The following is a 45,460-nucleotide window of genomic DNA, read 5'->3' as shown; positions in this document are numbered from 1 at the left end:
AATAAAAAAAAGCCGTGCCAAGTGATATGACGCGGCTTTCAAATGTCTATTCTAATGATTAAAATGAATCATCCACATGGAGTAATGAATGCATATATACAAAACGTATCATATTGCAAGCGCTCTATTAGAGATATGAAAACTTATCAAAAGGAACGTAAATAAAGCAAATGTGTATTAAGTGAAAGTTTGTAACAAAATCCATTTTTACATTTACGAGCATTGGTTTTCAAAACAATCTCTCATAAGACAATAAACAACCGATTTTATCAAACGCAAGGCTTTAAAAACTGTTATAAACATCAGTTTCAAACGTTTAAACATGCATTTAGAAAATGCTTTCATAAGCGTATTTTCATTAATTTTATGTTTTTATCATGTGATAACAATCCAATCTTTAAAACAATGTAATTTGTGCTGTGATAAAAACGTATCATAAATTTATAAACTGTTATGAATGATATCTGCTTTTCATTTCATTTGAATACACACATGCATTATAACATTTACATCATGATTAGCTTTTTATGGTCTATTCATACATGACAATCTTATATAAAAAATGGTCAAATGAATCATGCATAAAAGTGTGGATTCTTATAAAATAATTTTACTCAAACCATTGACTTTATTGTGTTTTTTAGCATTATATCTTATATGACAGATACAAGTGAGAGAATAAAACTATAAAAAAGAAATGAAAATACCTTTTATACCTCCTGTCAATAACCAAAAATTATCTCAACATTAGGGTTCAGCAAAATAGTATATAGCGGTTGGTACGTTAGACCTGAAAATGGGACAATGAGCAACAATGGCATTTTGAGGGTATGATTTTTATTCATGCATAATGAATATATAACGAAAGCCAATTTATCCTGTAGAATAAAGCAGACATGAAGCAAAAATTTAGTCTCATTGAAAGTATCCCGAGTGACTATAAATTATGCTCACTATTATAGCTGTAGATAATTTTACTTAAAAAAAGCAGAAATAATATGCAATGTGCAAAATGATCTAAATACCCATAGAGTGTTTTAAATATATAGAATGCCTATCCTGCTATTGATAAAATGCTTTCTAATTAGCTTTTTTATATCATAAATTATAAAATACGTAGATATATTTTTTTAGAAGAAAAGGATAACACTGGTCATAAAATTTAGTGTTGGATAATTCAGTCAGAGCTATAAAGTATTTTTATACATTGTTTAATATTAATGTAGATATATTAATATATAAATAATAATTTAAATATGTCTATAAATAAATATATTGCTTTATTAACTTAACTTATAAGATCAAAAATAAAGAAAATAATTTTGATTTTGCGAAAAAATTTGTATTTGTAAAAGTGTTATATATACATGTATTTTTACTTTACTCCTTTTTTATTATTTTGATTGGAATATTGAATGCTAACATGTAAACAATATGAGCTACTCTTGTTTATTCATAACCATACAAAAGAAACTGGTGTTCCTCCTTCTTTTGAAGAAATGAAAAATGCATTAGAACTTTCTTCAAAGTCTGGTATTCATAAGCTCATTATAGCTTTAGAACAACGAGGGTTTATACGTCGTTTACCCAATCGCGCTCGTGCAGTGGAGGTGATTCGACTTCCTGAGAAGATAACATTTAACCTTTCTTTAGCACGTAAAATTTCTCCCAGTATGATAGAAAGAAATAAAAGGGAAATAGCAAAAAGCTTGAGTAACCTTAACAGCTTTGATGAAGAAGAAAAAAAAAATATCACCATTCCTATTATGGGACGTATTTCTGCGAGTGTGCCCGCCTCTGCTATACTGCAACAAATAAACACTCTTTCTCTCCCACGCAATATGGTTAATACAGGTGAGCACTACGCATTAGAAGTTAAAGATGATTCTATGATGGAGGCTGGTATCCTTAATAAAGATACGATCATTGTGAAACGTCAAAATACAGCAATAACAGGTGAAATTATTGTTGCGTTTATTGATAAAAAAGAAGCCACATTAAAACGTTATCGACGCAAAGGAGCTTCTATTGCATTAGAAGCCGCAAATCCTCATTATGAAGCACGTACATACGAATCCGAACGTGTAGAAATACAAGGCAAACTTACCGGACTTATTCGCAAATATTAAAAATAAACCTTATAGTACGCAATAGATATCGCAATAAGGAGTTGTTGAGTATTTTTTTATTGTGCCACACGCAGTTGACTTCCTCTCCACTGCCAAAGGATGCCCCAATTCGGTCTATAAACAGTCCAGATCCTTATCGAGCGGGTTTCATTTTCCCTTCCCTCCATTTGTCCTTCACTTACGCAAGGCGGGACAAGTAAGCCTTAAAATATTCACCACATACTTTAAAAAGAACTTGAATGCTTTGAAGGAAGCAACCTTATATCATCGTCCTCAATGACAGAATTTTACGATATAATAAGATAAAATTGTACCCATGCATAAAAACACATAAAATTTTGTAGAAAAAAATCAAATAACTTTGTAACAGATTGTATTGCATAGGTATAAAAATAAAAAACATTATTTTTAAGTTATAAAAGCGTAACTCAATCATTCACAGTAATTGTAGGATCATCATGGTAGCACCTCGTATTAGTTTTGTCTCCCTCGGATGCCCAAAAGCACTCGTAGATTCTGAGCGAATTATTACACGCCTTCGCTCTGAAGGGTATGAAATTTCACGTCAATATCAAGGAGCTGATGTCGTTATTGTGAATACCTGTGGCTTTCTTGACTCGGCAAGGAGAGAATCATTAGCCAATATTGATGAAGCTCTCAAAAAAAATGGAAAAGTTATTGTAACGGGGTGTCTTGGTGCTGATCCTGATGTTATTCGCCAAACGTATCCTAATGTATTGGCTATTACAAAACCGCAAGCTTATGAAAGTGTTATAGAAGCTGTTCATACAGCAATTCCTCCTGTTCATGATCCTTTTCTTGATTTAGTTCCTCCCCAAGGTATTCGTTTAACACCTCGCCATTACGCCTACTTAAAGATTTCTGAAGGGTGCTCTAACCAGTGTAGTTTTTGTATCATCCCTACTCTGCGTGGTGATCTCACTTCACGTCCCATCAGCGATGTTCTTCGTGAAGCTGAAAAACTCGTGCAAGCGGGTGTAAAAGAACTTTTAGTTATTTCACAAGATACGAGTGCTTATGGTATTGATCTAAAATATCTCGAAAATTCTTGGAAAGATCGTACAATAAAAACAAAATTCTTTGATCTTTGTCGCGAACTAGGCGATATGGGTATTTGGATACGTATGCATTACGTTTATCCTTATCCCCATGTTGATGAAGTTATCGAACTTATGGCTGCAAAAAAAATTCTTCCTTATCTGGATATTCCTTTTCAGCATGCATCACCAGCTATTTTGCGTCATATGAAGCGTCCTGCACTCATAGAAAAAACAAACCGTAGAATTGAAAAATGGCGAAAAATATGCCCAGATCTTACTTTGCGGTCAACATTTATTGTTGGTTTTCCTGGCGAAACGAATGAAGATTTTAATATACTCCTAGAATGGCTAGAAGAAGCAAAAATTGAACGCGCTGGGTGCTTTAAATATGAAGAGGTAAAAGGAGCCGCCGCAAATGATTTGGGATTAGAAAATATTCCTGAAGAGGTGAAAGAAAATCGCTGGCATCGTTTTATGGCAAAACAACAACAAATTTCTACACATCTTTTAAAGAAAAAAATTGGAAAAAAACTCCAAGTGCTTATCGATGAAAGTCAAGGAAAAGTTGCCAAAGGACGTAGTCAATACGATGCTCCAGAAATAGATGGTGTTGTCCATATATCATCACGACGCCCGTTGCGTGTTGGTGAATTTGTCAGCGTTAAAATTGAACAGTCGGATGCCTATGATCTTTATGGTGTAGCAGTTTGAAAATTTAACTTCTTCCCTGTCCTCAATGATGAAGATTTCTATCAGCATTGGTTTATAAAAAGATCGGCTACTCACAATCGAACTTGATCACTTATGTAACTCACTTCATGAGAATTTACGAGCAATCCTCGCCCTGAATGTTTGCTATACACTCCACAAATACCAAGCAGTTATATATTCTCTTAATTTAATGCCTTAAATGAGGTGACAGCGGCGCAAAAGAATAAAATCCTCAAGGTTCACCATTTTTACTTAACAAAAGAGAAAATCGACAATCGTACTATTTTCCCATTTTTCATATTGCGACAGTCATTAGTTAGTGAAAGGAAACTTTTTTCAATAGTGTCTTATGCACACAAGAATTTCCTTTGTGATATGCCAGCAAATGTTTTTTATGGATGCAATATAAGAGAATTTAAAACAAAACAATCTTACGGTATTTAAATTAAAAAAATAAATTATCATTATAAATAAGTATCTTATCTTAAACTCTTTGAACTTATTTTTTTAAATATCTAATCTTTATTAACAGGTCTTAAAATCAAAGAATTTCTTATCAAGCAAATGACTTGGGCGTACATTTGTTAAAGCGCGAATCATCGTATCTTTACGTCCTGGCATTTGTCTTTCGATATTTTTCAGCATTTCTTTCATTGCATTACGTTGTAAACCATCTTGACTACCGCAAAGATTACAAGGAATAATCGGAAATTGCATTGCTTGAGAAAATTTTTCCATATCTTCCTCAGCTGCATAAACAAGAGGACGTAACACAAAAAGATCTCCTTCATCATTTTTAAGTTTTCCAGGCATGGCAGCTAATCGGCCACCGTGAAACAAATTCATAAAAAATGTTTCTAAAACATCATCACGATGATGACCTAAAACTAATGCAGAACATCCCTCTTCACGTGCAATACGATAGAGATTACCACGTCGTAATCGAGAACAAAGTGAACAATATGTCTGCGACTCTGCCAATTTATCTGTAACAATGGAATAAGTATCCTGATATTCAATACGATATGGAATTTTATAAGAACTTAAAAAGTCTGGAAGAATATGCTTAGGGAATCCAGGTTGCCCTTGATCAAGATTACAGGCAAGAATTTCAACGGATAAAAGACCTCGCCACTTTAAGTCTAAAAGAAGCGCTAATAAACCATAAGAGTCTTTTCCACCCGATAAAGCAACAAGCCATTTTTTTCCTGTAGAGAGCATAGAAAAATCATCCAAAGCTTGTCGCATATGACGTAACAGTCGTTTGCGCAATTTATTAAATTCTACGCTTGAAGGAGCAACACGAAACATTGGATGACAATTATCTGCTTCGCTTATTAAAGGATCATCTCTCCCTTCGTTTTCTTCTATTGCCTGATATTCAACTGAAACATCATTCATAATACCATATCCTGCACAATAAACAGCTCGTTTTGCAAAGATAAAAACAAATATTAAAGCAAGCTTATATTTATGTTTTTTGAATTTATAAATTAGATACACAAAAAAGAAATGGAACTATATAAGTCTATGACTATAAAACATAGCAATAAACTTAATATAGAACCATTCACATAAAGCACTTATTAACTTCAGAGATTGTAAAAATAACACAATATTTTGAAGTTATAATAGAAGAGAAAAATAACTTCTCTTGCAGAAAAATTATCGAGAATAAAATTCAACAACCAAATTAGGTTCCATTTGTACAGCATAAGGAACATCTGCAAAAGCAGGAATACGTGTAAAGGTTGCTTTCATCTGTTTATGATCTGCTTCAATATAATCAGGGACATCACGTTCTGCCAATTGCACTGATTCTAAAACTAAAACAAGTTGTTTTGATTTTTCCCGAACCTCAATAACATCACCAGGTTTACAACGATAAGATTGAATATTTGTGCGCCGACCATTTACACTAACATGACCGTGATTGATAAATTGACGAGAAGCGAAAATCGTAGGCACGAATTTTGCACGATAAACAACAGCATCCAAACGTGATTCTAACAGACCGATAAGATTTTCACCAGTATCACCCCGTCGACGAGCAGCCTCTTCATAGGTCTTATGAAATTGTTTTTCTGAAATATCTCCATAAAACCCTTTCAATTTCTGTTTAGCGCGCAACTGCACCCCATAGTCAGAAAGTTTTCCTTTACGACGCTGTCCATGCTGACCTGGACCATAATCACGACGATTGACAGGAGATTTCGGACGACCCCAAATATTTTCTCCCATACGACGGTCAATTTTATACTTTGTTGTTTCGCGTTTACTCATCGCATTTCCTTATAAAATAAAACACGAGATCTTAAGACCCCAAGGAAACGCGCCCTCCTCTGCCTTTAAATACTAAAGACTGACAGAATACCTTAACATATCAATATGCAAAGTTATCCACGGGACACGTCAATTAATGCTATTTTCTTGAAAAAATAGCCAGACCATCATTATTGGTCTTACAACCCAAAGTCAACTCCTTTCATGAGTTTTAAGCCAAATCCTTTAAACAAACTCTCCGTTAAAGAAGTGATATTTTTCGATGTTAACAACGCAAAATCTTGATATTTCTTTATATATTGATCGTGTACTTTTTCCGACAGTGGTAATAATGATCTGATATGTTTGGCAATCGCTTTCGCCGGATCAATCCACTCAACGGACCATAAAGCATGTTCACGAAAGAAGTTAATCAAAAAAGGATAATGTGTGCAGGCTAAAACAATAACATCAGTATATTGTCCATTTTTTTCCACAAAACATGGTAGGATTTCTTTTCTTAACTCTTCTGAATCGATAGATTTTCCCCGTAAATAATCTTCAGCAAATCCAGCCAGCTTTTTACTTCCCACAAGCTGAACATGACACTGTCCAGCAAAAGAGTTAATTAATTCATTTGTATAGGCACGTTTCACTGTTCCAGGAGTAGCTAATACGGAAATAAAACCAGATTTTGTTTGTTCAGCAGCTGATTTAATTGCAGGAACCGTTCCTACAAAAGGGACATGAGAAAAATTCTGTCGTAAATCTGCCATCATCAGTGTAGAAACGGTGTTGCAAGCAATCACACATAAGGCTGGATTGTAGCGTATTAAAAGATTTGTAAAAATCTTTAAAATACGCTCTTTCAAAATATTTTCTTTCCAATTTCCATAAGGAAATCCTGCGTCATCAGCAACATAGATAAATTGCATTTCAGGGATAAGAATACGTGCTTCCCTGAACACTGTTAAACCACCAATACCGCTATCAAAAAAAAGAACAGGTCGTTCATCCATTAGTTTTCACACTTATTTTTAATTTTTTTACGATCACGCTCTTCAGGTGCTCTACTCCCCCGTGGATATTGTGGCGAAAAATGATCCAAAGAAGATATAATGCCTCGCAATAAACGAACCTCAGGTTCACTAAAGTTAGCGCGCGTAAAAACAGAGCGCAAATTTGCAAGCATTACTTCTTTGCGTTCTGGGGGTCTAAAATACCCACGGATATTCAAAGCCTCTTCTAACTGAGATAAAAAACCATGAAATATTGTTTTATTTGCAGGTTCCATCTCTGCGGCACGAAATGCCGTATCGCTGACATCCTCTAGACCTGTTTTCATCCATTCGTAAGACATTAAAAGAACTGCTTGCGCAATATTAAGTGACGCAAAAGCAGGATTAACTGGAAAAGTAATAATTTCATCAACAAGGCTGATTTCATCATTTTCTAATCCCCATCTCTCTCTTCCAAAGACAATACCTGTCTTATGTCCGATACTTTCACGCTGACGTAATACGCTTGCTGCTTCGACAGCACTTTTTACAGTTTTAAATCCACATCTTTCACGTGCTGTTGTGGCAAAAACATAGTGTAAATCTGCAATTGAATCACGCAATGTATTAAAAATCACAGTGTTGTTAATGACATGATCAGCTTTACTCGCAGCAGCTATAGCTTTTTCATTTGGAAACATTTCTCGAGGTTTGACTAACCGAAGCTTAGAAAGCCCAAAATTTGCCATTGCCCTTGCGACCATACCAATGTTTTCAGGAAGCTGCGGTTCAACTAAAATAATAATGGGACCATTTGTTAAATTTTCACGATTCTTATTCGTTCCAGCCATCAATCTTACCTAGTTTCACTTAACTATCTCCCTCTCCACTATTTTTTACGAAACCTTCTTCACAGTACTCTAATGCTGTTTAATAATAAATTATAGACAATGTTATCTTTTCACTCAAAGATAATAAATTTTAAAAGCCATTAAAGTGGACGATGGAATTTATAACAATTTATATAGGATATCGTAGCGTTTTTTACATCAATTTTATCTTTTTTTTATAGGGAATAGCCCCTACAAATCATAATCTCAGTTGAATTATGAAATCATAAATCCTAAAAAAGGGATATGCACTTTATTCCCAAACTTTTTCCTGCAAAGCTTATCCGTCGTTATAAACGTTTCCTTGCGGATGTTCAACAAGATGATCAGCATGTCCTCACCGTATCTGTACCTAATACAGGATCAATGCTTGGATTAACAGCTTTCAACTCCAATATCTGGCTTTCATATCATAATAACATCAAACGAAAATATGCCTATCAATTAGAAATTATTGAAGCCGATAATACTTTGGTTGGCATTAATACTGCTTTACCCAATAAACTTGCATTAGAAGCAATTCAAAACGGATTACTACCAGAATTAAGTGGATATAAAACAATTTTAAAAGAACAACGCTATGGAACACAATCACGAATTGACTTTCTTTTACGTGACGACATTCTTCCTGACTGTTACCTAGAAGTCAAAAATGTTCATTTTATTCGTCAAAAAGGATTAGCAGAATTTCCTGATAGTGAAACAAAACGTGGAGCACGTCACCTTGATGAGCTCATAGGAGTTGTACAACAAGGAAAAAGAGCTGCTATGCTTTATATTATTCAACGAGAAGATTGCGCAGCTTTTACAATCTGTCATGATCTTGATCCACTCTATGGACGTAAATTTGATTTAGCATTAAAATCAGGAGTAGAATGTTATGCTGTAAAGTGTCACGTAAGTGTAGAAGGCATTTTTCCGATTCAGAGAGTAAAAATAGAAAACAGAAAAAACAATGACTGAGTATATTGAATATAATAAAAGCCCTTTAAAATTTAATGGGAAGATTCGCATTTTCGATGATTATGCTTTTGCTAAAATGCGTGAAGTTGGTCGCATTGCTGCAGAATGCCTTGATGCACTTACAGATATTATTAAGCCAGGCGTTACTACGCAAGAAATTGATGATTTTGTATTCATTTTTGGTGCTAAGCGAGGAGCACTTCCTGCTGATCTAAATTATCATGGATACAGCCATTCATGCTGTACATCTATCAATCACGTTGTCTGTCATGGCATTCCCAATAAAAGACCCTTGCAAGAAGGCGATATTGTGAATGTGGATGTAACCTTTATCCTTGATGGTTGGCATGGGGATTCAAGCCGAATGTATCCTGTTGGGAAAATCAGGCGTGCTGCAGAACGCCTGCTAAAGATAACCTATGAAAGTCTTATGAAAGGAATCGCTATTGTTAAGCCTGGAGCAACCACAGGTGATATTGGTGCAGCCATTCAACAGTATGCAGAATCTGAACGATGCTCAATTGTGAAAGATTTTTGTGGACATGGTATTGGGCAGCTTTTTCATGATGCACCCAATATCCTTCATTATGGAAATCCTGGAGAAGGAATAGAATTAAAACAAGGTATGATGTTTACAATTGAGCCTATGATTAACCTTGGTAAACCACAAGTTAAGATTTTATCTGACGGTTGGACTGCTGTTACCCGTGACCGCTCTCTGACAGCACAATATGAACATACAATTGGTGTCACAAATGAAGGGTATGAAATATTTACACAATCTCCTAAAAATATTTTTTATATTCCAAATTCGCATACCTAACGCAATGTAGAGATGTTATGGCTAAAAAATTAAATCAAAAGGAAAATACTCAAAGTGATCACTTTGCATTAACATCGAGTTCTCCACTCACCCCAGTATCAGAAAGAAAAAGTGAAGCCCCTCAGAAAAACGCACAGCTCCATAAACATTATCAAGGACACCGTGAGCGTCTTCGGAAGCGTTATTTAAAGTCAAAAGGAAATGCAATCGAAGATTATGAATATCTTGAATTATTGCTTTTTCGTACAATACCCCGTGCAAACACAAAACCCATAGCTAAAAATTTGATAGCACGTTTTGGTTCATTAGCTGATGTGTTGGGAGCAGATATTCACCGACTTCAAGAAATTCCAGGATGTGGTCCCGCCACTGCAATTGATTTAAAAATTATTTCAGATGTTGCTGGACGTCTTGCTCGTGCGCAATTGTTTAAACGTGATATTTTTTCATCATGGGATAAAGTGTTAGCTTATTGTAAAGCTGTTATGGCTCACGAAACACGTGAACAATTTCGTATTTTGTTTCTTGATAAGAAAAACGGCTTACTTGCTGATGAGGTGCAACAAACTGGAACCATTGATCATACCCCTGTTTATCCTCGTGAAGTTATTTCTCGAGCTTTAGAGTTATCCGCATCAGGACTTATCTTAGTCCACAATCATCCTTCTGGCGATTCCACCCCCTCTGATGCAGATATAACAATGACATATAGATTAAAAGATGCAGCAAATGCGTTAGGCATTATTATCCATGACCATCTTATTATTGCACGAAATAATCATACGAGCTTTAAAGCATTAAAACTTATATAAATCTTATGGGATAAAAAAGACTTCATTCAACTATGAACAACAAATCAATTTTCTAAATCAATATCTAATATAGCCATTGAGAAATTATAGGAGAGCTCATCTTCATCTTCATCTCGATAGATAATGCCTAAAAACTCATCTCCCATATAAACCTCACAAGAATCACTCTTTTTAGGCCGTGCTCTAACTTGCAATGCTGAGTTTTGGAATATATTTTTTAAATAATTATCAAGTTTTTTTATTTCATCAGCATTCACTATGCTCTCCTGTTTTTTTAACGATTTAAATAACTGCGTGTCGCGCAAATAAGACAACCTCATGATTCTGTAAAGTTAGTAAAAAAGCTTAATCTGAATATTTACTTAATATTACATATATTTACAACGCGCTTTATACATTTATAAAAAACTTTTACAAAAGGATTCTATCATTATTAAATATACCCGTATAGATTAAAAAATGGCAAAAACTGTATATTTTTAATAATTTTACTTTATCTCCAATTTTAGCATACGCATTTAGAATGCATATTCGTAAGAAAAATTGATCAATAATTTATAATTTTGTTCCTTTTATAAAGGATAAAAATAATAATACTTTTTTTATTTAAAATTACATTTTTTAGAAAAAAATATTATTATATCATTCAAAAATAATTCTTTTTAATAAATTTTAAAGTATAATTATCTAACCCTAGAAGAATTACATCTCTAAAAAATATACAAAATAGGCTAATAAGAGTTTAGCTTTCTTCCCATTTTTTATAAAAAACTTATGTCACAATAGAAAAATTTTTAAATAAGCTTTATTCAATTTATACGAGATAAAAATACTGAGTATTTTTGTAAATGCTAAAATCTATGAAGAATGCTTATCTTATAGGATAACGAGAAAGAAAATCTATAACGCCTTTTTTATAAACTTTATCGCCTACAGCAAGCATATGATCTCGACCAGGAATTGATAAAGCTTCACCACAAGGCAATAAAGCTGCTAATGGCTCTGCAGCACCGCCAATTTCATCTAATGAACCAACTGCAACAAGTGAAGGTTGCTTAATTTTGTAAACTTCAGACGCCGTTAACTCCTGTTTTGATGTAATGATACAAGCAGCAAGAGCACGCCTATCGCTTTTCGTTTGATCTGCAAATTTACGGAACATTAAACCGCGCGTATTGGTAATGGTAGAAATATCTTCTGCTAAAAGTGCCTCAGCAACAGGCTCCCAATTTCCCGCTCCCATTACCATACCAATACCTAAACCACCAAAAATAACACTGTGTACATATGTTGGATGCAAAAGAGCCATGAAAGCACTAATACGAGCCCCCATAGAATATCCCATAACATGGGCTTTAGATATCTCTAAATGCTGTAGTAACTTTATTGCGTCGCCAGCCATAGCTTGAGGTGTATAAAAGACAGGATCATAACTTTTAACTGAATCTCCGTGACCGCGATTATCAAGAGCAATAACACGATATCCTGCTTCAGTGAGAATGCGAAACCAACCCGTTGCATACCAATTCACTCGTGCAGAAGATCCAAAACCATGAATCAACAAAACAGGCGCGCCCTGCCCTTCTTCTCGATAAGCAAATCGCAAACCATTATATTCAAAAAAACGAATATCTTCAGCGGTCATTTTTTATTGCACTTTCCACAAAGTAAAGGATGAATAACACGTTGCCCTTTTTGTATCTTTTTTTCAGAAACTTCACCAGCGTTAATCTCAAGTGCAAAAGCTGCAGGAACTTCTGATGAAATGGTATTTGTCGAAAATGGAGAAGTGTTTTCAATAATCGATACAATAATTCCCTCAGAGTTTAAGAAAATCATATCTAAAGGTAAAGGCGTATTTGCCATCCACATAAAAATTTTCTGTTCATCTCCCGATTGAGAACTTTTTAGCTGCTTAAAGAGCATTGCACGATCGCGTGGAAAATCAGTCCGATACATTAAACCAGCTGCTGCTTGAGACGGCGTAAAAGCAACCTCTACCTTATAATAAACCGTACCTTGTTTTGTATGTATTTCTAAAGGAATCGGATGAACAGGAATCTCTATGGGCTTTTTTGCTACAACAACACGCATTTCTAACATAAAAAGCATTACCAGTAAAACAATATGCTCCTTTTTAAAAGGCTTTAACATTCTTGTCTCCACCACAGAAAATTTTTAAATTTTGTTTCTAAAATAAAAAGTACCAGAGTTTAAAAGTCAAAAAAATAAGAGGGTTGCCCCCTTGTTGTTTTCTAGTTTCTTTCAACGTAATACGCGCAACTTTCTCCATTTGGTTTATGGATTCACTAGAGCCATATTTTCTTTAAAAACCTACCTCTATAGAAATTTACGGAATAACCCCCTTTAAAAACATACTGTTTTCATTCGTGAAATTCAATGCGTAGCTAAAGGAATGCCTATATCCGGATAAATCTCTGCTGTCATTAAACCTTTTTCTCCTTTACCAAAACGTACAAGAACAACTTGGCCGGAACGAAGCTCTGCTAAACCAAAACGGCGCAACGTTTCCATATGAATAAAAATATCTTCTGTTCCTTGCCCACGGCTAAGAAAACCGTACCCTTTGTCACGATTAAACCATTTAACAATTGCACGTTCTAGTCCACTTTCTGGAGTAACAACAACATGGGTACGGGCTGGAACTTCTGATGGATGAATTGCTGAAGAACAATCTATGGATTTCACCTGAACACACTTTAACCCTCTTTCAGTTCTTTCCACAGCACAAATAACTTTCGCTCCCTCCAAAGCTGTTTGAAAACCATCCCTTCGCATTACCGTAACATGCAATAATATATCGGGGAAATGAGGTAAATCAGGTACAATAAATCCATACCCCTTACTACCATCAAACCACTTAATGACACCACTGATTTCGATAATCTCCCCACAAGCACCTATACTATCTTCAGATAGGGGACAATCTTTTAATGCATCCTTACTCGTCATAATAACGTGATCCTGTAGCTTATAAATTGTACGATATTGATTCTCTAGGTTTAAGTAAACATTGCTCTTGTATCAACACGCAAGCCCCAAGATAAGATTTCCCCATATTGTCGTATCTTCTATGTTAATGTCAGAGAATATCAACATGAATATTTATAAAACTATTTGATTGTAAGCTTTACATATCTTACAAAGAGTGCCCTACAAAAGAGGTTATATGAAAGGTTTTTTACATAATGATATTTTCATAAATGTGTAACTTGCATGATGAAGAAGTTCAATATAAGGTGAAAAAACAACAATTCAATTAAGGAAAATGCGCAATGCAATTGAAGAAAATCCTTACGACAATCACAGCATTCATGGCATTTACTGCAAATGTTTATGCAAGTGAACCTATCAAAATTGGTGTTTATCTTCCATTAAGTGGTCAAAATGCATTTGGAGGTCAGCTTGAAATTAGAGGTATAGAATTAGCCCATAAAAAAATTCCAGAAATTTTAGGACGTAAAGTAGAACTTGTTATTATTGATAATAAGTCTGATAAAGTAGAAGCAGCTAATGCTGTTATGCGTTTAACAGCAAGTGAAAAAGTAAGTGGAATCATTGGTAGCTATGGTTCCTCGCTTTCGTTGGCAGGTGGTGAAATATCTGAAAAAGCAAAGACTCCAACCATTGCAACTTCCTCAACAAGTCCTCTTGTTACACAGGGTAAAAAATATTATTTCCGCGCTTGTTTTATTGATTCCTATCAAGGAGTGGGAATCGCGACTTACATAAGTCAAACTTTACACGCAAAAAAAGCAGCTATCCTCAAAGATATTTCAAACGATTATGCCATTGGTCTTGCAAGCTACTTTATGCGTGCTTTCAAAAAATTAGGTGGTGAAGTTGTCTCAAATTTAAACTATAATTCCGGAGATCAGGATTTTTCAGCTGTTCTTACGCAAATTATCGCGCAAAAACCTGATATCTTATTCATTCCATCTTACTTTTCTGAAGGTGCTATCATTATGAAACAAGCACGAGAATTAGGAGCAAAGTTTCAAATTATGGGTGGAGATGCTATGGATAATCCAGAAACCATTGCGATTGCAGGAAAAGCTTCAGAAGGTTTCTTACATACGACACTTCCCTATAGTGAGGATATGCCAAATATGTCAGTAGCTGCGCAAGAATTCACAGCAGAATGGAAAAAAGAGTATCCTGACAAAGAACCGAATATCAATTCTGTTTTGGGATATACGAGTTATATGATGTTCATGAAGGCTATTGAAAATGCTGGTAGCGCTGATCGTGAAAAAATTACTATCGCTCTTAGCAAATTAAAAGATTTTCAAACCCCCTTCGGTGATATGTCAATGGATGAAAATCATAACCCTAAGATTCCTATTGGTATCATTAAAATACAGGATGGAAAACGTGTTTATTTAGAAGAGGTTAAACCTGCTTTTTAATTAAAAAGTTTTACTTATTAAAATGCAAGAATTGGTTGAGGATCTTTTTCTCAACCAAAAACTTAGAAATTTCTTGTTATCCTATGTAAATTAACAAATGTGGAAGGATGAGAGATGAGCACTGAAATGTTCATCCAGTATTTTTTTAATGCACTGGCATTGGGATCTCTTTATGGGCTTATCGCTATTGGTTACACCATGGTCTACGGTATACTGAGACTCATTAATTTTGCTCACGGTGATATCTTTATGCTGGGAGCATATTTTGTTTTCTTTTCCACAATTAGCTTTATGCCTGCTTGGGCAGCACTTCTTCTTTTGTTTCTCGCGGCTCTTATTTATTATTCGGTCTTTATAGGGTTTAAAAGGCGCCCTTCAATTTACTGGATTGCTGTTTTTTTAATCCTTGCGTTAGGTTTTGTTTATTATTTTAAAATTTCTCCACAAGATTTTACCCCGATTTGGGTTTTAGCTCTTTGTTTTTCCATTTTTATTACAAGTGCAGTGGGTATTATTGTTGATCAACTTGCCTATAAACCTCTACGCCATGCTCCGCGTATCTCGGCGCTTATCGGTGCAATTGGTGTTTCTTTTTTTATTGAAAATCTTTCTACTGTACTCTTTAGTGGTGTTCCGAAAGGTGTAAAACAACCAGATTTTCTTGTAACACCATTTTTATGGCATTTAGGATCAGGAGCAGATGGTATCATTAGAATTGCTCCCATGTCTCTGATCGTTCCCGTTGTGTCATTGATTCTTATTGTTTTACTGTTATGGATTATCCATAAAACAAAACCGGGTCTTGCTATGCGTGCAATCTCCCATGATATTGAAACGACGCGTTTGATGGGTGTGTCTGTCAATAAAGTTATTGCATTTACATTTGGAATAGGCTCAGCTCTTGCCGCTATAGCAGGTATTATGTGGTCTTTACGTTATCCTCAAATTCAGCCTTATATGGGCGTTCTTCCTGGTCTCAAAGCATTTATCGCTGCTGTTATCGGAGGTATTGGTTCGATACCAGGAGCAATGTTGGGAGGATTGTTATTAGGGTTTATTGAAATTATGATTATCGCATTTTTCCCCGCGCTATCTGGATATCGAGATGCCTTCGCTTTCATTTTATTGATTCTGATTTTATTGATATTGCCCACAGGATTAATGGGTAAAAAAAGTCAGGAGAAAATCTAATGGCAAAGTCAGTGACAACTGTTTTATCTTGTATAAGTGTTTTAGTTCTCATAGGTTTTTTATTTTATGCTGATAGCCATTTTAATGACTATACGCTTCGTATCATAAATCTGATTGCTATTAATGCGATATTGGCAATTTCGCTTAATTTGATTTACGGTTTCACAGGTATGTTTTCTCTTGGACATGCTGGATTTATGGCTATTGGTGCTTATGTTTGCGCAATTTTACTTCTTTCCCCTGAACAAAAAGAAATGATGTGGATTCTGGAGCCTATCGCTGAACCATTGTATCATCTGCAATTACCTTTTTTTGTCGCTGTTGTTATAAGTGGTTTATGTGCTGCAGTTGTAGGTTTATTGATTGCTTTGCCAATATTACGTCTTGGTGGTGATTATCTTGGAATTGCAACATTGGGTTTTGCAGAAATTATTCGCATTGTCATTACGAACGCAACATCGCTTACAAATGGCTCTTTAGGTATCAAGGGAATACCTCAAAATGCAACATTATGGTGGAACTATGGTTGGTTAGCATTTACTGTTCTCTTTATTGTCCTTTTACTGCAAAGCAATACTGGTAACGTATTACGTGCCATTCGTGATGATGAAATTGCTGCGAAAACTATGGGAATTAACGCTTTTTTCTACCGTAGTTTTTCTTTTACTGTTGGAGCGTTTTTTGCAGGTATAGGTGGAGCATTAATGGCTGCTCTTATTTCAACCATTGATCCCAAAATGTTTAATTTTCTTCTAACTTTTAATATTTTGATGATTGTAGTTGCTGGTGGTCTCGGCTCAATTACAGGAAGCATTATTGGCAGCATTATTATTACAGTTATGCTTGAATGGCTTCGTATTATTGAAAGTCCATTTGACTTAGGTTTCATACATATTCCAGAAACACCAGGGCTTCGTATGGTTGTTTTTTCTCTTTTATTGCTGGTAATTATCTTGTTTTGGAGAAAAGGGTTGATGGGACAACGAGAATTCTCATGGAATGGAATTTATAGCTTTTTGACACGCAAAAAGCTTTCTAATACTGAGGGAAAGCTATGAACGACACCATCCTTTCACTCAATAATATTGTAATGCGTTTTGGCGGATTAGTTGCTGTAAATAATATTAATATGGCAATTAAACGAGGAAGTATTACTGGATTAATTGGTCCCAATGGCGCTGGAAAAACAACCGTTTTCAATATGATTTCTGGATTTTATGCTCCTACAAGCGGCGTCATTCTTTTTGATGAGCAAAAAATTTCTGGAGCGCCTCCTTATATTATCTGTAGACGCCATATTGCCAGAACATTTCAAAATATTCGTCTTTTCTCAGGGTTAACGGTTTTGCAGAATGTTATGGTAGGAGCGCATGTTCGACAAAAATATCCTTGGTTTTCTTCAGCTCTATTTTTTTCAAAAGCAATGAAAGAAAAGAAGGAAGTTTATAAAAATTCCTTGGAGCTCCTTGAGCAGCTACAGCTTGATCACCTTGCCAATCAATCGGCAACAGCTTTACCTTATGGTGTGCAACGACGTCTAGAAATTGCACGCGCGTTAGCCACAAAGCCCAAATTGCTTCTTCTTGATGAACCTGTTGCTGGCATGAATCCACAAGAAAGTGAAGATCTTAGAAAATTCATAGCAAAAGTGCAAAAAGACTTTGATCTTACAATTCTTCTTATTGAGCACGATATGAAAGTGGTTATGGGGCTTTGCCAACATATTTTGGTTATGGAATATGGCTGTTGCATTGCCAATGGTACACCAGATGAAATTCGTAATAACCCTAAAGTTATTGAAGCTTATCTTGGCGGAGATGTTTATGGATATTCTTAAAATAAAAAATCTTTACGTTCATTATGGCGCCATTAAAGCTGTCCAAAATCTTTCTATGTCCATAAAAAAGGGAAGTATTGTCACTTTAATTGGAGCCAATGGTGCTGGAAAAAGCAGTATTGTACGTTCTATTACAGGACTTAATCGCTCTGTTTATGGAAAAATTACCTATAATGGCAAATCTATTATTAAAAAATCACCAGAAGAGATTTTGCGATTAGGTATTGCTCTAAGTCCTGAAGGACGCCGTATCATGCCCCATCTCACTGTTTTAGAGAATCTTCATCTAGGTGCTTATATCCGTCATGATAAGCAGGGAATTTCCCGTGATATTGAATGGATATTTGATCTTTTTCCGCGCCTACGAGAAAGAGCAAAACAGTTGGGAGGAACAATGTCAGGTGGTGAACAACAGATGGTTGCTGTGGGCCGTGCACTCATGAGCAATCCTGATATGGTCATATTAGATGAACCATCGTTGGGATTGGCTCCGCTTCTCGTTCGAGAAATTTTTTCGATTATTAGAAAAATTAATGAGATGGGAAAAACTGTTCTTCTTATTGAACAAAATGCATTTGCTGCGCTTTCTATAGCTGACTATGCTTATATTTTAGAGGTAGGACATATTTTATTTCACGGTGAAGGTAAAACTATGCTCTCTGATTCGCGTGTTAAAGAAGCCTATCTTGGTGGATAAAGACTACGAATTGAGGAAATAGAGCTCATCCCTCCACCTTTTAAAAAAGCATTTCTCGTTCTCAATGAGAAATGCTCCTTTGTAAAGTTTGATTATTACATCCACCATTTTTCTGCACTGAATATCCCTGCTTCTTTTTCAATAATGTGCGCTATCTGAAAAATGACTTCTTCAGCAAAAGGTTTACCAATCAATTGCAATCCTAGAGGTAAACCATTTGATGACAGACCTGCAGGAACAGAGATTCCTGGTAAACCAGCCATATTAACGGGTACCGTAAAAATGTCATTAAGATACATTGCTACAGCATCATTTTTTATTTTTTCATCAGCTATACCAAAGGCAGGTGTTAGTGTTGCTGGTGTCAGAATAGCATCAATGCCTGAAGCAAAACATTGATCAAAATCACGTTTTACGAGTGTTCTTACTTTTTGAGCTCTTAGATAACAGGCATCATAATAACCAGATGAAAGAACATAAGTCCCAACCAAAATACGTCGCTTGACTTCATCACCAAAACCAACAGAGCGCGTGTTTTCATACATCTCAATGATGTCTTTTCCAGGCACGCGTAGACCAAAACGCACACCATCATAACGCGCTAAATTAGAAGAGGCTTCTGCAGGAGCTATAATATAATAAGAAGGTAGAGCATATTTTGTATGGGGCAAAGAAATGTTCTTAATCTCAGTTCCTGCTTCCTTTAACCAACTTATGCCTTTTTTCCAAAGCTCAATAATTTCTGGAGACATTCCATCCATATGATATTCTTTTGGGATACCAATTTTCATTCCTTTAATTGATTGACCAAGATAACTTTCATAATCAGGAACTGGTAAATTCACGGAAGTAGAATCTTTTTCATCAAAAGAGGCCATTGATCTTAGTAAGATAGCACAATCACGAACATCTCTAGCAACAGGTCCAGCTTGATCAAGGGATGAAGCAAATGCAACAACGCCCCACCGTGAACAACGTCCATAAGTTGGCTTTATTCCTACAGTTCCAGTAAAAGCTGCTGGTTGACGTATTGAGCCACCTGTATCGGTTGCAGTTGCACCGGCACAAATTTGTGCAGCAACAGCGGCAGCAGATCCTCCCGAAGAACCACCGGGTACGAGTTTTTCATTCGAGTCTTTTTTTCTCCACGGATTAATAACGGGACCATAATATGATGTTTCATTGGATGAGCCCATAGCAAACTCATCCATATTAAGTTTTCCTAACATTACAGCACCGTCTTGCCATAAATTAGCCGTGACAGTTGATTCATAATGCGGTTTAAAACCATCAAGGATATGTGAACAGGCTTGAGTATGAACACCATAGGTTGCAAAAAGATCTTTAATCCCCAAAGGAATTCCTTCTAAAAGCCCTCCCTGCCCTCTCGCTAAGCGACTATCTGATTCAGCAGCCATTTTCATTGCCTGTTCTGCTGTTATTGTTACATAAGCATTCAAAATTGGATTAGCTGATTCTATTGCTTGTAAATAAGCTTCCGTTAATTCTGTTGCTTTGAGATTTTTCTTTATTAGAGAATCACGAGCTTGCGCAATTGTGAGGGTTGTTAAATCGGTCATATTGGTTCTCAAATTTCAAAAATATAAAAAGTTACTCAACAATTTTTGAGACAAGAAAAAAATTTTCTTCTGTAACAGGGGCATTGGCTACAATATCTGCTGCTTTATCGCCATCTGTAACACTATCTTCACGCATTCGTAGAGTCATCGGCATCACAGATGTTAATGGCTCAACTCCACTGACATCAACTTCATTCAATTGCTCTACAAAACCTAAAATAGCATTGAATTTTTTTGTCACAGGTTCTATCTCATCATCGTGGATAGCAATCCGCGCTAAATGTGCGACCCGCTTGACGGTCTCTTGATCAACAGACATACTATTTACGCCTTTCTGTTTTTATTAATCTTTATTCTGGCTATACAAGGCTGAGCTTGCAAGCGCAAGAATATTAGATAACATGAATGAAGAATATAACCATTAGATCTGAAACATTAAAAAACGCATTATACCCTTATGACCGTTATTAATATAAACGAAGTTATGACACATCTTTTGCCTGGACAAACAATAGCAGGCTTAGATTTAGGGACAAAAACTATCGGAATTGCGATTTCTGATATGGGGTTGACTGTCTCAAATCCGCGTCCTGTACTACAGCGAAAAAAATTTACAGAAGATGCTTACACACTTATTAAAATTTTTGACCGTGAAAATGTAGGCGTTATTATCATCGGCTTACCCCTTAACATGAATGGGAGCAGCGGTTCTCGTGTTCAAGCAACCAGAGCTTTTGTGAGCAATATGAAAGCTTATACAAAAATTCCATTTGTTTTTTGGGACGAACGTCTGTCAACAATTGCTGCAGAGCGTTCTCTTCTAGAAATGAATGTATCGCGCGCTAAAAGAGCAAGCCGAATTGATTCGGCAGCCGCTGCTTTTATATTGCAAGGTGCTCTCAATAGAATTCAAAACTTTCATCATATGGAAGGATAGAGGACATTGAGCAAATGCCCTGCATTATATCGTGCAATGAGCATCCCGTAGGAAGATCTCCACTGTCCCCCAAGACGGCTTTCCATATAGGCATTTGCAACATGTTCTATGTCTGTAGAACGTAATGCTGCTGCTGCTGCTGCATAGGCTACCTGTTCAACAAAAAACCTTCCTGCACCTTCATTTGCTGATGCCATATCACCTGCTGACTTAATAATTTCAATTGCTCGTGGTCCCGCTGGTCCAATATCAAGAGCAATTTTTTCTAACAATTTCTGAAACAGTCCCGGTGCTTTTTCAGCAATAAGAATGGCATCCTTTACCAATTGATTAGCAGAACTATTTCTCACAATTCGTGCAGGCCCATTATGCAACATTTGCGATAATGGATTATTCTCTATAAAACTTTCAATACCAAGTTGTGCAATAATTTCACCAATAATAGGCACAACCAATTGACTTACGTGATAAGCAATAATAGGTGTCATAATGCGGGCAAAAGCTGCTTCAGAACGGTCATTTGCTGCATTGTCAAATGCTCTCGCTAAACGCAAAACCAATGCTTGTGAAGCAGCTATATCTAATGCAATATCTGCAAAAATACGTTCTGTCAGTGGTGGTAAAGGTTGATTGGGCATTTTTTTCCGGAAAAAATCTATGCCAAATTGAAGAGCCGCTCGCAAAACACCTGCCGATATTACTGATTGATCGAAACGCATCATCGTCTCGATATCTTTAATAACTTTAAGCCCTTCTCCAGCATTTCCCAAAAGCCAACCATAACTGCCTTGGAAATCAACAACACCCTCTGGTGTTAAAAGTTCTCCAGAACGCTGAATTAAATGACGAATCGATATAAATCCATTTAATGCGCCATTTTCTTGTATGCGTGGAATAAAAAAACAACTTAAATGACCATTTAAATCTGCACTAACAAGATATCCGTCAGCGGTAGGATTAATAACATTGGTTTTTACAACATTTAAACGATATAGATCACGTTCCATACTTTCATCGAAAGAAATCTTCTTAACACTTGGAAAATTAAAAGCGTATTTTTCAATATCATCAAATGCACAAGTTAGAGAAGCAGCCTTTTTATGATGAATAGGCTTTGATGAGGAATCATATTGGCGTGATAAAAGTACATTTTGCCATTTTTTGAAGAGCTCAATATCACTAATTAACACAGCAATAGCTGCACTCGTTATGATAACTTCATTCAAATGTCCTGTTTCTAAACCAGCAGATAAAGCTAAACGAATCGCACGCGCTTGATAGCGTACTCCATTTTCTGAGCTCGTATTTTCCCAAAGTGAGGTAACCAAACCAGCTTGTCTAGAATATTGTTGAAGAGCTTGATAGGAAGAATGGATCTCTAATTTTTCCGTCGGTTGCCCCCATTCATCATTATAACACAATAAAGGCTTATAATGATTTGCCAAGCAAGAGAGTTTCCATGCTTCTCGACTCGCTGCAAAGTCTCCTATTTCTTCAAAACTTGCTAACAAAAACTTAGGCAAAGTAGAGGCAATACGAAACATAAGCGTATCGCTAAGAAATGTATTTTTTCGACGATTATTTTGCGCAGATACAGCACTCATAGGTATATTCCTACATTCAAACCATTCATATCATAGACTATTTGTCTTTTTAGAGTTAAGAAACATTTATCATATTCAAACAAATGCTTGTTTAACCTGTTTAGAGAGAGATAAAGAAGAATGCTATGATTCAAGATAATTTTTTTCCACTTTTCCCTCATCAACATCTTTTAGCTATTAAAGATCTAAGTGTACAAGATCTTAATACATTGCTTGATCGTGCAGAAGCAAATGTTATCCTTTCTAACAAAATTGATAAAATAAAATCTACTTTGCATGGACGGACTCAAATTAATCTCTTTTTTGAAGCCTCTACGCGAACACAATCTTCTTTTGAATTAGCGGGTAAAAGGCTAGGTGCACACGTGATGAGTCTTGCGATCGGCAACTCATCTGTAAAAAAAGGAGAAACATTACTTGATACAGCTGCAACTCTCAATGCGATGAAGCCGGATATACTGGTTTTTCGCCATAACAGTGCAGGAGCGGCAGCTTTATTAGCGCAAAAAGTTGATTGTTGTGTCATTAATGCAGGTGATGGTGCTCATGAACATCCAACACAGGCTTTATTAGATGCTCTAACCATTAAAAGAGCAAAAGGTCATATTGAAGGATTAACTGTTGCGATTTGTGGAGATATCTTACACTCACGTGTTGCCCGTTCCAATATCCTGAGTCTCAATGCTTTGGGTGCTCGTGTTCGTGTTGTTGCTCCCTCAACACTCTTACCCGCAGAAATCACTCATATGAGTGTTGAGGTTTTTAACACAATGAAAGAAGGTCTTAAAAATGCTGACGTTATCATGATGTTACGCTTACAGCATGAACGGATGACAGGTTCTTTTATTCCCTCTACGCATGAATATTTCCATTATTTTGGCTTACATAAAGAAAATTTAGCCTATGCCAAAAATGATTCCATTATTCTGCATCCTGGCCCAATAAACCGTGGTGTAGAGATTGCATCTGACATAGCAGATGGATCACAAAGTATGATTCATACACAAGTAGAAATGGGAATTGCAGTGCGTATGGCGGTCATGGAGGCTTTATTAGATTCACGCGCAAAGATCAGTGGAGAAAAAAAATGATAAAACCAATTGTTTTTCAAAATGCTCGTATTATTGATCCTTCACGCGCAGTCGATGAAATTGGTACAGTTATTGTTGAAAATGGACGGATTATAGCCGCTGGAAAAGATGCTCTGAATCAGGGTTTCCCAGAAGAAGCAGAAATTGTTAACGCACAAAACAAAGCAATTCTCCCTGGCCTTGTTGATGCGCGCGTTTTTGTTGGAGAATTAGGGAATGAACACTGTGAAACAATCGCATCAACAAGTCAATCCGCCGCCGCAGGTGGTATTACTTCTTTCCTCATGATGCCAGATACGCGTCCAGTCATTGATAATGTGGCACTTGTTGAATTTATTAGGCATACAGTACAAGAAAAGTCATCGGTCAATATTTATCCCGTTGCTGCGATCACACAAGGTTTCAACGGACAGCAAATAGCGGAATTCGGCTTACTAAAAGATGCAGGAGCTGTTGCCTTTTATGAAGGAAAAAAAACGCTTCAAAGTTCATCTGTTATGCGACGTGCAATGACTTATGCGCGTGATTTTGATGTTCCATTGATGCATGAAACGCAAGATAAAGATCTTACAGGACAAGGTGTGATGAATGAAGGGCTGCTCGCCAGTTGGCTTGGTCTTTCTGGCATCCCCCGCGAAGCAGAAGTTATCCCACTTGAAAGGGATCTGCGATTAGCAGTATTAACGCAAACACGCTATCATGCCGCTCAAATATCAACAGCACTCTCTGCTGATGCACTTCGTTTAGGTAAAAAACGCAGTGAGAAAATTTCAGCGGGTATATCTATTAATCATTTATCTTTCAATGAAAATGACATTGGTGAATATCGCACCTCTTTTCGCTTAATGCCCCCATTGCGTACAGAAGAAGACCGTATAGCAATGATTGAAGCAATAAAGGATGGGACTATAGATGTTATTGTCTCTTCTCATGATCCTCAGAGTAACGATACAAAACATTTACCATTTAATGACGCAGCGGTTGGCGCTATTGGTATGGAGACTTTATTGAGTGCAGCCTTACGCCTTTACCATGATGAGAGCCTATCTCTTCTACGGATAACTGAACTTTTGTCAACGGCGCCTGCAAAGCTCTTTGGACTCAATGCAGGAACACTGAAGAAAGGTGCTCATGCAGACCTTATTGTGGTTGATCTTGAAGAACCATGGGTTGTTTCGAAAGAGAAGCTCTATTCACGTTCAAAAAATACCCCTTTTGAGAATGCACGTTTTCAAGGACGCGTGCTCCAGACCATTGTGAAAGGGAAAACCGTTTTTAAACTTGATCAACAAACTTAATGAGATTTTTAATGAATGAAGCAGAAATATTTTTTCAGTCCACTCCATGGTTTATTTTCCTCATATCTTATATCATTGGCTCGATTCCATTTGGTCTTCTTTTTACGAGATTAGCCAAACTTGGCGATGTGAGAACAATTGGTTCCGGCAATATTGGAGCTACAAATGTTTTACGAACAGGAAATAAAAAACTTGCTGCTCTAACACTTCTTTGTGATATGTTGAAAGGAACTATCGTTGTTTTCGTTATAAAGTTTTTTAGTGATCCGCTAGACAATAGTATCCTTGTTTCTCTAGCAGGTTTTTTTGTTTTCTTAGGGCATCTTTTCCCCATATGGCTTAAATTTAAAGGCGGCAAAGGTGTTGCTACCTATCTAGGGATCTGCTTAGGAATCTATTGGCCTGCAGCAATTGTTTTTATTATTGTATGGATAACGATTTTTCTCCTCACACGCTATTCTTCATTATCCGCACTCGTTTCTGTTGTTATAACTGCGATATTTGTTTTTTACTTTTCCGATCCTTATTTCTATTTTATGCTGATTGTGATGAGCATATTTGTGTATATAAAGCATTACGCAAATATCGGTAGATTATTAATTGGGGAAGAAAGTAAGATTGGGACTCAAAACGGGGATAAATAAAGGAATCCTGCTCACTGATCGTCAACGTCTAAATTGGTTACGGTTGTTGCGTAGTGAAAATATTGGAGCAGTGAGTTTTCGCAATCTCATTGATCATTATAAAACAGCAGAAAATGCTCTGGAAGCGCTGCCAGAGCTTAGTAGAAAAGGCGGTGGTTCTGTATCTATTAAAATAGCAAGCTTAGAAGATGCAGAAAAAGAAATACAAAAAGCGAAAAGATTAGGTGTTCGGTTTATCGGTATGGGAGAACCAGATTATCCAGCTTTTCTTAAGGTTACAGAAGCCCCTCCGCCGCTTATTGCTATCAAAGGTAATGTTTCAATTTTTCAAAAAACTTCTATTGGAATTATAGGTTCTCGAAATGCTTCAGCTGCGGGAAAAAAGCTTACGGCTCAATTTGCGCGTTTTCTCGGAGAAGCAGACTTTGTAACAATTTCTGGGCTCGCTCGTGGAATTGATAGCGTTGCGCATCAAGCAAGTTTAAAAACAGGAACTGTTGCAGTTATGGCTGGGGGAATTGATCATATCTATCCTCCTGAAAATAAAAAGTTGCATGAAGATATTATCGCCAATGGTGGAGCCATCATCAGCGAAATGCCCATTTCTTGGAAGCCGCGTGCTATCGACTTTCCAAGAAGAAACCGTATTATTGCAGCTCTATCACTTGGTCTCTTGGTTGTAGAGGCAGCCCTGCGCTCAGGGTCCTTAATTACCGCACGTCAAGCAGCTGAAATGGGGCGGTTAATTTTTGCCATTCCCGGCTCACCACTTGATCCAAGATCTGTTGGTACAAACAATCTTATCAAGGACGGTGCTCTACTCACCACACATCCTTCTGACATCATAGAAACACTTACGCCATTAATTTCACCGCTTCCAAATTCGCAACTCAATTTTTTTGAGGAACCATCCTCTTTACAACTTGAAAAGGAGAATTTCAATTTAGCAGATGAAAAAAACAGCGGTCCCTCTTTAGCAGGTGATGATGCAGCACGTGCAGCAGTTCTCTCCGCTCTTTCAACAACGCCAATCGATTTAGACACTCTCAGCACCCACACAGGTGTTTCACTTCCAACTCTCTACCTCTTGTTGGTAGAACTCGAGCTTGCTGGAAAGCTTATTCGACACTCTGGTGGTTGTGTGTCATTGTCGAATCTTGATCTTCCCCAAGAGCCTCAGCACTATTAATAATGCTTTGCCCTTCTTTGGCAACCATATCCAAAAGCAATGCTAAAAGCGGACTATGCGCCTGACGCGCCATCTGATTCATTTGCTTAGACATGTCTGTAATATATTGGATAACTTTTAAATGATTTATAAACATAATCCTCTATCCTTGAGCATTTCCCCTCCTACCTCTCAATAGACGTTATCTTAGTATTTCGTCGTATGTTTTTGTAATAACAGTGGAAAATAAATCGTGTAATTCTATATAGGGTGTATTCTAATAATAACAATCATAAGTTGTACAATATTCATGTTTTTTATATGGCTAATATTTTTTTATGTGCTCTTAAGCAATTGTCATTAGCTATTCGCGTAAAAGGCGTTTATAAAAAAGTTTTTTATTTCAATATTTGGGTAAAATTATGAATATCGTTATCGTTGAATCTCCAGCAAAAGCAAAAACAATTAATAAATATCTTGGGTCTCAATACAAAGTTGTCGCATCATTTGGACATGTTCGTGATTTACCTGCAAAAGATGGTTCTGTTTTACCGGATCAAGATTTTTCTATGAAATGGGATATAGATTCTTCTGCCGCTAAACGTTTAAATGAAATAGCAAAAGCCGTTAAAGAAGCCGATAGCCTTATATTAGCAACAGACCCTGATCGTGAAGGGGAAGCTATTTCATGGCATATTCTGGATGTTCTTCGTCAAAAAAAAGTTTTAAAAGATAAACCTATTAAAAGAGTTGTCTTCAATGCCATCACCAAAAAGTCTGTGCTTGATGCTATGAACAATCCACGTGATATTGATACATCACTTGTAGATGCTTATCTTGCACGTCGCGCACTTGATTATCTCGTTGGTTTTACACTTTCACCTGTTTTATGGCGGAAACTCCCTGGTGCACGTTCAGCAGGACGCGTTCAATCGGTTGCTTTGCGTATTATTTGTGATCGTGAATCAGAAATAGAACATTTTATCAAAGAAGATTATTGGTCCGTTACAACACAGTTAGAAACCATCCGAAATGATAGTTTCCAAGCAAGATTGACAATGTTTAATCAAAGAAAAATAGGCAAGCTTGATATTCAATCTCAAGAACAAGCAGACCAAATTCGCTTTATGTTGGAGAAAGCCCAATATCATACACTCAGTGTTGAAGCAAAACCTACAAAGAGAAATCCTCTTCCTCCATTTACAACCTCCACACTACAACAAGCAGCTTCTTCAAAATTAGGATTTTCAGCTTCTCGCACTATGCAAATTGCCCAAAAGCTTTATGAAGGCATTGAAATTAATGGTGAAACGGCAGGGCTTATTACTTATATGCGTACCGATGGTGTGCAAATAGCACCAGAGGCTATTGATTCAGCACGAAAAGTTATTCATGAAACTTTCGGTAAAGACTATATTCCTGAAAAACCACGTTTTTATTCAACAAAGGCAAAAAATGCACAGGAAGCACACGAAGCGATCCGTCCAACAGATTTTCAACGCAATCCTAGTCAAGTCCGTAATTTTCTTGATAGCGATCAAGCAAAGCTCTATGAGCTGATATGGAAGCGTGCTATTGCCAGCCAAATGCGTTCTGCTGAAATTGAACGCACAACTGTTGAAATTGAAGCACAGCAAGGAGAAAACCGTGCAAATCTACGAGCAACAGGATCTGTTATTCGCTTTGATGGCTTTATTTCCGTCTACACCGATCAACGAGACGAAGAAAATAATGAAGAAAATGAAACAACACGTTTACCACAAATAAACACTGGTGAAGCACTTACAAAAGAAAAAGTTGAATCTGCACAGCATACCACAGAGCCCCCTTCTCGTTATTCTGAAGCTTCATTAATTAAAAAGCTTGAGGAGTTAGGAATTGGTCGTCCTTCAACTTATGCCTCCACATTGGCGACATTGTGTGACCGTGGATATATTGTAATTGATAAACGAAAGCTTATTCCCGATGCTAAGGGACGTATTGTTACGGCCTTTCTTGAAAATTTTTTTAATCGCTATGTAGAATATGGTTTCACAGCAGATCTTGAAGAAAAGCTGGATCTTATCTCTGATGGAAAACTTTCTTGGAAAGACGTATTGCGAGATTTTTGGGATGGATTTAATGCATCTATTAGCAATATCCAAGAACTCCGTATAACCAACGTTCTTGATGTTTTAAATGTAACATTAGCACCTCTCGCCTTTCCTGAACGTGAAGATGGAAGTGATGTGCGTTCCTGTCCTCTTTGTAAAAATGGTCAATTATCATTAAAACTCGGTCGTTATGGTGCTTTTGTTGGCTGTTCCAATTATCCCGAATGTAAGTACACACACCAACTCGGTACAGATACTGGAGAAGAGAATGAAGCTGTGCGCAATGATGAACCTGTTATCCTTGGTATTGACCCTGAAACAGGAAAAGATATCTCTCTTCGTAATGGCCGTTTTGGTCCCTATATTCAACTTGGTGAAAGCAAAGAAGTTAAGCGTGCAGGACTACCAAAAGAATGGCAGGCAGAAAATGTAACCCTTGATAAAGCCTTGGCTTTATTATCCCTTCCCCGTGAAATTGGCATTCATCCTGAAACTGGAAAAACAATCACAGCTACGATTGGACGATATGGTCCCTATCTTAGCCATAACGGAAAATCTGCGCGCCTTCTTCATACAGATGAAGTTTTTGATATTGGTATCAATCGCGCTGTTACAGTATTGGCAGAGCAACAAGAAAACAAAACCAAGCAAAGCAGAACAACACCTGCAGCATTGGCAACATTAGGAGAGCATCCCGAAGGAGGAACCATTACCGTGCGCAACGGGCGTTATGGTCCTTATGTTAATTGGGGTAAAATTAATGCAACATTGCCAAAAGATAAAGATCCCATTAGTGTAACACTGCCAGAGGCATTAGAACTTATATCGGCTAAAGCATCGAGTAAAAAAACAACTTCAAAAAGAGCTTCTTCTAAAACAAAAGCAAAAATAAAAGAGACATAAATTTTGGCTAAAGGTGAAAAAAACATAAAATATCTCTCTTCATTCAAGGGGAAAAATTTTCCCGATAAGGAAGAAATCCTTTCCTTTATAAATGAGAATCCTAACCACTCAAGTAAACGAGAAATCGCCAAAGCTTTTAACTTAAAAGGCGATTCCCGTATTTGGCTTAGAGATATATTACGTGAGTTAAAGGATCAAAATCCTATCTCTAAACAACGCAAAAGAGCAATAAACAAAGGAAAATTACCTCCTGTTACTTTAGTAAAAATTAGCGGACGTGATAAAGATGGGAGTTTTATTGCACAACCTCTTGAATGGGAAGATTCTCCAAAGCCCAATATTGAAATACACTCTTTTCATCACATAAAAGGAAGTAGCATTGGTGTTGGAGATCATATTCTTATAAAAGTTTTTCGAAATAAAAATTCTGAAAGCTCAAGCCCCCCTTATATGGGACGAATTATTCGTAAAATTGATGTATCTCCCAAAAGCGCATTTGCTGTTGTACGAAAATTTGAAAATAATCAATGGCGCCTTGATCCTATAGACCGCAAAACCAGTGAACTCATTGTTGAAATGTCTCCAGAAATGAAGATTGAAATTGGTGATCTCGTTGAAGTCGAAATTAAAAAAAATACTGGTTACGGATTAAAGAGCGCAAAAATAAAGAATGTTTTAGGGCATATTAAGAGTGAAAAAACACTCTCAATGATAGCGCTTCTTTCGAAAGGAATTCCTTATATTTTTCCTGAAAGTGTTCTTGAGCAAGTCAAACATATCAAAGCTGCCAATATGGATAATCGTGAAGATTGGCGACAATTACCATTTATTACAATTGATCCACCAGATGCAAAAGACCATGATGATGCAGTTTATGCAACCAAGGATAAGGACCCAGCAAATAATGATGGTTGGATTATTATTGTGGCCATTGCAGATGTTTCTTACTATATCAAAACAGGAAGCGCATTAGATAAAGAAGCATTGAAACGCGGAAATTCTGTTTATTTTCCCGATACCGTTGTGCCAATGTTACCTGAACGCCTTTCTCATGATTTATGTTCTCTGCGTGAAGGAAAAGAAAGACCAGCTTTAGCCGTTCGTATGATTTTTGATGCAAACGGTAATAAACGAAAACATAGTTTTCATCGTACTATGATTCGTGTAAGAGCCAAACTTTCTTATCAAGAAGTACAATTGGCAATTGAAGGGAATATAAATGAAAAAACAGCCGCTCTTTTTGAGAGCATTTTGCAACCCTTATGGGAAGCCTATGCATGCCTTAAAGCTGCGCGAAATCGTCGCCAACCACTAGAGTTAGAAATTGCAGAAAAAAAGATTATTCTTGATCAAAATGGATGCATAAAAGATGTTGTGAGTGAAACACAATTAGAAGCGCATCGTTTAATTGAAGAGTTTATGATACAAGCCAATATTGCAGCTTCTGAAACATTAAAACAACATCACCAGCCCCTCATTTATCGTATTCATGAAAAACCTTCTCTTGCTAAGCAAGAAATACTTCGGAGCTTTCTTCAAAGTTTGGGGATACCACTCTCCCGCGGAAGCGAACTTACCTCAGCGCGCCTTAATAGCATTCTGGCAAAAGTGACGAATACACCACAAAAAGAATTGATCAACCAAGTTATTCTGCGCTCACAATCTCAAGCTGAGTATAATCCAAAAAATATCGGCCACTTTGGTTTAAACCTACATAACTATACACATTTTACATCCCCCATCCGTCGTTATGCTGATCTTATTATTCATCGAGCACTCATTAAAACGCTGAAATTAGGAAATGATCAATTAACAGATACACAAGAACAAAATCTTGCAGAAATTGCTACGCAAATTTCTTTATACGAGCGCCGTGCAATGATGGCTGAAAGGGAAACTATTGATCGGCTTGTTGCTCACTATTTAACGAATAAAATCGGCCGTATTTTTACAGGTCGCATTTCCGGAGTGACAAAAGCAGGTCTTTTTATCTCACTTGATAAACTCAATACAGATGGTTTTGTCCATATTTCTACACTTAAAAATGATTATTATCATTTTGATGAAGCACAACATGTTCTTGTAGGACAGCGTAGCCATAAAGGCTATCAGCTCAGTGATGTTGTAGAAGTAAAACTTATAACGGTACAACCTTTTGCTGGCGCTTTATGCTTTGAACTCTTAACAAAACCTCGTCCAATAAAATTTTCACCGACATCCTACCATAAAAACAAATTAAAAAAACAAAAGCATACCTTTTATGGGAAAAGAAAAAATTAAGCTTCTTGTCCTCCATTAAATAGAATATGAATAATAAAAAATAATAACTTCAAGTTAAGAAATGACTTATATAATATTTATATTATATAACGTGTACAATCTTCTTTTTTTAGTATACAAGAGGATGAATTTTATTGTTATCTCTATAATAACCACATAAAAATCTTGCAGTTTTTTATACTCAGGGAATGAGAAAAACTGCAAAGAATAGTTTGGTCTCCCTTTCATTTCAGCTCATCTTTTTATTGTTTAAATCAACAAAAGTACCTTAAGCCATTCTCATGAAAAAAAAGCTTTTGACTCTCAAAACAATTCTTTGCGTGCAATTATTGTAGCTATTGTAACTATTGGCACCGTTGGAACAGCATTGGGAATAGGAACACAACTTGTCTCTCTCTCTTCTTATGGCAGAGAAAGGTATTTCCAATAGTATGATCGGCTATAGTGGAACTGTTGGTGGATTTGCCACAATTGTTGCAGCTATTTTTACTTCTCGAATCGCCTTATGCTTAGGCATTTCTAAAACGATATTATTTATGATGGCCATAGGATCTTTAAGTTTTTTAGGATTCTATTTTTTTGAATCCATATGGATTTAGTTCATTTTAAGGTTTATATTACATTTTACTATGACAGTTATGTTTATCCTATCAGAGTTTTGGATCAACAGTTATGCTCCCCCTAAAAGACGTGGTTTTGTTCTTTCCATTTATGCTATTGTCCTAGGATTAGGGTTTGCGGTAGGTCCAATGCTATTAGCAAAAGTGGGAACACAAGGATTTATTCCTTTTGCTGTTGGTTATAGTCTTATTATATTGGCTGCTATCCCAATTCTTGCCGCTTGAAATTAAGTCCAGAATTTCAAAAAAGCCAATATACACCATTTTTTCGTTATCTTTTTCACGTTCCAAGCGCAATGATGGCAGTACTTGTTTACGGTGCTATTCAAATGGGCGCATTAACTCTTATTACACCCTTTAGTTTATCCATTGGTTATAATGAGAATGAAGCAGCACACTTTATGGCAACCCTTGTGCTCGGAAATGTTTTCCTCTTAATTCCTATCAGCATTAGGAGTATATAAGCGATTATGCCAAAGATCGACGCTATCCGCTGATAAGTTGCGCTATCTTAAGTTTTTTGGGAACTTTCATGGTACCATGGATCATTCAATATCCATGGATTCTGATGCTTGATCTGTTCCTTCTTGGTGGTGTATCAGCGAGCCTTTATACAATCGGCCTTGCACATCTAGGGGCACGTCTCAAGGGACAAGAACTTGCTACTGCTAATTCTGCTTTTATTTTTTGCTATAGAATTGGTATGCTTATCGGGCCGACCTTTATCGGAAAATCCATGGATATCTTTAATCCTTTCGGTTTTTCAATAGCTATGGCTGTTTTTTTAGTTTATATATCACTTTGGTGTTTGTCCAACTTATGAGAAAATTAATCAGCTCTTGACTTTTTTGAGAACATCCGTAGTGTTGCTGGAGAATCTGATGACATCAGAAATAGGTTTTGATAGCAAAATAATATTTTTTCAGTATAAATAGGGTTCTTACATTATGGCTAAAGCAGCAACCATTAAGATCAAGCTTTTATCAACTGCAGATACCGGTTTTTTCTATGTAACAAAGAAAAACAGCCGTACAATGACAGATAAAATGAGCAAGCGTAAATATGATCCAGTTGTAAAAAAGCACGTTGAATTTAAAGAAACAAAAATTAAATAAATAGATGTTATACTCCAAAAGAAATGTGGGGATATTGCTCTTCAAAGTTATTTTTTGAGGGGCGTTTTTTTGTTTCCTTAAGTTTAAAAAGTTTACTTTAAAATTTGTATGTTTTGTACGGTTTTGAATAAGTTGATTTATTATTTAAGTTGCTTACATATATTCTACATGAATATTTGATTATTGTGATATCTAACGAAAATTTTGTCATTAAAACGAAACATTGTTTCGTCATATGAATAAAATTTCTCGGACGAATTATAAGCAATACTAAAATAGAGTGCGTTATAATAATGTTAGCAGTTTCTTGGTTTCATGAAAAAAAATTCTCATTTTAATCTAAGAAGCTTAAAAAAAATCACTGGTTTCAATATTTTTGTTGCAGCTAGCATTCTTGTTTTTATGTCAATTTATTTTAAGCAGAATCAGCCGTTGCCTCAAAAAGAAAAATTTTCTTCTCAAAACTCTGTTAAAGGAAATGCAGTAATCATTGATGGCGATTCTATCATGATTTCTTCAATTAAGATTCGACTGGTTGGAATTGATGCTCCTGAACTCCACCAATTTTGTGGAAAAAAGAAGGAACGCTACCCTTGTGGACTTGAGGCTAAAAAATATTTAGAACAACTACTAGACAATCAAACTGTTACATGTCACTGGCATAAAATAGATCAATACCGTCGTGTTCTTGCAACATGTAAAACAAAACAAGTTAGCAATATCAATGCAACGCTTGTACATAATGGTTGGGCTGTAAGTTATTATGAATACCCTAAAGAGGAACAAGAAGCTAGAAAGAAAAAAAAAGGAATATGGGCATCAAGTTTTCAACGACCGCGAGAATGGCGCAAAACAAATCCTCGCACTGAATAAGAAAAATATTTTTTAATTTCATTGACCAATGAAACGATGTAAACAGATTATCAAACTTGAAAAAAAAATCTATTCCTGTCGTGTTTGTATCCAACAACCACATTATTTTCCTCCTCTTCCTCACGAACCAAATCCCGTCGTTTATTTATCCGATACGGCTTCGATTGCAATTGCAGGACAAGCACCAGGATTGCGTGTCCATGAAACTTCTATCCCTTTTAATGATCACTCTGGCAAAAGGCTGCGTGATTGGCTGGGGGTAACGAAAGAAGAATTTTATAACAAATCTCTTTTTGCTATTGTTCCTATGGGATTTTGTTTTCCAGGTTATGACAACAATAAAGCTGATTTACCACCAAGGCGTGAATGTCGAGAAATATGGCATGAAAAGATATTCCAAGCGATGCCTCAAATAAAGCTTGTTCTTGCTATTGGCAGTTATGCGCAAAAGTGGCATATTACAGAATTAAAACATAAAACTGTTTCAGCAACCGTTAGTGATTGGAGAAATATTCTTTCCATCCCCCAACCTCAAGGCTATAATGTTATGCCTTTGCCTCATCCATCATGGCGAAATACTTCTTGGTTACAGAAAAACCCATGGTTTAACGATGAGCTTATTGTATATCTGCGTCGTTTAGTGCGTAAATTTTTATAAATTAAAATATTGAGAAAAAATATGGATCGTCTTGACCGAAAAATTTTACATCTTTTGCAAGAAAATGCGACACTTTCTGTTGCTGATATTGCTAAAAAAGTGGGACTTTCGACCACTCCTTGCTGGCGTAGAATTCAAAAACTTGAAGAAGATGGTGTCATTCAGCGTCGTGTTGCCGTTCTTTCTCCAGAAAAAGTAAATGCGCATGTCACTGTTTTTGTGTCTATTCGCACAAACACACATAGTCATGAATGGTTTAAGCGTTTTTCAAAAATTGTGCAAGAATTCCGTGAAGTCATTGAATTTTATCGAATGAGCGGAGATATTGACTATTTATTGCGTGTTGTTGTGCCCAATATTGAAGCTTATGATCTTTTTTATAAAAAATTAATTTCTAAAATTGACATCCGTGATGTCTCATCTTCTTTCGCAATGGAACAGATTAAATATACAACGGAACTTCCACTTAATTATATTAAATTACACGACAAGACGCATGAACAAAACTCTTAAGAGTTTTTTATATCGTCTCATTATCTTTTAGGCATTCAAACTTTCTTGTTAAAAAAACACCGTTTGTGCATGTGTTAAAACAGCAGCTTTGACAATACCAGCTGCCATAGCTGCTCCTGTCCCTTCACCAAGACGCATCCCCAAATCAAGAAGTGGTTCTTTGCCAATTTTTTTTAAAAGTTTACGATGAGCTGCCTCAGAAGAAACATGTCCAACAAGGGTATGATCAAGAGCTTTTGGATGCATTTTATAAAGGACAGCTGCAGCTGCTGTTGCCACAAAACCGTCTAAAATAACAGGTATTTTTTCTATTCTTGCTGCTAAAATAGCACCAACCATAGCAGCAATTTCACGTCCTCCTAAGCGACGCATTATCTCAAAAGGATCATTAAAATAATCCTTATGCAAAGAAATAGCTGTATTAACCGCTGCGATTTTACGCTGATAAAAATCACCTTCTGATTCCATACTATTTTCTGTCCATTCTTCCACTTCTCCTCCAAACAATGCTAAGCATAAAGCTGAAGCTATTGTTGTGTTTCCAATTCCCATTTCTCCAATACATAAAAGATCTGTCCCACCCGCAATGGATTCCATTCCAAATGCCATTGTAGCAGCTGCACTCCGCTCATCCATTGCAGCATCCTTCGTAATATTCATTGTTGGATATTCCAATGCTAAATCAAATATTTTTAATCCAAGATCATAAGCAATACAAATTTGATTAATAGCAGCTCCACCAGATGCAAAATTTTGCACCATCTTTTGTGTCATAGATTGTGGAAGTGGTGTAACATTTTCTTCTACTATACCATGGTTTCCAGAAAAAATAGCGACCAAAGGTCGCGTTACGATAGGTTTTTCTGTGCCCCTCCATCCCGCATACCAAACAGCAATGTCTCCCAGTTTTCCCAATGTTCCTTGCTCTTTTGTTAAGTTTTTTTGCCGTTTTTTTGCCAAGATTATAGAAAACTCATCAGCAACAGGTAAATTTGTAAGCAAAGCACGAAAATCATCAAATGGACTAGCGGTCATAAGGATACCTTTTAAAATCTACAATGTTTATGAAAATCACGTCATATATACAGGATATGAATAATTTATTGTTTTTTTAAACAGTGCTTTAAAAACGTTAAATATTATGAAAGCAATGATTTCTATTTTCTAATCAAATAACGAACATGAAAGATTTAAAATATTATCAATATGTTATTACTATTTTTACATTATGCTCTTAACCTATTTCTCTATTAAATAGGAGCAATCAGCATGTTGTTTAATATATAAATTCTAACATTCCTTCTATAACAAAAGTTGCAAATTTTCAGAAACTTATAAAATCGAAGGGATCAAAATGATCATAAAGAAATCAAAACACAAAGGATCTCAATTTTAACATATGTTAATTGTCAGGCTGTTATTAAATGAGAGCATAAAAAGCTTCTTTTAAAATACATATATCTGCATTTGGTTTTGTTGCGTCATTTGATAATATTTGCCTCCATCGACGTGCCCCACCCCGCCCATGAAATAAACCAATCATGTGACGCGTCACATGAGAAAGCCGCCCTCCCGATGCAATATGTCGAGCCGCATAATCACACATAACCTCAATAAGATCATTCTCACTCAGATTATTTTTCGCCTCATCATAGAGTTCAAAATCAATATGTTTTAACAAAGCTGGATCATGATAAACTTGGCGACCAAGCATGACAGCATCACAGAAAGTTAAGTGTTCTTTGATCTCATCAATCGATTTAATTCCACCATTTATCCCAATGAATTTATGAGGATATTTACGTTTTAATTTATAAACCCTTTCATAATTAAGGGGCGGAATATTGCGATTTTCTTTCGGACTCAATCCTTGTAGCCATGCCTTGCGTGCATGTATCCAGAGCGCATCACATCCAGCATTCCAAACCTGATTAGCCAAAAGATCTAACGCTAACTCTTCATCTTGTTCGTCCACTCCAATCCGACATTTGACAGTTACTGGTATAGTAACCTCTCGTTTCATCGCTTCCACGGCATTTGCCACAATGTCTGGATGTAGCATCAAACAAGCCCCAAAGACACCAGCTTGAACACGATTTGATGGACAACCGACATTGAGATTTATTTCGTTGTAGCCAAAATCTTCAGCAATTCGTGCAGCTTCTGCTAACTTTTTCGGATCTGCCCCCCCTAATTGTAATGCAACTGGGCGTTCTTTATCGCTAAAAGCCAACAATTGTTCGCGAACACCATGAATGACAGAATCTGCTACCATCATTTCCGTATAAAGGAGTGCTTTTTTCGTTAAAAGACGATAAAAAAACCTGCAATGTCGGTCTGTCCAGTCCAACATTGGTGCTACTGCAAATTTTACAGGTGATGGAAGGTTGTAAAATATCATGAGGGTATTACTCTCATATCTCTATAGCTCTCTCTTTATACATAGAAAAATACTTATTTTTAGTTTACGGAAAGTTTTATTCTCTTATACTATCATGAGTATAATAACAGCCCATTATATTCAATTGATATAAAGGTTTACTACAATCAATCATGATAAAACACAATATGGCATTTCTCATAGATTAGTGTTCAGGTATATAAAGATTAGTGTTCAGGTATATAAACATGAAAAAATTTTTCACTATAATATAAAAAACTCATTTACAATTTCTTCTTACGCTCATCAAGCCTCTATCCTTACATGATTTAGCGCAGCGTTTAAGATAATAAACGATAAACTAAAACATTGTACAATTTTTCATAATAGATTTAATTTTCTTTAGATTTTTTTAACTTATTGTGCAAATAAACGCTACAGAAAGTACTTTTATCTTCTCCTCAAGAAAGAACAAAAATCCTTATTTCACACGAATCTAATTATAAATCATTTTTTCTCAATGAGTTATTCTTGGTAATATTCTTGGATTTCACTTTATAAGATAGATAAATTCCATCCTAAATGTTTTATCTAATTTTACCATTTTATGATTCTTGCAAAAAAACTAAAATTAGGGCATAGACAATCATTGTCTTTTTAATATGTATGATTGACATCAGTATCTCTTGAAGGAAAATATTTTACAATATTGCAGATAAAATTTGTAAAATGAAATGATCATAAACGTTGTTCAATCTCTTGTTTGCTTTGCATATAGGAAGAAAGAATGTCAACCTCTTGTTCATTAAATAGGAGACCAAGTTTTGAACGACGCCATAACACATCTTCACATGCTTTAGCCCATTCTTTTTCCATCAACCATTTTACTTCTACTTCATAAAGCCCATGTCCAAAATCTTTTCCTCTATTTGCCTCACCATGTTCAAATATCACTAATGCTTCCGTACCATAGGAGCGTGCAAGCCTGCGATGTGTAAAAGCATCTAAATCTGGCATCAAAAGAGCAATCTTATTTTCGATTATATCTAATTGATTATAGGGAAAATCACCCCCTGGAAGTACTGTTTTAGCTGTCCATGATGCTCCCTTTTTACCAAGCGCTTTTTCAACAAATTTCATCGCATCTTCAGCCAACTTACGATAAGTTGTAATCTTTCCTCCGTAAAGATTAAGAATCTTTGGTGTTGTTCCTGTTCCCATTTCTTTTAAAACATAATCGCGCGTAATTTCTTGTGCTTTTGAAGCTCCATCATTATAGAGTGGACGAACTCCAGAGTAAGACCAGACAATTGTTTCAGGTAACACTGGTTGTATGAAATATTCACTGGCTGCTGCACAAATGTAATCAATTTCTGTATCAGTAATATGAACGTCAGCCGGATCTCCTTGATAATTACAATCTGTTGTTCCAAGCAAGGTAAATTCTTCTTGATACGGAATAGCAAATATAATACGCCCATCACCATTTTGAAAAATATAAGCACGATCATGAGTATAAAGCTTGGGAACCAAAATATGAGAACCTCTAACAAGTCGTACTGGTGGATGTTCTTTACAGTCTAATATGTTTGCTAAAACATGATCAATCCAAGGTCCTGTCATATTCGCGACATAAGAAGCTGTGACACTATATTCTTTACTACTTAACTTGTCTTGAAGAACGATACGCCATTTATTGCCTTCTTTTTTTAAAGAGAGAACTTCTGTTCGTACTTTTATATCAGCTCCCCACTTTTCTGCATCACGAGCATTGCCAATAACTAAACGCGCATCGTCTACTCTTGCATCAGAATATTCAAAACCTCTCTGATATTCTTTCTTCAGTGTAGAGCAAAATTTTTTTGAAAAATTAATCGTTTTACTGCGCCACAATTTCTGATTCCAATTCCCTAAATAATCATAAATAAAAAGTCCAAAACGCAACATCCAAGCAGGACGCAATTCTTTATGATAGGGAAGAAGAAAACGCAAAGGACGCACAATATGTGGAGCCATACGTAAAATGATCTCGCGTTCTTTCAATGCTTCACGAACAAGTTTGAACTCATAGTGTTCAAGATAACGAAGCCCACCATGAATAAGCTTTGTTGACGCACTTGAGGTCCCAGATGCAAGATCGTTCATTTCAGCCAATCCCACTTTAAATCCGCGTCCTGCTGCATCTCTTGCCAATCCACACCCGTTTATCCCTCCCCCAATGATAAACAGCTCATAATGTGTTGTGGTTTTCATAATTTCACTTTTCATTATTTAATTTTGTTTCTCAGTACTCAATAAAGCAATAGGAAAAAATAATACAAGTGTTCTTCATTGTATTATCAACGTACTTTTTCCTAAAATAAACACGCACAAAAAGCTTTTGATACCCTTACACATCAAAACAACATTTGACAAATTAAAGAGAATTTTTTTATCTTTTACAAAAAATAATCCTTGCCAAGCCAAGGTTCATCATATGAAGTCTTTTTAGAGAAAAATTGATGTTTTTTCTCATTCTTAAATACACACTATAGCTAAATGCTTTATTGCACATAGATAACGCTTTTCATATAGTTCACTCAATGACACACTAGGAAATATGAAGGTATACAGATGACTCATCACTCTCAAAATTCGAAAATAACACCTCTTTCAAAAATTTTAGTCCCAGTTATGTCGAGTATTTTAATCTTTTTACCTTCTTTATCAAACGCAACATCACACTCAAAAACAGCAAATCATTTAAGCTTAGAAAAGCTTAAAACACAACTTTTAGAAGATTCTAGCTTTTTATCTAAGCTTAAAGAAAAAATGATACCACATACTGATTCTCATCATATTCAACAAATTGTCAGAGAGTACCTTCTTACTCATCCAGAAGTTCTGATTGAAATGCAGCTTATTCTTCAAGATAAGCTGGAAAAACAGAACGAATACGAAAACAAAATACAAACTTCTGTCATCCATTTATTAGAAAAAGAAATTTTTCATTCTCCTCATGACGCCGTTTTGGGAAACCCAAATGGTAAAAAAGTGCTTGTCAATTTTTTTGATTACAACTGTGGATATTGTAAAAGTTCCTATTCACATATAGAAGACTTGATAAAAGAATATCCAGATTTAAAGGTTATTATTAAAGATTTACCAATTTTAAGCTCTGATTCTATGGCAGCCCATACTGTTGCCTACGTATTTCGAAAACAATTTCCAGAGAAATATCCTCAGTTTCACAAAACGCTTTTAATGTATCATGGCCGCGCAAATGAAGCTAAAGCTATTAAAGTAGCTGTTTCATTAGGAGCAGATGAAAAAAAACTACGTAATGCAATAAAAGATCCCACTCTACAAAACGCTTTTAAAGAAAATATCCAAATTGCCTCTAAACTTCATATTACGGGAACACCTTCTTACATTATTGGTAATAAAATATTCATTGGCGCAGCCAGACAAGATACTCTAAAACAAGCGATAGACAATACACGGTGAATACCTGATCAGTTTTAGGAAGAATACTGTAAATGAGGTAATTTTATGCTTTCTCTTTTTTGATAACAGGCTTATAAGTGCAATTTTGCGTAAAGCAGATACGAATTTTAAATTGCAAAGTATAATGATTTAAAGGAAATAAAAATCTTTAAAGCCTCAAAAGATATCATCCCTAATCTAGAGATATGCAGTCATAAAATGAGATAATGACGATCTTCATTGATCAAGGAGTTAGAAATAAAATGGCAACAAAAAAAATGGATTCGGTAAAAACTGCAATTGATACGAAAATTATTCGTGATCTTGCTGAAATTTTGAATGATACCAATTTAACGAACATTGAAGTTGAACAAGGGGAGCTTCGTATTTGTGTCTCACGTCAAAATACCTTAACTTCTTCTGAGCAAGCCATCTATGCTCCTGTTTCTACTCCTACTTTTTCTGTAACATCTTCTCCAGTCCCAACAACTGAATCTCCTATACAATCTATCCAAGAAGATAAATCAAAAAACACAATAACCTCTCCGATGGTTGGAACAGCTTATCTTGCACCTTCACCAGGCGCGCAACCTTTTGTAGAAGTAGGACAAAATGTTTCTGAAGGGGAGACATTACTTATTATTGAAGCCATGAAAACAATGAATCAAATTTCATCACCACGCTCAGGCACGGTAACCACTGTTCTTGTCAAAGATGGCCAACCTGTTGAATTTGGTGAACCACTTATTATTGTTGAATAAAGCGAGGGGCAACCATGATTCGAAAAATCCTCATTGCTAATCGGGGAGAAATTGCTCTTCGCGTTTTGCGTGCATGTAAAGAACTTGGCATAAAAACCGTGGCTGTTCACTCTACCGCTGATGCAGATGCAATGCATGTTCGTCTTGCTGACGAAAGCGTTTGTATTGGACCTCCTCCTGCTCGCGATTCTTATTTGAGTATTCAGCAAATTATTGCTGCTTGTGAAATTACAGGAGCTGATGCTGTTCATCCAGGTTATGGCTTTCTTTCTGAAAATGCAAAATTTGCAGATGTTCTAGAAGCCCATGATATTACATTCATCGGTCCAACAGCTACTCATATCCGAATCATGGGCGATAAAATCGAAGCAAAGAAAACCGCTAAAAAACTTGGTATTCCTGTAGTTCCCGGTTCAGATGGAGCAGTCACTGAAGAATCAGATGCTTTACGCACTGCTCGTGAAATTGGTTATCCAGTTATTATCAAAGCTTCTGCCGGTGGTGGTGGACGTGGTATGAAAGTCGTTCATTCTGAACAAGAATTTTCTATAGCTCTCAAAACAACGCGTTCAGAAGCAAAAGCTGCTTTTGGTGATGACGCTGTTTACATAGAGAAATATTTAGAAAAACCCCGTCATATTGAAATTCAAGTCATAGGTGATGGTGCGGGAAATGCTATTCATTTAGGAGAACGCGATTGTTCACTTCAACGACGGCATCAAAAAGTATGGGAAGAAGCTACATCACCTGCACTTAACGAAACTGAACGGAAAAAAATTGGCAGTATTGTTGCAAATGCCTGTGCCCAACTTGGATATCGTGGAGCTGGTACTATTGAATTTCTTTATGAAAATGGTGAATTTTATTTCATTGAAATGAATACGCGTTTACAAGTCGAACATCCTGTAACTGAAGAAATTACGGGTATAGATTTAGTCCATGAACAAATCCATATTGCATCAGGCTGCAAGCTTTCAGTGACACAAGATGATGTCTGTTTTTCTGGTCATGCCATTGAATGCCGTATTAATGCAGAAGATCCTATTAACTTTACGCCATCACCTGGAACCATTACACATTTTCATACACCTGGAGGTTTAGGGATTCGTGTTGATTCAGGTGCTTATTCAGGTTACCGTATCCCTCCTTATTATGATAGTATGATTGGAAAGCTGATTGTTCATGGACGTACCCGTTTAGAATGTATGATGCGTTTACGGCGTGCTTTAGATGAATTTGTCGTCGATGGGATAAAAACTACACTACCTCTTTTTCGCGATCTTATTAATAATCAAGATGTTGCTGATGGTAATTATAATATTCACTGGCTAGAAAAATACCTTGCTCATCAATCAAAGTCTTCAGATTCGTAATTCAATAGCAAAATGGTGAATTCCTATAAAAGATTCTATAAGATATCAACATAAGGATAATTCCAACCTTGCTGTAAAAAGTGGTAAAAGAGGAAATAGATTGGTTATTTTTTATTTGTTATACAGTTTTCTTTTAATATGTACAAAATTTGATAATTTTCTGTTTTCCTTTTTGCGAGTTTGTGCTAACTCCTACGTGGTTACGCCCTTATAGCTCAGTTGGTAGAGCACCTGATTTGTAATCAGGGGGTCGGGAGTTCGAGTCTCTCTGGGGGCACCATTTTATATCTTCAACATATTGAAATATATAGATTTTTTCTTTAAATAGCCATTTTCAGACCACCTTTTAGACCACCTTCTACAGTTTATATAATTTTACCTAATTTGTTCTTATTTGCTCCTTATTTTTCTTTGGGGTGAAGGCTAAGATCTCTTTTTTTCTCCATCTCACTGCTCTCCCTAGCTTATATGGCTCCGGAAACAACCCCTGAAGCACCCAATTGCGAATCGTTGTTGTGGATACACTAAAAAGCTGTGCACACTCACGTGTTGTTACATATCTATCTCCATCATCAAATATCATCTCATTACCTTTCTCTTTTTTATGTTAATTAAATGGGTGGGGGGCTGGAAGTCATGTGAAGCACTCCAACTTTTAAAAATCTGCAAGTTTATTTTTTAGATGTGTTCAATTTCATATTTCCAATCAGGCAATTGAGTAAGAGCTAATGCGAGTTGTCCTCTATGGCACATGCATACATTGGCTTCAAAACAGGTGATTGCAACACGCTTTTTATTTAAAAAAATTTGATATAATTTATTTATTGCACAAGAATTATTCTTGAGAGTTGTATTTTGATAATCTTCAAAAAGGCGATCATAATCTTTTTGTGTTTTCAAATTTCTTCGTTTTTCAGAAGTAATTCCAAGTTCAGGCATATGCATATATTCAATATCAATGTTGCTTACAGCTTGCTCTAATTGTTTTTTTGAAAATCCGTGTTTTCTACTTATTGGATTTTTACGAACATCACATAAAGTTTTGATATTGTTTTCTATGAGACAACTAAGATAATTCTCAAGGGACCTACCTTCATAGCCAATGGTAAAAAAACAAAATTCCTCATCTTTAGCAGGCTGTATGATAATATGTTTGGTGTTACACACGTTTAATTTCCTTAGTAAATGGGTGGGGGTGCTTAGGCAAGGAGAAGCAGAGAGCGCCCCCATAGGTTTAAGCAGCTTTTGCCAAAATCTTTTGCATCTCTTGTTCTATTTCCCCTAAAAAGATTTCGACCGC

Annotated in this window: 44 protein-coding genes, 1 tRNA gene and 1 pseudogene; 29 read left to right on the top strand and 17 right to left on the bottom strand. The window is 36.1% G+C overall.

Annotation, left to right across the window (positions count from 1 at the left end; translation table 11 throughout):
* Window positions 1-1,415: 1,415 nt before the first annotated feature.
* Together lexA and rimO are read left to right on the top strand one after the other, a co-directional pair.
* Complete coding sequence (gene lexA / locus ACFIKD_RS07500) at window positions 1,416-2,129, top strand: transcriptional repressor LexA (protein ID WP_375647634.1); 714 nt, start codon at window positions 1,416-1,418, stop codon at window positions 2,127-2,129.
* Window positions 2,130-2,587: 458 nt separating this feature from the next.
* Window positions 2,588-3,901 carry a 30S ribosomal protein S12 methylthiotransferase RimO gene (gene rimO / locus ACFIKD_RS07495; RefSeq protein WP_375647632.1) on the top strand — a complete coding sequence of 438 codons (1,314 nt, stop codon included), beginning with the start codon at window positions 2,588-2,590 and terminating at the stop codon, window positions 3,899-3,901.
* Window positions 3,902-4,426: 525 nt separating this feature from the next.
* Here rimO and ttcA read toward each other — a convergent pair.
* From ttcA to ACFIKD_RS07475, 4 genes and pseudogenes are all read right to left on the bottom strand, one after another.
* A complete protein-coding gene (ttcA, locus tag ACFIKD_RS07490) occupies window positions 4,427-5,302 on the bottom strand; it encodes a tRNA 2-thiocytidine(32) synthetase TtcA (protein WP_015856404.1) in 876 nt (291 codons plus the stop codon).
* Window positions 5,303-5,566: 264 nt separating this feature from the next.
* Window positions 5,567-6,184 (bottom strand): 30S ribosomal protein S4, encoded by a 618-nt coding sequence (rpsD, locus tag ACFIKD_RS07485; RefSeq protein ID WP_015856405.1) that lies wholly within the window; start codon window positions 6,182-6,184, stop codon window positions 5,567-5,569.
* A 179-nt stretch (window positions 6,185-6,363) separates the two neighbouring features.
* Window positions 6,364-7,182, bottom strand: a complete 819-nt coding sequence (gene murI / locus ACFIKD_RS07480) for a glutamate racemase (RefSeq protein ID WP_375647631.1) — start codon at window positions 7,180-7,182, stop codon at window positions 6,364-6,366.
* Window positions 7,175-8,012 (bottom strand): annotated as a pseudogene (locus tag ACFIKD_RS07475) (RNA methyltransferase). Before ACFIKD_RS07475 ends, murI begins: the two are co-directional and overlap by 8 nt.
* Window positions 8,013-8,297: 285 nt before the next feature.
* Here ACFIKD_RS07475 and sfsA point away from each other — a divergent pair.
* The 3 genes from sfsA to radC are packed head-to-tail and all read left to right on the top strand — an operon-like array spanning window position 8,298 to window position 10,649.
* On the top strand, window positions 8,298-9,014 hold the full coding sequence (gene sfsA, locus ACFIKD_RS07470) for a DNA/RNA nuclease SfsA (protein ID WP_375647630.1): 717 nt from the start codon (window positions 8,298-8,300) through the stop codon (window positions 9,012-9,014).
* Window positions 9,007-9,837 (top strand): type I methionyl aminopeptidase, encoded by an 831-nt coding sequence (gene map, locus ACFIKD_RS07465; RefSeq protein WP_375647628.1) that lies wholly within the window; start codon window positions 9,007-9,009, stop codon window positions 9,835-9,837. Before sfsA ends, map begins: the two co-directional genes overlap by 8 nt.
* Before the next feature lie 17 nt (window positions 9,838-9,854).
* Window positions 9,855-10,649 carry a DNA repair protein RadC gene (gene radC, locus ACFIKD_RS07460; protein ID WP_015856410.1) on the top strand — a complete coding sequence of 265 codons (795 nt, stop codon included), beginning with the start codon at window positions 9,855-9,857 and terminating at the stop codon, window positions 10,647-10,649.
* 44 nt (window positions 10,650-10,693) lie between these two features.
* Here the strand turns inward: radC and ACFIKD_RS07455 are convergent, their stop codons facing one another.
* From ACFIKD_RS07455 to ACFIKD_RS07440, 4 genes are all read right to left on the bottom strand, one after another.
* Entirely contained in the window at window positions 10,694-10,906 is a 213-nt protein-coding gene (locus tag ACFIKD_RS07455) for a DUF3126 family protein (protein ID WP_015856411.1), read from the bottom strand.
* Window positions 10,907-11,520: 614 nt separating this feature from the next.
* Window positions 11,521-12,294: an alpha/beta fold hydrolase gene (locus ACFIKD_RS07450; RefSeq protein ID WP_375647627.1), complete on the bottom strand. Its 774-nt coding sequence runs from the start codon at window positions 12,292-12,294 to the stop codon at window positions 11,521-11,523.
* Window positions 12,291-12,803, bottom strand: a complete 513-nt coding sequence (locus ACFIKD_RS07445) for a DUF192 domain-containing protein (protein ID WP_375647626.1) — start codon at window positions 12,801-12,803, stop codon at window positions 12,291-12,293. The genes ACFIKD_RS07450 and ACFIKD_RS07445 overlap by 4 nt, the downstream gene beginning before the upstream one ends.
* Window positions 12,804-13,046: 243 nt before the next feature.
* Window positions 13,047-13,622: a cold-shock protein gene (locus ACFIKD_RS07440; RefSeq protein ID WP_375647624.1), complete on the bottom strand. Its 576-nt coding sequence runs from the start codon at window positions 13,620-13,622 to the stop codon at window positions 13,047-13,049.
* A 323-nt stretch (window positions 13,623-13,945) separates the two neighbouring features.
* On the opposite strand from ACFIKD_RS07440, the gene ACFIKD_RS07435 reads away from it, so the two are divergent.
* The 5 genes from ACFIKD_RS07435 (at window position 13,946) to ACFIKD_RS07415 (ending at window position 18,804) form a co-directional block, all read left to right on the top strand.
* Window positions 13,946-15,079: an ABC transporter substrate-binding protein gene (locus ACFIKD_RS07435; protein ID WP_015856415.1), complete on the top strand. Its 1,134-nt coding sequence runs from the start codon at window positions 13,946-13,948 to the stop codon at window positions 15,077-15,079.
* Window positions 15,080-15,193: 114 nt separating this feature from the next.
* Window positions 15,194-16,270, top strand: a complete 1,077-nt coding sequence (locus ACFIKD_RS07430) for a branched-chain amino acid ABC transporter permease (protein ID WP_273787948.1) — start codon at window positions 15,194-15,196, stop codon at window positions 16,268-16,270.
* On the top strand, window positions 16,270-17,328 hold the full coding sequence (locus tag ACFIKD_RS07425) for a branched-chain amino acid ABC transporter permease (RefSeq protein WP_015856417.1): 1,059 nt from the start codon (window positions 16,270-16,272) through the stop codon (window positions 17,326-17,328). The genes ACFIKD_RS07430 and ACFIKD_RS07425 overlap by 1 nt, the downstream gene beginning before the upstream one ends.
* The gene (locus tag ACFIKD_RS07420; RefSeq protein ID WP_015856418.1) at window positions 17,325-18,107 is read left to right on the top strand and encodes an ABC transporter ATP-binding protein; all 783 of its coding nucleotides are present in this window, start codon (window positions 17,325-17,327) and stop codon (window positions 18,105-18,107) included. The genes ACFIKD_RS07425 and ACFIKD_RS07420 overlap by 4 nt, the downstream gene beginning before the upstream one ends.
* Window positions 18,094-18,804 (top strand): ABC transporter ATP-binding protein, encoded by a 711-nt coding sequence (locus ACFIKD_RS07415; RefSeq protein ID WP_015856419.1) that lies wholly within the window; start codon window positions 18,094-18,096, stop codon window positions 18,802-18,804. The genes ACFIKD_RS07420 and ACFIKD_RS07415 overlap by 14 nt, the downstream gene beginning before the upstream one ends.
* Before the next feature lie 95 nt (window positions 18,805-18,899).
* Here the strand turns inward: ACFIKD_RS07415 and gatA are convergent, their stop codons facing one another.
* Both gatA and gatC read right to left on the bottom strand, forming a co-directional pair.
* Window positions 18,900-20,384: an Asp-tRNA(Asn)/Glu-tRNA(Gln) amidotransferase subunit GatA gene (gene gatA / locus ACFIKD_RS07410; protein WP_375647623.1), complete on the bottom strand. Its 1,485-nt coding sequence runs from the start codon at window positions 20,382-20,384 to the stop codon at window positions 18,900-18,902.
* 31 nt (window positions 20,385-20,415) lie between these two features.
* Entirely contained in the window at window positions 20,416-20,703 is a 288-nt protein-coding gene (gatC, locus tag ACFIKD_RS07405) for an Asp-tRNA(Asn)/Glu-tRNA(Gln) amidotransferase subunit GatC (protein ID WP_015856421.1), read from the bottom strand.
* A 138-nt stretch (window positions 20,704-20,841) separates the two neighbouring features.
* On the opposite strand from gatC, the gene ruvX reads away from it, so the two are divergent.
* The gene (gene ruvX / locus ACFIKD_RS07400; protein WP_330167622.1) at window positions 20,842-21,321 is read left to right on the top strand and encodes a Holliday junction resolvase RuvX; all 480 of its coding nucleotides are present in this window, start codon (window positions 20,842-20,844) and stop codon (window positions 21,319-21,321) included.
* On the opposite strand, the gene ACFIKD_RS07395 is transcribed toward ruvX, so the two are convergent.
* On the bottom strand, window positions 21,306-22,925 hold the full coding sequence (locus ACFIKD_RS07395) for an acyl-CoA dehydrogenase family protein (RefSeq protein ID WP_273787944.1): 1,620 nt from the start codon (window positions 22,923-22,925) through the stop codon (window positions 21,306-21,308). The genes ruvX and ACFIKD_RS07395 overlap by 16 nt on opposite strands.
* A 125-nt stretch (window positions 22,926-23,050) precedes the next feature.
* Between ACFIKD_RS07395 and ACFIKD_RS07390 the strand changes: the two genes are divergently transcribed.
* The 4 genes from ACFIKD_RS07390 to dprA are packed head-to-tail and all read left to right on the top strand — an operon-like array spanning window position 23,051 to window position 27,147.
* On the top strand, window positions 23,051-24,016 hold the full coding sequence (locus tag ACFIKD_RS07390; RefSeq protein ID WP_375647621.1) for an aspartate carbamoyltransferase catalytic subunit: 966 nt from the start codon (window positions 23,051-23,053) through the stop codon (window positions 24,014-24,016).
* Window positions 24,013-25,314: a dihydroorotase gene (locus ACFIKD_RS07385; protein WP_375644810.1), complete on the top strand. Its 1,302-nt coding sequence runs from the start codon at window positions 24,013-24,015 to the stop codon at window positions 25,312-25,314. The genes ACFIKD_RS07390 and ACFIKD_RS07385 overlap by 4 nt, the downstream gene beginning before the upstream one ends.
* Before the next feature lie 11 nt (window positions 25,315-25,325).
* Window positions 25,326-25,958 carry a glycerol-3-phosphate 1-O-acyltransferase PlsY gene (gene plsY, locus ACFIKD_RS07380; RefSeq protein ID WP_375647620.1) on the top strand — a complete coding sequence of 211 codons (633 nt, stop codon included), beginning with the start codon at window positions 25,326-25,328 and terminating at the stop codon, window positions 25,956-25,958.
* Window positions 25,933-27,147, top strand: a complete 1,215-nt coding sequence (gene dprA / locus ACFIKD_RS07375) for a DNA-processing protein DprA (RefSeq protein WP_375636078.1) — start codon at window positions 25,933-25,935, stop codon at window positions 27,145-27,147. The genes plsY and dprA overlap by 26 nt, the downstream gene beginning before the upstream one ends.
* Here the strand turns inward: dprA and ACFIKD_RS07370 are convergent.
* The gene (locus ACFIKD_RS07370) at window positions 27,077-27,283 is read right to left on the bottom strand and encodes a hypothetical protein (RefSeq protein ID WP_005773510.1); all 207 of its coding nucleotides are present in this window, start codon (window positions 27,281-27,283) and stop codon (window positions 27,077-27,079) included. The genes dprA and ACFIKD_RS07370 overlap by 71 nt on opposite strands.
* 265 nt (window positions 27,284-27,548) lie before the next feature.
* Between ACFIKD_RS07370 and topA the strand changes: the two genes are divergently transcribed.
* The 10 genes from topA (at window position 27,549) to ACFIKD_RS07320 (ending at window position 36,181) form a co-directional block, all read left to right on the top strand.
* Window positions 27,549-30,122, top strand: a complete 2,574-nt coding sequence (gene topA / locus ACFIKD_RS07365) for a type I DNA topoisomerase (RefSeq protein ID WP_375647619.1) — start codon at window positions 27,549-27,551, stop codon at window positions 30,120-30,122.
* A 3-nt stretch (window positions 30,123-30,125) separates the two neighbouring features.
* The gene (rnr, locus tag ACFIKD_RS07360; protein ID WP_375647618.1) at window positions 30,126-32,402 is read left to right on the top strand and encodes a ribonuclease R; all 2,277 of its coding nucleotides are present in this window, start codon (window positions 30,126-30,128) and stop codon (window positions 32,400-32,402) included.
* Window positions 32,403-32,788: 386 nt separating this feature from the next.
* A complete protein-coding gene (locus ACFIKD_RS07355; protein ID WP_375636075.1) occupies window positions 32,789-33,001 on the top strand; it encodes a hypothetical protein in 213 nt (70 codons plus the stop codon).
* A gap of 30 nt (window positions 33,002-33,031) precedes the next feature.
* Window positions 33,032-33,247 carry a hypothetical protein gene (locus ACFIKD_RS07350; protein ID WP_375636074.1) on the top strand — a complete coding sequence of 72 codons (216 nt, stop codon included), beginning with the start codon at window positions 33,032-33,034 and terminating at the stop codon, window positions 33,245-33,247.
* Window positions 33,244-33,486, top strand: coding sequence for a hypothetical protein (locus ACFIKD_RS07345; protein WP_375636073.1), 243 nt, complete (start codon window positions 33,244-33,246; stop codon window positions 33,484-33,486). Before ACFIKD_RS07350 ends, ACFIKD_RS07345 begins: the two co-directional genes overlap by 4 nt.
* A gap of 56 nt (window positions 33,487-33,542) precedes the next feature.
* Window positions 33,543-33,845, top strand: a complete 303-nt coding sequence (locus tag ACFIKD_RS07340; protein WP_375647616.1) for a hypothetical protein — start codon at window positions 33,543-33,545, stop codon at window positions 33,843-33,845.
* 124 nt (window positions 33,846-33,969) lie between these two features.
* The gene (gene rpmG, locus ACFIKD_RS07335; protein WP_004864083.1) at window positions 33,970-34,137 is read left to right on the top strand and encodes a 50S ribosomal protein L33; all 168 of its coding nucleotides are present in this window, start codon (window positions 33,970-33,972) and stop codon (window positions 34,135-34,137) included.
* A gap of 315 nt (window positions 34,138-34,452) precedes the next feature.
* Window positions 34,453-35,010, top strand: coding sequence for a thermonuclease family protein (locus tag ACFIKD_RS07330; protein ID WP_375636071.1), 558 nt, complete (start codon window positions 34,453-34,455; stop codon window positions 35,008-35,010).
* Window positions 35,011-35,038: 28 nt separating this feature from the next.
* Complete coding sequence (locus tag ACFIKD_RS07325; protein WP_375647614.1) at window positions 35,039-35,668, top strand: uracil-DNA glycosylase family protein; 630 nt, start codon at window positions 35,039-35,041, stop codon at window positions 35,666-35,668.
* 21 nt (window positions 35,669-35,689) lie between these two features.
* Window positions 35,690-36,181, top strand: coding sequence for an Lrp/AsnC family transcriptional regulator (locus ACFIKD_RS07320; RefSeq protein ID WP_015856433.1), 492 nt, complete (start codon window positions 35,690-35,692; stop codon window positions 36,179-36,181).
* Between the two features lie 48 nt (window positions 36,182-36,229).
* Here ACFIKD_RS07320 and cobT read toward each other — a convergent pair whose 3' ends face one another.
* From cobT to glpD, 3 genes are all read right to left on the bottom strand, one after another.
* Window positions 36,230-37,216, bottom strand: a complete 987-nt coding sequence (gene cobT, locus ACFIKD_RS07315; RefSeq protein WP_375647612.1) for a nicotinate-nucleotide--dimethylbenzimidazole phosphoribosyltransferase — start codon at window positions 37,214-37,216, stop codon at window positions 36,230-36,232.
* 385 nt (window positions 37,217-37,601) lie between these two features.
* Window positions 37,602-38,582 (bottom strand): tRNA dihydrouridine(20/20a) synthase DusA, encoded by a 981-nt coding sequence (dusA, locus tag ACFIKD_RS07310; protein WP_375647611.1) that lies wholly within the window; start codon window positions 38,580-38,582, stop codon window positions 37,602-37,604.
* 717 nt (window positions 38,583-39,299) lie between these two features.
* On the bottom strand, window positions 39,300-40,829 hold the full coding sequence (gene glpD, locus ACFIKD_RS07305; protein ID WP_375647610.1) for a glycerol-3-phosphate dehydrogenase: 1,530 nt from the start codon (window positions 40,827-40,829) through the stop codon (window positions 39,300-39,302).
* Window positions 40,830-41,174: 345 nt separating this feature from the next.
* Between glpD and ACFIKD_RS07300 the strand changes: the two genes are divergently transcribed.
* From ACFIKD_RS07300 to ACFIKD_RS07285, 4 genes are all read left to right on the top strand, one after another.
* Window positions 41,175-42,047, top strand: coding sequence for a DsbA family protein (locus ACFIKD_RS07300; RefSeq protein ID WP_375647608.1), 873 nt, complete (start codon window positions 41,175-41,177; stop codon window positions 42,045-42,047).
* Window positions 42,048-42,289: 242 nt separating this feature from the next.
* On the top strand, window positions 42,290-42,787 hold the full coding sequence (gene accB / locus ACFIKD_RS07295) for an acetyl-CoA carboxylase biotin carboxyl carrier protein (protein WP_375636066.1): 498 nt from the start codon (window positions 42,290-42,292) through the stop codon (window positions 42,785-42,787).
* Between the two features lie 14 nt (window positions 42,788-42,801).
* Complete coding sequence (gene accC / locus ACFIKD_RS07290) at window positions 42,802-44,160, top strand: acetyl-CoA carboxylase biotin carboxylase subunit (RefSeq protein WP_375647607.1); 1,359 nt, start codon at window positions 42,802-42,804, stop codon at window positions 44,158-44,160.
* 204 nt (window positions 44,161-44,364) lie between these two features.
* A tRNA-Thr gene (locus ACFIKD_RS07285) sits at window positions 44,365-44,440 on the top strand.
* A 99-nt stretch (window positions 44,441-44,539) separates the two neighbouring features.
* Here the strand turns inward: ACFIKD_RS07285 and ACFIKD_RS07280 are convergent.
* Both ACFIKD_RS07280 and ACFIKD_RS07275 read right to left on the bottom strand, forming a co-directional pair.
* Window positions 44,540-44,743, bottom strand: coding sequence for an AlpA family transcriptional regulator (locus tag ACFIKD_RS07280; RefSeq protein WP_005865986.1), 204 nt, complete (start codon window positions 44,741-44,743; stop codon window positions 44,540-44,542).
* Window positions 44,744-44,838: 95 nt separating this feature from the next.
* Window positions 44,839-45,327, bottom strand: coding sequence for a DUF488 family protein (locus ACFIKD_RS07275; protein WP_375647606.1), 489 nt, complete (start codon window positions 45,325-45,327; stop codon window positions 44,839-44,841).
* Window positions 45,328-45,460 lie beyond the last annotated feature (133 nt).

Source organism: Bartonella sp. CR84HXZ (genome assembly GCF_042194535.1).
Taxonomy (GTDB): Bacteria; Pseudomonadota; Alphaproteobacteria; order Rhizobiales; family Rhizobiaceae; genus Bartonella; species Bartonella grahamii.
This window is presented reverse-complemented; position numbering and strand designations above follow the sequence as displayed.

Bases quoted from the DNA above. Each gene is read 5' to 3' on its own strand.
- ACFIKD_RS07330 (WP_375636071.1), top strand. From the start codon at position 34,453: ATGAAAAAAAATTCTCATTTTAATCTAAGAAGCTTAAAAAAAATCACT.
- ACFIKD_RS07440 (WP_375647624.1), bottom strand. From the start codon at position 13,622: ATGACGAGTAAGGATGCATTAAAAGATTGTCCCCTATCTGAAGATAGT.
- ACFIKD_RS07320 (WP_015856433.1), top strand. From the start codon at position 35,690: ATGGATCGTCTTGACCGAAAAATTTTACATCTTTTGCAAGAAAATGCG.
- ACFIKD_RS07425 (WP_015856417.1), top strand. From the start codon at position 16,270: ATGGCAAAGTCAGTGACAACTGTTTTATCTTGTATAAGTGTTTTAGTT.
- ACFIKD_RS07370 (WP_005773510.1), bottom strand. From the start codon at position 27,283: ATGTTTATAAATCATTTAAAAGTTATCCAATATATTACAGACATGTCT.
- dusA (WP_375647611.1), bottom strand. From the start codon at position 38,582: ATGATATTTTACAACCTTCCATCACCTGTAAAATTTGCAGTAGCACCA.
- ACFIKD_RS07420 (WP_015856418.1), top strand. From the start codon at position 17,325: ATGAACGACACCATCCTTTCACTCAATAATATTGTAATGCGTTTTGGC.
- ACFIKD_RS07385 (WP_375644810.1), top strand. From the start codon at position 24,013: ATGATAAAACCAATTGTTTTTCAAAATGCTCGTATTATTGATCCTTCA.
- radC (WP_015856410.1), top strand. From the start codon at position 9,855: ATGGCTAAAAAATTAAATCAAAAGGAAAATACTCAAAGTGATCACTTT.
- map (WP_375647628.1), top strand. From the start codon at position 9,007: ATGACTGAGTATATTGAATATAATAAAAGCCCTTTAAAATTTAATGGG.
- lexA (WP_375647634.1), top strand. From the start codon at position 1,416: ATGCTAACATGTAAACAATATGAGCTACTCTTGTTTATTCATAACCAT.
- murI (WP_375647631.1), bottom strand. From the start codon at position 7,182: ATGGATGAACGACCTGTTCTTTTTTTTGATAGCGGTATTGGTGGTTTA.
- accB (WP_375636066.1), top strand. From the start codon at position 42,290: ATGGCAACAAAAAAAATGGATTCGGTAAAAACTGCAATTGATACGAAA.
- cobT (WP_375647612.1), bottom strand. From the start codon at position 37,216: ATGACCGCTAGTCCATTTGATGATTTTCGTGCTTTGCTTACAAATTTA.
- ACFIKD_RS07350 (WP_375636074.1), top strand. From the start codon at position 33,032: ATGACAGTTATGTTTATCCTATCAGAGTTTTGGATCAACAGTTATGCT.
- ACFIKD_RS07415 (WP_015856419.1), top strand. From the start codon at position 18,094: ATGGATATTCTTAAAATAAAAAATCTTTACGTTCATTATGGCGCCATT.
- ACFIKD_RS07395 (WP_273787944.1), bottom strand. From the start codon at position 22,925: ATGAGTGCTGTATCTGCGCAAAATAATCGTCGAAAAAATACATTTCTT.
- rimO (WP_375647632.1), top strand. From the start codon at position 2,588: ATGGTAGCACCTCGTATTAGTTTTGTCTCCCTCGGATGCCCAAAAGCA.
- ACFIKD_RS07325 (WP_375647614.1), top strand. From the start codon at position 35,039: ATGAAACGATGTAAACAGATTATCAAACTTGAAAAAAAAATCTATTCC.
- topA (WP_375647619.1), top strand. From the start codon at position 27,549: ATGAATATCGTTATCGTTGAATCTCCAGCAAAAGCAAAAACAATTAAT.
- rpsD (WP_015856405.1), bottom strand. From the start codon at position 6,184: ATGAGTAAACGCGAAACAACAAAGTATAAAATTGACCGTCGTATGGGA.
- ttcA (WP_015856404.1), bottom strand. From the start codon at position 5,302: ATGAATGATGTTTCAGTTGAATATCAGGCAATAGAAGAAAACGAAGGG.
- ACFIKD_RS07300 (WP_375647608.1), top strand. From the start codon at position 41,175: ATGACTCATCACTCTCAAAATTCGAAAATAACACCTCTTTCAAAAATT.
- ACFIKD_RS07450 (WP_375647627.1), bottom strand. From the start codon at position 12,294: ATGACCGCTGAAGATATTCGTTTTTTTGAATATAATGGTTTGCGATTT.
- ACFIKD_RS07390 (WP_375647621.1), top strand. From the start codon at position 23,051: ATGATTCAAGATAATTTTTTTCCACTTTTCCCTCATCAACATCTTTTA.
- sfsA (WP_375647630.1), top strand. From the start codon at position 8,298: ATGCACTTTATTCCCAAACTTTTTCCTGCAAAGCTTATCCGTCGTTAT.
- ACFIKD_RS07435 (WP_015856415.1), top strand. From the start codon at position 13,946: ATGCAATTGAAGAAAATCCTTACGACAATCACAGCATTCATGGCATTT.
- accC (WP_375647607.1), top strand. From the start codon at position 42,802: ATGATTCGAAAAATCCTCATTGCTAATCGGGGAGAAATTGCTCTTCGC.
- glpD (WP_375647610.1), bottom strand. From the start codon at position 40,829: ATGAAAAGTGAAATTATGAAAACCACAACACATTATGAGCTGTTTATC.
- ruvX (WP_330167622.1), top strand. From the start codon at position 20,842: ATGACCGTTATTAATATAAACGAAGTTATGACACATCTTTTGCCTGGA.
- plsY (WP_375647620.1), top strand. From the start codon at position 25,326: ATGAATGAAGCAGAAATATTTTTTCAGTCCACTCCATGGTTTATTTTC.
- rpmG (WP_004864083.1), top strand. From the start codon at position 33,970: ATGGCTAAAGCAGCAACCATTAAGATCAAGCTTTTATCAACTGCAGAT.
- ACFIKD_RS07280 (WP_005865986.1), bottom strand. From the start codon at position 44,743: ATGATATTTGATGATGGAGATAGATATGTAACAACACGTGAGTGTGCA.
- ACFIKD_RS07430 (WP_273787948.1), top strand. From the start codon at position 15,194: ATGAGCACTGAAATGTTCATCCAGTATTTTTTTAATGCACTGGCATTG.
- ACFIKD_RS07445 (WP_375647626.1), bottom strand. From the start codon at position 12,803: ATGTTAAAGCCTTTTAAAAAGGAGCATATTGTTTTACTGGTAATGCTT.
- gatA (WP_375647623.1), bottom strand. From the start codon at position 20,384: ATGACCGATTTAACAACCCTCACAATTGCGCAAGCTCGTGATTCTCTA.
- gatC (WP_015856421.1), bottom strand. From the start codon at position 20,703: ATGTCTGTTGATCAAGAGACCGTCAAGCGGGTCGCACATTTAGCGCGG.